At 65.6% G+C, this 55,310-nt stretch carries 55 protein-coding genes and 1 tRNA gene (1 of these 56 running past the window's edge); 33 read left to right on the forward strand and 23 right to left on the reverse strand.

The window, feature by feature from the left end; translation table 11 throughout:
* The first annotated feature begins 313 nt into the window (after positions 1 to 313).
* The 14 genes from QPK27_RS04265 (at position 314) to QPK27_RS04330 (ending at position 15,862) form a co-directional block, all read left to right on the forward strand.
* Entirely contained in the window at positions 314 to 3,385 is a 3,072-nt protein-coding gene (locus QPK27_RS04265; RefSeq protein ID WP_290416970.1) for a FimV/HubP family polar landmark protein, read from the forward strand.
* A 23-nt stretch (positions 3,386 to 3,408) separates the two neighbouring features.
* Positions 3,409 to 4,209, forward strand: coding sequence for a tRNA pseudouridine(38-40) synthase TruA (truA, locus tag QPK27_RS04270; protein WP_290416971.1), 801 nt, complete (start codon positions 3,409 to 3,411; stop codon positions 4,207 to 4,209).
* A 19-nt stretch (positions 4,210 to 4,228) separates the two neighbouring features.
* Complete coding sequence (locus QPK27_RS04275) at positions 4,229 to 4,933, forward strand: phosphoribosylanthranilate isomerase (RefSeq protein WP_290416972.1); 705 nt, start codon at positions 4,229 to 4,231, stop codon at positions 4,931 to 4,933.
* Entirely contained in the window at positions 4,905 to 6,155 is a 1,251-nt protein-coding gene (gene trpB, locus QPK27_RS04280) for a tryptophan synthase subunit beta (protein ID WP_290416973.1), read from the forward strand. Before QPK27_RS04275 ends, trpB begins: the two co-directional genes overlap by 29 nt.
* Positions 6,156 to 6,239: 84 nt before the next feature.
* Positions 6,240 to 7,037, forward strand: a complete 798-nt coding sequence (gene trpA, locus QPK27_RS04285; RefSeq protein ID WP_290416974.1) for a tryptophan synthase subunit alpha — start codon at positions 6,240 to 6,242, stop codon at positions 7,035 to 7,037.
* Between the two features lie 319 nt (positions 7,038 to 7,356).
* Complete coding sequence (locus QPK27_RS04290; RefSeq protein WP_290416975.1) at positions 7,357 to 7,647, forward strand: hypothetical protein; 291 nt, start codon at positions 7,357 to 7,359, stop codon at positions 7,645 to 7,647.
* Between the two features lie 305 nt (positions 7,648 to 7,952).
* Positions 7,953 to 8,228, forward strand: a complete 276-nt coding sequence (locus tag QPK27_RS04295; protein WP_290416976.1) for a hypothetical protein — start codon at positions 7,953 to 7,955, stop codon at positions 8,226 to 8,228.
* A 127-nt stretch (positions 8,229 to 8,355) separates the two neighbouring features.
* The gene (gene accD / locus QPK27_RS04300; protein WP_290416977.1) at positions 8,356 to 9,228 is read left to right on the forward strand and encodes an acetyl-CoA carboxylase, carboxyltransferase subunit beta; all 873 of its coding nucleotides are present in this window, start codon (positions 8,356 to 8,358) and stop codon (positions 9,226 to 9,228) included.
* 96 nt (positions 9,229 to 9,324) lie between these two features.
* Positions 9,325 to 10,623: a bifunctional tetrahydrofolate synthase/dihydrofolate synthase gene (gene folC / locus QPK27_RS04305; RefSeq protein WP_290416978.1), complete on the forward strand. Its 1,299-nt coding sequence runs from the start codon at positions 9,325 to 9,327 to the stop codon at positions 10,621 to 10,623.
* 12 nt (positions 10,624 to 10,635) lie between these two features.
* A complete protein-coding gene (locus QPK27_RS04310) occupies positions 10,636 to 11,640 on the forward strand; it encodes an SPOR domain-containing protein (protein WP_290416979.1) in 1,005 nt (334 codons plus the stop codon).
* A gap of 15 nt (positions 11,641 to 11,655) precedes the next feature.
* Positions 11,656 to 12,144, forward strand: coding sequence for a CvpA family protein (locus QPK27_RS04315; RefSeq protein ID WP_290416980.1), 489 nt, complete (start codon positions 11,656 to 11,658; stop codon positions 12,142 to 12,144).
* Positions 12,145 to 12,223: 79 nt separating this feature from the next.
* Complete coding sequence (gene purF, locus QPK27_RS04320) at positions 12,224 to 13,744, forward strand: amidophosphoribosyltransferase (protein WP_290416981.1); 1,521 nt, start codon at positions 12,224 to 12,226, stop codon at positions 13,742 to 13,744.
* Positions 13,745 to 13,760: 16 nt separating this feature from the next.
* Positions 13,761 to 15,002 carry a cystathionine gamma-synthase family protein gene (locus tag QPK27_RS04325; protein ID WP_290416982.1) on the forward strand — a complete coding sequence of 414 codons (1,242 nt, stop codon included), beginning with the start codon at positions 13,761 to 13,763 and terminating at the stop codon, positions 15,000 to 15,002.
* Positions 15,003 to 15,133: 131 nt separating this feature from the next.
* Positions 15,134 to 15,862, forward strand: a complete 729-nt coding sequence (locus QPK27_RS04330) for a tetratricopeptide repeat protein (protein ID WP_290416983.1) — start codon at positions 15,134 to 15,136, stop codon at positions 15,860 to 15,862.
* A 67-nt stretch (positions 15,863 to 15,929) separates the two neighbouring features.
* On the opposite strand, the gene lexA is transcribed toward QPK27_RS04330, so the two are convergent.
* The 3 genes from lexA to QPK27_RS04345 form a co-directional block, all read right to left on the reverse strand.
* Complete coding sequence (gene lexA / locus QPK27_RS04335) at positions 15,930 to 16,559, reverse strand: transcriptional repressor LexA (RefSeq protein WP_290416984.1); 630 nt, start codon at positions 16,557 to 16,559, stop codon at positions 15,930 to 15,932.
* Positions 16,560 to 16,742: 183 nt separating this feature from the next.
* Positions 16,743 to 16,964, reverse strand: a complete 222-nt coding sequence (locus QPK27_RS04340; RefSeq protein WP_290416985.1) for a hypothetical protein — start codon at positions 16,962 to 16,964, stop codon at positions 16,743 to 16,745.
* Positions 16,965 to 17,008: 44 nt separating this feature from the next.
* Positions 17,009 to 17,242 carry a hypothetical protein gene (locus tag QPK27_RS04345; protein WP_290416986.1) on the reverse strand — a complete coding sequence of 78 codons (234 nt, stop codon included), beginning with the start codon at positions 17,240 to 17,242 and terminating at the stop codon, positions 17,009 to 17,011.
* Between the two features lie 235 nt (positions 17,243 to 17,477).
* Here QPK27_RS04345 and rpsF point away from each other — a divergent pair, with 235 nt between their 5' ends.
* The 7 genes from rpsF (at position 17,478) to QPK27_RS04380 (ending at position 22,278) form a co-directional block, all read left to right on the forward strand.
* Positions 17,478 to 17,870 (forward strand): 30S ribosomal protein S6, encoded by a 393-nt coding sequence (gene rpsF / locus QPK27_RS04350; protein WP_290416987.1) that lies wholly within the window; start codon positions 17,478 to 17,480, stop codon positions 17,868 to 17,870.
* Between the two features lie 51 nt (positions 17,871 to 17,921).
* On the forward strand, positions 17,922 to 18,218 hold the full coding sequence (gene priB / locus QPK27_RS04355) for a primosomal replication protein N (RefSeq protein WP_290416988.1): 297 nt from the start codon (positions 17,922 to 17,924) through the stop codon (positions 18,216 to 18,218).
* Positions 18,219 to 18,249: 31 nt separating this feature from the next.
* Complete coding sequence (gene rpsR / locus QPK27_RS04360) at positions 18,250 to 18,540, forward strand: 30S ribosomal protein S18 (protein ID WP_036249492.1); 291 nt, start codon at positions 18,250 to 18,252, stop codon at positions 18,538 to 18,540.
* A gap of 39 nt (positions 18,541 to 18,579) precedes the next feature.
* Positions 18,580 to 19,032, forward strand: coding sequence for a 50S ribosomal protein L9 (gene rplI / locus QPK27_RS04365; protein WP_290416989.1), 453 nt, complete (start codon positions 18,580 to 18,582; stop codon positions 19,030 to 19,032).
* A gap of 99 nt (positions 19,033 to 19,131) precedes the next feature.
* Complete coding sequence (locus QPK27_RS04370) at positions 19,132 to 20,529, forward strand: replicative DNA helicase (protein ID WP_374047010.1); 1,398 nt, start codon at positions 19,132 to 19,134, stop codon at positions 20,527 to 20,529.
* 90 nt (positions 20,530 to 20,619) lie between these two features.
* Positions 20,620 to 21,246: a DUF47 domain-containing protein gene (locus tag QPK27_RS04375; protein ID WP_290416991.1), complete on the forward strand. Its 627-nt coding sequence runs from the start codon at positions 20,620 to 20,622 to the stop codon at positions 21,244 to 21,246.
* A gap of 21 nt (positions 21,247 to 21,267) precedes the next feature.
* Positions 21,268 to 22,278 (forward strand): inorganic phosphate transporter, encoded by a 1,011-nt coding sequence (locus QPK27_RS04380; protein ID WP_290416992.1) that lies wholly within the window; start codon positions 21,268 to 21,270, stop codon positions 22,276 to 22,278.
* Positions 22,279 to 22,358: 80 nt separating this feature from the next.
* Here the strand turns inward: QPK27_RS04380 and QPK27_RS04385 are convergent, their stop codons facing one another.
* From QPK27_RS04385 to QPK27_RS04410, 6 genes are all read right to left on the reverse strand, one after another.
* Positions 22,359 to 22,583: a hypothetical protein gene (locus QPK27_RS04385; protein ID WP_290416993.1), complete on the reverse strand. Its 225-nt coding sequence runs from the start codon at positions 22,581 to 22,583 to the stop codon at positions 22,359 to 22,361.
* A 113-nt stretch (positions 22,584 to 22,696) separates the two neighbouring features.
* Positions 22,697 to 23,590 carry an MBL fold metallo-hydrolase gene (locus QPK27_RS04390; RefSeq protein WP_290416994.1) on the reverse strand — a complete coding sequence of 298 codons (894 nt, stop codon included), beginning with the start codon at positions 23,588 to 23,590 and terminating at the stop codon, positions 22,697 to 22,699.
* 264 nt (positions 23,591 to 23,854) lie between these two features.
* Positions 23,855 to 24,634: a hypothetical protein gene (locus tag QPK27_RS04395; protein ID WP_290416995.1), complete on the reverse strand. Its 780-nt coding sequence runs from the start codon at positions 24,632 to 24,634 to the stop codon at positions 23,855 to 23,857.
* Positions 24,635 to 24,759: 125 nt separating this feature from the next.
* Positions 24,760 to 26,556 (reverse strand): PhoH family protein, encoded by a 1,797-nt coding sequence (locus tag QPK27_RS04400; protein ID WP_290416996.1) that lies wholly within the window; start codon positions 26,554 to 26,556, stop codon positions 24,760 to 24,762.
* A gap of 286 nt (positions 26,557 to 26,842) precedes the next feature.
* Positions 26,843 to 27,346: a peroxiredoxin gene (locus QPK27_RS04405; protein ID WP_290417236.1), complete on the reverse strand. Its 504-nt coding sequence runs from the start codon at positions 27,344 to 27,346 to the stop codon at positions 26,843 to 26,845.
* Between the two features lie 198 nt (positions 27,347 to 27,544).
* Positions 27,545 to 27,925, reverse strand: coding sequence for an Mth938-like domain-containing protein (locus QPK27_RS04410; RefSeq protein ID WP_290416997.1), 381 nt, complete (start codon positions 27,923 to 27,925; stop codon positions 27,545 to 27,547).
* Positions 27,926 to 28,114: 189 nt separating this feature from the next.
* On the opposite strand from QPK27_RS04410, the gene QPK27_RS04415 reads away from it, so the two are divergent.
* Entirely contained in the window at positions 28,115 to 29,338 is a 1,224-nt protein-coding gene (locus tag QPK27_RS04415; RefSeq protein WP_290416998.1) for a pyridoxal phosphate-dependent aminotransferase, read from the forward strand.
* Positions 29,339 to 29,412: 74 nt separating this feature from the next.
* Positions 29,413 to 30,732: a homoserine dehydrogenase gene (locus QPK27_RS04420; RefSeq protein ID WP_290416999.1), complete on the forward strand. Its 1,320-nt coding sequence runs from the start codon at positions 29,413 to 29,415 to the stop codon at positions 30,730 to 30,732.
* A gap of 24 nt (positions 30,733 to 30,756) precedes the next feature.
* Here QPK27_RS04420 and QPK27_RS04425 read toward each other — a convergent pair whose 3' ends face one another.
* Positions 30,757 to 30,936: a hypothetical protein gene (locus QPK27_RS04425; RefSeq protein WP_290417000.1), complete on the reverse strand. Its 180-nt coding sequence runs from the start codon at positions 30,934 to 30,936 to the stop codon at positions 30,757 to 30,759.
* 300 nt (positions 30,937 to 31,236) lie between these two features.
* On the opposite strand from QPK27_RS04425, the gene QPK27_RS04430 reads away from it, so the two are divergent.
* Both QPK27_RS04430 and QPK27_RS04435 read left to right on the forward strand, forming a co-directional pair.
* A complete protein-coding gene (locus QPK27_RS04430) occupies positions 31,237 to 33,138 on the forward strand; it encodes an MFS transporter (protein WP_290417001.1) in 1,902 nt (633 codons plus the stop codon).
* Positions 33,139 to 33,253: 115 nt separating this feature from the next.
* Positions 33,254 to 33,330 (forward strand) — tRNA-Pro (locus QPK27_RS04435).
* Between the two features lie 66 nt (positions 33,331 to 33,396).
* On the opposite strand, the gene QPK27_RS04440 is transcribed toward QPK27_RS04435, so the two are convergent.
* The 4 genes from QPK27_RS04440 to QPK27_RS04455 form a co-directional block, all read right to left on the reverse strand.
* Positions 33,397 to 33,948: a cysteine hydrolase family protein gene (locus QPK27_RS04440; RefSeq protein ID WP_290417002.1), complete on the reverse strand. Its 552-nt coding sequence runs from the start codon at positions 33,946 to 33,948 to the stop codon at positions 33,397 to 33,399.
* A gap of 75 nt (positions 33,949 to 34,023) precedes the next feature.
* Positions 34,024 to 35,181 (reverse strand): sensor histidine kinase KdpD, encoded by a 1,158-nt coding sequence (locus tag QPK27_RS04445; RefSeq protein WP_290417003.1) that lies wholly within the window; start codon positions 35,179 to 35,181, stop codon positions 34,024 to 34,026.
* Between the two features lie 152 nt (positions 35,182 to 35,333).
* Positions 35,334 to 38,156 carry a PAS domain S-box protein gene (locus QPK27_RS04450; protein ID WP_290417004.1) on the reverse strand — a complete coding sequence of 941 codons (2,823 nt, stop codon included), beginning with the start codon at positions 38,154 to 38,156 and terminating at the stop codon, positions 35,334 to 35,336.
* A 100-nt stretch (positions 38,157 to 38,256) separates the two neighbouring features.
* Positions 38,257 to 39,264, reverse strand: coding sequence for a transporter (locus QPK27_RS04455; RefSeq protein ID WP_290417005.1), 1,008 nt, complete (start codon positions 39,262 to 39,264; stop codon positions 38,257 to 38,259).
* A gap of 289 nt (positions 39,265 to 39,553) precedes the next feature.
* Between QPK27_RS04455 and QPK27_RS04460 the strand changes: the two genes are divergently transcribed.
* Entirely contained in the window at positions 39,554 to 39,790 is a 237-nt protein-coding gene (locus tag QPK27_RS04460; protein ID WP_290417006.1) for a hypothetical protein, read from the forward strand.
* A gap of 18 nt (positions 39,791 to 39,808) precedes the next feature.
* On the opposite strand, the gene cadR is transcribed toward QPK27_RS04460, so the two are convergent.
* On the reverse strand, positions 39,809 to 40,210 hold the full coding sequence (gene cadR, locus QPK27_RS04465; RefSeq protein ID WP_290417007.1) for a Cd(II)/Pb(II)-responsive transcriptional regulator: 402 nt from the start codon (positions 40,208 to 40,210) through the stop codon (positions 39,809 to 39,811).
* Between the two features lie 83 nt (positions 40,211 to 40,293).
* Here cadR and QPK27_RS04470 point away from each other — a divergent pair, with 83 nt between their 5' ends.
* The gene (locus tag QPK27_RS04470; protein WP_290417008.1) at positions 40,294 to 40,929 is read left to right on the forward strand and encodes a cation transporter; all 636 of its coding nucleotides are present in this window, start codon (positions 40,294 to 40,296) and stop codon (positions 40,927 to 40,929) included.
* Here QPK27_RS04470 and QPK27_RS04475 read toward each other — a convergent pair.
* The 7 genes from QPK27_RS04475 to QPK27_RS04510 form a co-directional block, all read right to left on the reverse strand.
* The gene (locus tag QPK27_RS04475; RefSeq protein ID WP_290417009.1) at positions 40,926 to 42,329 is read right to left on the reverse strand and encodes a glycosyltransferase family 9 protein; all 1,404 of its coding nucleotides are present in this window, start codon (positions 42,327 to 42,329) and stop codon (positions 40,926 to 40,928) included. The genes QPK27_RS04470 and QPK27_RS04475 overlap by 4 nt on opposite strands.
* Positions 42,330 to 42,427: 98 nt before the next feature.
* A complete protein-coding gene (locus QPK27_RS04480) occupies positions 42,428 to 42,991 on the reverse strand; it encodes an HAD family hydrolase (protein WP_290417010.1) in 564 nt (187 codons plus the stop codon).
* A 1-nt stretch (position 42,992) separates the two neighbouring features.
* Entirely contained in the window at positions 42,993 to 43,832 is an 840-nt protein-coding gene (locus QPK27_RS04485; protein ID WP_290417011.1) for an SDR family oxidoreductase, read from the reverse strand.
* On the reverse strand, positions 43,829 to 45,673 hold the full coding sequence (locus QPK27_RS25430) for a glycosyltransferase (protein WP_374047011.1): 1,845 nt from the start codon (positions 45,671 to 45,673) through the stop codon (positions 43,829 to 43,831). The genes QPK27_RS04485 and QPK27_RS25430 overlap by 4 nt, the downstream gene beginning before the upstream one ends.
* A complete protein-coding gene (locus QPK27_RS04500; protein ID WP_290417012.1) occupies positions 45,670 to 46,656 on the reverse strand; it encodes a glycosyltransferase family 4 protein in 987 nt (328 codons plus the stop codon). Before QPK27_RS04500 ends, QPK27_RS25430 begins: the two co-directional genes overlap by 4 nt.
* Before the next feature lie 7 nt (positions 46,657 to 46,663).
* Positions 46,664 to 47,674: a glycosyltransferase family 2 protein gene (locus QPK27_RS04505; protein ID WP_290417013.1), complete on the reverse strand. Its 1,011-nt coding sequence runs from the start codon at positions 47,672 to 47,674 to the stop codon at positions 46,664 to 46,666.
* A 336-nt stretch (positions 47,675 to 48,010) separates the two neighbouring features.
* Positions 48,011 to 48,952, reverse strand: a complete 942-nt coding sequence (locus QPK27_RS04510; RefSeq protein WP_290417014.1) for a hypothetical protein — start codon at positions 48,950 to 48,952, stop codon at positions 48,011 to 48,013.
* A gap of 351 nt (positions 48,953 to 49,303) precedes the next feature.
* On the opposite strand from QPK27_RS04510, the gene QPK27_RS04515 reads away from it, so the two are divergent.
* The 6 genes from QPK27_RS04515 (at position 49,304) to glf (ending at position 54,573) form a co-directional block, all read left to right on the forward strand.
* The gene (locus tag QPK27_RS04515) at positions 49,304 to 49,624 is read left to right on the forward strand and encodes a KGG domain-containing protein (RefSeq protein ID WP_290417015.1); all 321 of its coding nucleotides are present in this window, start codon (positions 49,304 to 49,306) and stop codon (positions 49,622 to 49,624) included.
* Positions 49,625 to 49,885: 261 nt separating this feature from the next.
* Entirely contained in the window at positions 49,886 to 50,248 is a 363-nt protein-coding gene (locus tag QPK27_RS04520) for a hypothetical protein (RefSeq protein WP_290417016.1), read from the forward strand.
* Between the two features lie 119 nt (positions 50,249 to 50,367).
* Positions 50,368 to 51,489 carry a M14-type cytosolic carboxypeptidase gene (locus QPK27_RS04525; RefSeq protein WP_290417017.1) on the forward strand — a complete coding sequence of 374 codons (1,122 nt, stop codon included), beginning with the start codon at positions 50,368 to 50,370 and terminating at the stop codon, positions 51,487 to 51,489.
* Positions 51,490 to 51,493: 4 nt separating this feature from the next.
* Positions 51,494 to 51,970 (forward strand): CYTH domain-containing protein, encoded by a 477-nt coding sequence (locus QPK27_RS04530; protein WP_290417018.1) that lies wholly within the window; start codon positions 51,494 to 51,496, stop codon positions 51,968 to 51,970.
* Entirely contained in the window at positions 51,967 to 53,124 is a 1,158-nt protein-coding gene (locus QPK27_RS04535) for a serine hydrolase (protein ID WP_290417019.1), read from the forward strand. The genes QPK27_RS04530 and QPK27_RS04535 overlap by 4 nt, the downstream gene beginning before the upstream one ends.
* Before the next feature lie 294 nt (positions 53,125 to 53,418).
* Positions 53,419 to 54,573 carry a UDP-galactopyranose mutase gene (gene glf / locus QPK27_RS04540; protein WP_290417020.1) on the forward strand — a complete coding sequence of 385 codons (1,155 nt, stop codon included), beginning with the start codon at positions 53,419 to 53,421 and terminating at the stop codon, positions 54,571 to 54,573.
* A gap of 144 nt (positions 54,574 to 54,717) precedes the next feature.
* Here glf and QPK27_RS04545 read toward each other — a convergent pair whose 3' ends face one another.
* Positions 54,718 to 55,310 carry the final stretch of a DUF2863 family protein gene (locus QPK27_RS04545; protein WP_290417021.1) on the reverse strand. Its footprint extends 658 nt past the window's final position, so the window shows 593 of its 1,251 coding nt (coding positions 659-1,251); its start codon lies beyond the right edge, outside the window; its stop codon occupies positions 54,718 to 54,720.

The raw sequence follows: 55,310 nt of genomic DNA on the forward strand, positions 1-55,310 counted from the left end.
AATTTGCGATGTAGGGCTTGACGGCCGAGACGGTATCTACGGTGGAGCTGGACACCGGTTTTGTAGGGTTGGCGGCGCTGCCGCCGACGCGTCCACCCAATCGTTGCCACCCCGGCAACTGACATGCCCACGCGATACCGAACGTCCCATTCGCGCAATTTCCAGCCACAGAACACCGGACCCACCCCCTCCGGCGTGCGTGGAGACCTTGCGTGCTCCAGAGCATGATGTTATGTTGAGACTCCGGGATACCGTCTTTCCCTCGGCCAACTAACTTCTGCTGACTATGCATCCTTCTCAACGTCCTCCGCTCATGGCATTCGCGCTGAAATCGCTCACCGCCGCCGTGGCCAGTGCCGTGTTCCTGTCGTCCGCCGCCAGCGCGGCGGGGTTGGGCAGACTGACGGTGCTGTCGGCGCTCGGCCAGCCATTGCGCGCCGAGATCGAACTGACGAGCGGGAGCGGCGAAGACCCGGCCAGCATGGCGGTCAAGCTGGCCTCGCCCGAGGCCTTCCGCTCGGCCAACATCGACTTCAATCCGGCGCTGCTGTCGCTGCGCTTCGCGGTCGAGAACCGCGGCGGGCGCCAGATCATCCGCGTGTCCTCGACCCAGCCATTGAACGAGCCGTTCGTCGACATGCTGCTCGAACTGTCGTGGAATAACGGACGCCTGGTGCGCGAATACACCTTCCTGCTCGATCCGCCGGAATTGCGCATCACACAGCCGGCCCAGGTGGCGGCCGCGCCTGCAGCGGCTCCTGCCGCTCCGGCAACCCCGGCAGCGCAGCCGCGCGCGCAGGCCCCGGCGCCCGCACAGACCGCACCGGAACCGGCAACGCCGGCGCCCGCCACTACTCCGGCCCCCGCGCCTGCGCGCCAGGCCGCCGCGCCGCGTCCGCGCGCCGCCGATGCCGATGCCGAGACCCCGGCCAACTACCGCGTGCGCCGCGGCGACACCCTGAGCGGCATCGCCACCCGCGTCAAGCCGGCCGACATCTCGCTCGACATGATGCTGGTCGCGCTGTACCGCGCCAACCCGGACGCCTTCATCGGCAACAACATGAACCGCCTGAAGTCGGGCCAGATCCTCAGCGTGCCGGACGCCGACAGCGTGCGCGGCGGCGCCAGCCAGGGCGAGGCGCGCGGCGTGGTGGTCGCGCATGCGGCCGACTTCGATGCCTACCGCAACAAGCTGGCCGGCCAGGTCGCCGCCAGCACCCCGGCCGCAGCGGCGCCGAGCGGCCAGAGCGCCAGCGGACGCGTCACCGCGCGCGTCGAGGAGCGCCCGACCGCCGCCAACGAAGCCCAGGACAAGCTGCGCCTGTCGAAAGCGGAATCGGCTCCCGCCGGCACGCCGCAGGGCGGCACCGCCAGCGTCGAGGACACCGTGGCCAAGCAGCGCGAGCTGGCCCAGGCCGAGGCGCGCGTCAAGGAACTCGAAAAGAACGTCGGCGAGCTGGAAAACCTGATGACGGTCGAGAGCCGCAGCGGCGCCGAGGCCCAGCAGTCGGCCGGCGCCAAGGCGCCCGCCGCCGCGACCGCCGAGCCTGCGCCGGCAGCGCCGAAGCCGGCCCCGCGCATCCGTCCCGCCAAGCCCGAGCCGGCGCCGGAAGAGCCAGGCCTGGCCGACACCATCATCGACAACTTCCATTACATCGCCGCCGGCGCCGCCGTGCTGTTGCTCGGCGCGCTCGGCATCGCCCAGCGCCGCAAGCGCAAGACCGCGGCGACCGCCAAGCCGGCGCAGGCCGAACCGTCCGTGCTGGGCGCATCTGGTCCTAACGCGGGTGCAGGCGCCGGCGCCTCGCTGTTCGCCGAAAGCGGCGGCCAGAGCGTGGACACCAACAACAGCGTGTTCAATTCCAGCTTCGCGCCGTCCGCCAGCCAGCTCGACACCAACGAAGTCGACCCGGTGGCCGAAGCCGACGTCTACATTGCGTACGGGCGCGATGCCCAGGCCGAGGAAATCCTCAAGGAAGCGCTGCGCACCCATCCGGAACGCCATGCGGTGCGCCTCAAGCTGCTCGAGATCTACGCCGCACGCAAGGACCTGCGCGCCTTCGAAGGGCAGGCGCGCGAGCTGCATGGGCTGACGCGCGGCCAGGGCGACGAATGGGCGCAGGCCGCGGCGCTGGGCCTGGGCATCGACCCGACCAACCCGTTGTACGCCAACGCCGCCCCGGCTCCCGCACCAACCCCGTCGCCGCAGGAACGCAGCCAGCAGGCGATGCTGTCGCAGCAGTTCGAGGATGCCTTCCGTGGCGGCGCGCCGGTGGCCGCCGGCGCCGCTGCCGGCCTGGCTGCCGGCGCGGCAGCGGGCACGCTGGCGCATGCCGACGACGAGCGCACCGCCGCGCCGCAGGACGAGCCGGCGCCCGCGCCGCGCACCGACGACAATGGCCTCGACTTCGACCTGAATGGCCTGAACTTCGAGCCGGTGACCGCCGCCGACACCGCTCCCGCCACCGGCCGCGCCGATCCGGACGCGACCGCCGTGCCGGACCTGGAGTTCAGCCTCGACAAGTTCGACGCGCCGGCGCCGGCCGCGCAGGCCAAGCCGGTGGACGATCCGAACGACCTCGATTTCGACATGGACTTCGACGCCGCGCCGGCCGCTGCCGCGCAGCCGGCGGCACCGGCCGACGACGACGAGGACGACTTCACGCTCGACCTGTCGCCGCAGTCGCAGATCCAGGCCACGCCGGTCGACATGGCCGGCCTGGCCAAGGACTTCGAGGGCTTGCCGCCGCTGCCGGGCAGCATGCCGCAGCCGACCACGCCCGCGGCAAGCGAGCCGGTCGATCCGCTGTTCGACCTCGACACCATGGACTTCGGCGCTCCGGCCACGCAGGTAGCGCCGGCCGCGGCGCCGTTCGAGCAGCAGACCGCACGCCCGGCGCCTGCCGCCAACGCGTCGGAAGACCCGCTGTTCGATCTCGACAGCATGGACTTCGGCCTGCCGTCCGAGCCGAAGGCGCCGGCCAGCGCACCGGCTGCAGCGGCCACGCCGCAGGATGATCCGTTCGCGCTGTTCGACCTGCCGGAAACCCCGGCCCCGGTGCCGGCGCCGCAGGAAGTGTCGCCGTCGGCAATGCGCGACGCCGTCACCGGCGCGCCGGTCGAGCCGTCGTTCGACCTGTCCGACTTCGACCTCGACCTGCCGCCGGACGCCGCCGCCCAGCCGGCGCTGGCCGGTGGCGCGGAAGCCGCCGCGGCGCAGATGTCGCCCGAGCACATGGAGATGGAAACCAAGCTCGATCTGGCCATCGCCTACCAGGAGATCGGCGACCGCGAAGGCGCGCGCGAACTGCTCGATGAAGTCATCAAGGGCGGCAACAGCGAGCAGGTCAGCAAGGCCAACGCCATGCGCGAACTGCTGGCATAAGTCTCAAGGAAGCAAGGCAAGGAATGACGCGTATCGCATTGGGTGTGCAGTACATCGGCACCGGTTGGAACGGCTATCAAAAACAGCCGGCACGTAACACCGTTCAGGACAGGCTGGAGATGGCGCTGGAGAAGTTCGCCTGCGTCCCGCTGCACACCACCTGCGCCGGCCGCACCGATGCCGGCGTGCACGCCATCGAGCAGGTGGTCCACTTCGACACGGACCTGGACCGCCCCGCGCAATCGTGGGTGCGCGGCGTGAACGCTTTTTTACCCGATTCGATCGTGGTGCGCTGGGCCGCCGAGGTGGCGCCGGATGAGGACGGCCAGGACTTCCACGCGCGCTTCTCGGCGCGCTCGCGCACTTATCACTACGTGCTGTACAACCACCCGAATCCATCGGCGCTGCTGGCCAGCCGCGCCGGCTGGGTGTTCCGTCCGCTGGATGTGGAACGGATGCAGGCGGCAGCAGGCCACCTGCTCGGCACCCACGATTTCTCGGCCTTCCGCGCCTCCGGCTGCCAGGCCAACACGCCGGTCAAGGACATGCACGAGGTGAGCGTCCGGCGCCACGGCGACATCATCGTGTTCACGCTGCGCGCCAGCGCCTTCCTGCACCACATGGTGCGCAATATCGTCGGCTCGCTGATCTACGTCGGCACCGGCCGTAACGAGCCGGACTGGATGCGCCACGTGCTCGAGAGCCGTTCGCGCGACGTGGCCGCGCCGACCTTCATGCCGGACGGCCTGTATTTCGCCAGGATCGAGTACGATCCCAAATGGCAGCTGCCGCAGGAAGTATCGGCGCCGATGCCGTGGCTGTAAGCATCGTCCAGGAATTCACATGCAACGCACCCGTCTGAAAATTTGCGGCATCACCCGCGAGCAGGACCTGCGCGCGGCGGTCGACGCCGGCGCCGACGCCCTCGGCTTCGTGTTTTATGCCAGGAGCCCGCGCTATGTCACGCCGCAACGGGCGGGAGAGCTGTGCCGCGCGCTGTCGCCTTTTGTCGGCGCAGTGGCCTTGTTCGTGAACCCGACCCTGGACGAGGTACGGGAAGTGGCGGCGCACATGCCGCTCGGCCTGATCCAGTTCCATGGCGATGAAACGGTCGAGCAGTGCGCGCAGATTGCGGCAGCGGTGCAACGCCCGTTCGTGCGCGCCTACCGCGTCCGGCCGGACACGGCGCCATCGGCTTTGCTAGAATGTGAGCTTGCATACCGCGCCGCCAGTGCCTGGTTCTCGGGCCTTCTGCTCGACACCTGGGTGGACGCCTACGGCGGCGCAGGAAAGGTTTTCGATTGGTCTCTCATCCCAAAAGAGCTCGCGCCTCGGGTCGTTTTGAGTGGTGGCTTGAGCGTACAAAACGCGACTGACGCAGTCGCCCGCGTTCGGCCCTTCGCCGTCGACGTCAGCAGTGGCGTCGAGGAAGCGAAGGGCATCAAGGATGCCCGCAAGATCGCCGCGTTTGCCGCGGCAGTGCGGGCCGCCGATGCCATCATTCATAGCGAGACCCATCATGACCGTCACCCTGAAGGCGGCGCCTAGCGCCGCGCCCCTGTTCAAGACCCCGGACTACGCCTTGCCCGACACCCGCGGGCACTTCGGCCCCTACGGCGGCAGCTTTGTCGCCGAAACCCTGTCGCACGCGCTGGCCGAGCTGAACGACGCCTACGCCAGGTATTCGCAAGACCCCGAATTCCTCGAAGAATTCCGCTACGAGCTGGCGCACTTCGTCGGCCGTCCGTCGCCGGTGTACCACGCGCGGCGCTGGTCCGAGCTGGCCGGCGGCGCCCAACTGTACTTCAAGCGCGAAGACCTGAACCACACCGGCGCGCACAAGATCAACAACGTCATCGGCCAGGCGCTGCTGGCGCGGCGCATGGGCAAGAAGCGCATCATCGCCGAAACCGGCGCCGGCCAGCACGGCGTCGCCACCGCCACCATCTGCGCCCGCTTCGGCCTGGAGTGCGTGGTGTACATGGGCAGCGAAGACGTCAAGCGCCAGGCGCAGAACGTGTACCGCATGAAGCTCCTGGGCGCCACCGTGGTGCCGGTGGAGTCGGGCAGCAAGACCCTGAAGGACGCGCTCAACGAAGCGATGCGCGATTGGGTCACCAACATCGAAAACACCTTCTACATCATCGGCACCGTGGCCGGCCCGCACCCGTATCCGATGATGGTGCGCGACTTCCAGTCGGTGATCGGCGAGGAATGCCGGGTCCAGATGCCGGCCATGACCGGGCGCCAGCCCGACTACGTGGTGGCCTGCATCGGCGGCGGCTCGAACGCGATGGGCATCTTCTACCCCTATATCGGCGAACCGGGCGTGCAACTGGTCGGCGTCGAAGCGGCGGGCGAGGGGCTCGACTCCAGCAAGCACGCGGCATCGCTGACGGCCGGGATTCCGGGCGTGTTGCACGGTAACCGCACCTACCTGCTGCAGGACGAGAACGGGCAGATCATCGAAACCCACTCGGTGTCGGCCGGCCTGGATTATCCGGGCGTGGGTCCCGAGCACGCGTGGCTGAAGGATTCGGCGCGCGCGCAGTACGTGTCGATCACGGACGAGGAAGCGCTGCAGGCCTTCCACGACTGCTGCCGCATCGAGGGCATCATCCCGGCGCTGGAATCGTCGCACGCGATCGCCTACGGCGTGAAGCTGGCGGCGACGCTGCCGAAGGAGCAAATCATCCTGGTCAACCTGTCGGGCCGCGGCGACAAGGACATGCATACGGTGGCGCAGAGGATGGGGCTGGATTTCGGCTGACGACGTAGCAGCCGGCTTCACGGGAGCCGCCGCTTTTTTGCGCGGCTCCAGTCCCTGATCCATGATTCCAGCAGAAAGTATTCCATGTCCCGTATCGCACCAACCTTCAGTGCGCTGAAAGCGCAAAACAAGACCGGCTTGGTCACCTTCATCACCGCTGGCGACCCCGGTCCCGAACTGACCGTGCCGCTGATGCACGCCCTGGTCGAGGGCGGCGCCAACGTCCTCGAACTGGGCGTGCCGTTCTCCGACCCGATGGCCGAAGGCCCGGTGATCCAGCGCGCCTGCGAGCGCGCGTTGCAATTCAACATCGGCATGAAGGACGTGTTCGCCTTCGTGCGCGAATTCCGCCAGAAGGACCAGACCACCCCGGTGGTCCTGATGGGCTACGCCAACCCGATCGAGCGCATTGGCCAGCAGGAATTCATCCGCTGCGCGAAGGAAGCGGGCGCCGACGGCGCCATCGTGGTCGACTACCCGCCCGAAGAATGCGCCGAGTTCGCTGCAGCGATGCGCGAAGCCGACCTCGACCTGATCTTCCTGCTGGCACCGACCTCGACCGTTGAGCGCGTCAAGCAGGTCGCCCGGCATGGCGGCGGCTTCAGCTATTACGTCTCGCTGAAAGGCGTCACCGGCTCCGGCGCCATCGACACCGAAGACGTCGCCCGCCGCGTCAACGCCATCCGCGAACACGTCAAGCTCCCGATCGGCGTCGGTTTCGGCATCCGCGACGGCGCCACCGCGCGCGCAGTGGCCGAGGTCGCCGACGCCGTCGTGATCGGCAGCCGCATCATCCAGGAGCTGGAATCGGTCCCCAAAGACCGGGCCGTCGACGCCGTCCGCACCTTCACCGCATCCATCCGCACCGCCCTCGACGCCTGAGCACCCCAATAGCTAGGGCCGATAAATAGGGTCGATAAATAGGGTCAGAGTCAAATTGTTGAGCAATTGCTCACGTCGTAAATCGACTCTGACCCTCATTAACGCCTAGGTACATTGAGTAAATTGCAAAATAATTAGGGTCAGAGTCGAATTGTTTGACAACTTTTGAAGTTGCCCGGCAATTCGACGCTGAGCCTATTCTTTTTTTGCGGAGATATCTGTTTGCTGTAGCGCAGGCTGGGTTTTGCGCAATTGCTGTTCTGCACGAAATTTCTTACGATAAATTAATGCCTACATTCAACTATTAGAGGAGTGTGTGGTGAAAAAGCGGATAAAGCACGTTGGAGTTCTACAATGCGGGAAGACGCTGGGAGCAATCTATTTTCTGTTTTCGCTGCCATTCATCGTCTTCCTCTTGCCACTGGCAATCGCCCTGGAAGCGAAACTTGGCCTGCTGGCCGCCCTGGCCCTGCTGATCTTTATGCCGGTCTGCTACGGCGCGGCCGCATTCCTCGGCGGCGTCCTGACTGCCTGGCTCTACAACGTTGTCGCCGCCCGCTACGGCGGCTTCGAATTCACCACCAGCGAAGTCGCTCTCAAGTCAGCCTAGCATTAATCAATTTATCCATAATTAGGGTCAGAGTCGATTTATCGGCAAACTTTCGGATGTTGTCAAACAATTCGACTCTGACCCTCATTTTCCAGTAGTGCATCTGTTGCAGACAAATAATGAGCCAGTGTTGAATTGCCGGTCAATGTAAAAAGTTGTCAAATAATTCGACTCTGACCCTAATTTTTTTAAAATTGATTCTGGGTGGTTAAGCGAGGTGAATAGAATATTCTGCGACTGTTCTCGTGCGCTGCGGCATACGGTAGAGTAAGCGCGCCATGTGGCGAACTTACGGGAGCGGGAGCATGAAGAAACAAGTGGTGAATGTATCTGCGATGCAAGCTGCGAAGGTCTCGGCAGCGCTGTACTTTGTCTGTTCCTTTCCGCTGCTCTTGCTGGTGCTGGTGCCGGCGCTGACTGGAGAGCAGCAATTTCCACTGTTCTTATTGATCCTGATGCCGGTCCTGTACGCCGTGCTCGGCTTTGTCGCGACCCTCATCGGCGCCTGGATCTACAACCTGGTGGCGGCGCGCATCGGCGGCTTCGAATTCACCACGGTCGAGGTGGCCGAGCGCTCCTGAGCGCGGCCCGGTGGGCGGGGCGTGCGGTGTTGAATCGCAAACATTGGCAGCTTGCCATGATTCGACAAGCCGCGCCTGAGCGGCTACACTACGCCCCACCTGAAAGAACTGCCGCAAAGGAGAGAACATGAGTTGGTTGGAAAAACTGCTGCCCCCTCGGATCCAGCGCTCCGATGCCGCCAACCGCAAGACCATGCCCGAAGGGCTGTGGGTCAAGTGCCCGTCGTGCGAGTCGGTGCTGTACCGTGCGGACATCGAGTCCAATCTGCACGTGTGCCCGAAGTGCGACCACCATATGCGCATCCGCGCCCGCGAGCGCCTCGACGCGCTGCTCGACGAAGGCGGCCGCTATGACATCGGCCAGGAAACCCTGCCGGTCGATACCCTGAAGTTCAAGGACAGCAAGAAGTATCCGGACCGCCTCAAGTCGGCCATGGACGCCACCGGCGAAACCGATGCCCTGATCGTCCAGGGCGGCTCGATCATGAGCCTGCCGGTCGTGGTCGCTGCCTTCGAATTCGAATTCATGGGCGGCTCGATGGGCTCGGTCGTCGGCGAACGCTTCGTGCGCGGCGCCCAGGTGGCCCTGGAGCAGAAGGTGCCGTTCATCTGCATCACCGCCACCGGCGGTGCACGCATGCAGGAAGGCCTGCTGTCGCTGATGCAGATGGCGAAGACCACCGCCATGCTGACCAAGCTGTCGGAGAAGAAGCTGCCGTTCATCAGCGTCCTGACCGACCCGACCATGGGCGGCGTCTCGGCCTCGTTCGCCTTCATGGGCGACGTCGTCATCGCCGAACCGAAAGCGCTGATCGGCTTCGCCGGCCCGCGCGTGATCGAGAACACCGTGCGCGAGAAACTGCCGGAAGGCTTCCAGCGCGCCGAGTTCCTGGTCCAGAAGGGCGCCGTCGACATGATCGTCGACCGCCGCAAGATGCGCGAAGAAATCGCGCGCCTGCTGGCCCTGCTGCAAAACCAGGCCGCCGAAGTCCTGGCTTGACCGCAGCCATCGCGGGAGCAGTGCGGATGACGCATTGCCCCGCTTCCTTCGCGTAACGACGCACGCCCCATCTCGTCCCACCCCAGCATCGACCCCATGTCTTCACACCCGACTACCTTGCCCGACTGGCTGGCCCTGCTCGAGTCGCGCCATGCCGAAACCCATATCGACATGGGCCTCGACCGCGTGCGCGCCGTCAAGGAGCGCCTGCAACTCGCCTTCACCTGCCCGGTGATCATGGTGGCCGGCACCAACGGCAAGGGCTCGACCTGCGCCATGCTGGAGTCGGTGCTGCTGCAATCCGGCTACCGCGTCGGCCTGTACATCAAGCCGCACTTCCTCGACTTTAACGAGCGCGCCCGCATCAACGGCGAGATGGCCTCGAACGAGGTGCTGGTCGAGGCATTCAATGCGGTGGAAGCCGCGCGTGGCGACGTCTCGCTGACGTACTTCGAATTCACCACGCTGGCGATCGCCCACCTGCTGTCGAAAAGCGAGATCGACGTCGCCATCCTCGAAGTCGGCCTGGGCGGACGCCTGGACGCCGTCAACGTGATCGACGCCGACGTCTCCATCGTCACCAGCATCGACATCGACCACACCGCCTACCTGGGCGACACGCGCGAGGAAATCGGCTTCGAGAAAGCCGGCATTTTCCGCGCGGGAAAGACCGCGATCTGCAGCGACCCGGTGCCGCCACAATCGCTGATCAAGCACGCCGAGGATATTGGCGCCGACCTGTGGCTGATCGGCCGCGACTTCAATTACCAGGGCGACCAGCAGCAGTGGAGCTACGGCGGGCGCGGCATGCGCCGCAATTCGCTGGCCTATCCGGCCCTGCGCGGCGCCAACCAGCTGCTGAACGCCTCGGCCGCGCTGGCGGCGCTGGAAGCGCTGCGCATGCAATTGCCGTGCGGCGCACAGGAAACCCGCGCCGGACTGGCCATGGTCGAGCTGCCGGGCCGCTTCCAGGTGCTGGCCGGCCGTCCGACCCAGGTGCTGGACGTGGCGCACAACCCGCACGCCGCCGCCACCCTGGCGCAGAACCTCGGCAACATGGGCTTCCACCGCTTTACCTACGCCGTGTTCGGCATCATGGACGACAAGGACATCGACGGCGTGATCGCGCCGATGGCCGGCCTGGTCGACCACTGGTGTGTGACCAAACTGGATTCGCCGCGCTCGGCCGAGCCCGCCGCGCTGGCGGACAAGCTGGCTGCACTGCAGCCGGCCGGCGCCAAGGAAGGCGACTTTTCGGTCACCGCCTTCGCCACTCCCGCCGATGCCTACGCGAATGCGCTGAGCCGGGCAGGGGAGAATGATAGAATTGTGGTCTTTGGCTCGTTCTACACGGTCGCCGGCGTCATGGCGGCGCGCAAATCTTCCTTACATTGATACCTGAATCGCATGGGCTTGTTCTCGTTCGGCAATAAAAACAAGCAAGAAACTGTCCGGGACAGCGGCCACTTCGTCAAGGACGACGACTCCGCCTATACCGAGCGCGCCCGTTCCAAGCGCGCGACCCACGCCGGCGACGGCGGGCAGCGCTCCAGCCGCGGCGACCCGATGCTGCCGGAAAAGAAACGCGCCCGGCGGCGCCTGGTCGGCGCCATTGCGCTGACCCTGGCCGCCATCGTGGCGCTGCCGATGCTGCTCGATTCCGAGCCGCGGCCGCTGGCCACCGATATCGCGATCAACATCCCGGACAAGGAAAAAGCGGCCCCGCTGCCGGTGCCGTCCGAGCAGGTCGCACCGTCGGCCAGCGTCGACAGCGACGAAGAGATCATCGACCCGTCGGCCGCCGCAGGCGACGAGCCGGCGCCGGCCGCACCGCCACCGCCGTCCGCGCCTGCCGCACGCTCGTCCACTACTCCAGCACCGTCGACCGCGCCGGCCGCCGGCGATCCGCCGCCGCTGCGCACGCTCGACCTCGACAAGCCTGCCGCGGCGCCAAAGCCGGAACCGAAACCGGAAGCCGTGAAGCCCGAACCGGTGCGCAAGCCCGAGCCGGAAAAACGCGAAGAGAAAAAGCCGGTCAAGGTGGCTGAATCGAAGCCGGCCGAGGCCCACCCAAAGGCCGAGAAAGTGGTCGAAAAAGCCGCCGAAAAGCCAGCCCGCCAGGACGACGCCGCACGCGCCATCGCGATCCTCGAAGGCAAGCCGTCGGCCCCGCCGCCGGCGGCTTCGACTGGCCCGTCGCCACGCTACGTGGTACAGGTGGCGGCCCTTGCCAGCCAGGAAAAAGTGCAGGAACTGCAGGAGCGCCTGCGCGCCGCCGGCGTGTCGTCGTTCACCCAGAAGTCCGGCGAATTGATCCGCGTGCGCGTGGGCCCGTTCAGCAAGGACGAAGCGGAGAAGGTGCGCGCCAAGCTGGGCGGCATGGGCCTGTCCGGCTCGATGGTGCCGTTGTAAGACCCGATTCGCGGCGTGACGATTTTCGATTACCTGGTGCTGTTCGTGCTGATCGCTTCGGTCGTGATCAGCACGCTGCGCGGCCTGGTCAAGGAGATCCTGTCGCTGCTGGGCTGGATCGTGGCCTTCGTGGTGGCCAATGCCTACGGCGCCGCGCTGGCGCCGCTGCTGCCGGAAGTGATTCCCGGCGCCACCGCACGCCTGATCGTGGCCTTCATCGCCCTGTTCCTGGGCGTACGGATCTTGATGGGCCTGTTGTCGCTGGCGATCGGCGCGGTGGTCGAGGCCACCGGACTGAGCCTGGCGGACCGCGGCCTGGGAGGATTGTTCGGATTGGCGCGCGGCATTGTAATCGTGCTGGCCGGCGTCATATTGTGCGGGATGACGGCGATCCCGCAACAGGCGTTCTGGCGCGATGCGCTGCTGTCGCCGATCGCGGAAAGCGGCGCCTGCACCGTCAAGCCGTTCCTGCCCGCTGCCTTGGCGCAGCACGTGAATTATTGAATGTCCCCCAATTGAACGTCTGGAACATTCAGGTTTGAACTTTTTTGTAATCAAGTAGTCCAGCTTTTAGGAGCACACCATGTGTGGCATCGTCGGCGTCGTCTCGCATTCTCCCGTCAATCAGCTGTTGTATGACGCATTGCTGCTGTTGCAGCACCGCGGCCAGGACGCAGCGGGCATTGCGACCAATCACAGCAGCATGTTCTCGATGTTCAAGGCCAACGGCCTGGTGCGCGACGTGTTCCGCACCCGGAACATGCGTTCGCTGAATGGCAATACCGGTATCGGCCACTGCCGCTACCCGACCGCCGGCTCGTCGAGCGAGGAAGAAGCGCAGCCGTTCTACGTCAACGCGCCGTTCGGCATCACCCTGGCCCACAACGGCAATCTGACCAACCAGGCCCAGCTGAAGGACGAGCTGTTCCACAACGACCGCCGCCACATCAACACCAGTTCGGACTCCGAGGTGCTGCTCAACGTGCTGGCGCACGAGATCCAGGAAGCGGCCGACGGCTATTCGCTCAATGCCGACGCCGTGTTCAAGGCGGTGGCCAAGGTGCACAAGCGCGTGCGCGGCGCCTACGCGGTGGTGGCGCAGATCGCCGGCCACGGCATGCTGGCGTTCCGCGATCCGTTCGGCATCCGTCCGCTGTGCTTGGGCGTCAATGAAACCGAGCAGGGTACCGAATACCTGGTGGCGAGCGAGTCGGTGGCGCTGGAAGGCCTGGGCTTCCGCTTCGTGCGCGACATCGCGCCGGGCGAGGCGATCTTCATCGACAACGACAAGAAACTGCATGAGCGCCAGTGCGCCGAGAACCCGTCGCTCAATCCCTGCGCCTTCGAATTCGTGTACCTGGCGCGTCCCGATTCCGTGATCGACGGCGCTTCGGTGTACGCGACCCGCCTGCGCATGGGCGAATACCTGGCCGACAAGGTGCGCTCGGAAATTCCGGTCGACGAGATCGACGTCGTGATGCCGATCCCGGATTCGTCGCGCCCGGCCGCGATCCAGCTGGCGCTGAAGCTCGGCGTGGAATATCGCGAAGGCTTCATCAAGAACCGCTACATCGGCCGTACCTTCATCATGCCGGGTCAGGGCATGCGCAAGAAGTCGGTGCGCCAGAAGCTGAACGCGATCAGCTCGGAGTTCAAGGACAAGAACGTGCTGCTGGTCGACGACTCGATCGTGCGCGGCACCACCAGCCGCGAGATCGTGCAGATGGCGCGCGAAGCCGGCGCCCGCAAGGTGTTCTTCGCCTCGGCCGCGCCGCCGGTGCTGTACCCGAACGTGTACGGCATCGACATGCCGACGCGCGACGAGCTGATCGCCCACGGCCGCACCACGGAAGAGGTGTGCCGCGAGATCACCGCCGACCGCGTGGTGTACCAGGACGTCGACGCCCTCAAGCGCGCGATCTCGGACGTCAATCCGGAACTCAAGAACTTCGAGGCATCGTGCTTCGACGGCATCTATGTGACCGGCGACGTGACCCCGGAATACCTGGATCGCCAGGAATCGGCGCGCCACGGCAGCGGCAAGTCGGACGAGGACAAGGTGCGTACCCAACTGAACCTGAACCCGCCGGTGGCCGCGGAGTAAAGAGGGAGTAAAACGCATGGCTGAGTCGAAAAGCTACGGCTTCACCACCACCATCCTGCACAACGACCGGCGCAAGGCGATCGAGCAGGGCTCGCTGCACAAGCCGATCCATACTTCGGTCGCGTTCGGCTATGGCGATGCGCGCCAGCTGGCGTCGGTGTTCCAGGGCAAGGAGCCGGGCTTCCGCTACGGCCGCCAGGGCAACCCGACCGTCGCCGCGCTGGAAGACAAGATCAGCAAGATGGAAGGCGGCGTGGCCAGCCTGTGCTTCGGCACCGGCATGGCCGCGATCGGCGCGCTGTTCCAGGCGCTGCTCAAGGCCGGCGACCACATCGTCTCGTCGAGCTTCCTGTTCGGGAACACCAACAGCCTGTGGCAGACGGTGGCGGGCCAGGGCGTGGCGGTCGACTTTGTCGACGCTACCGACGTGCGTCATGTCGAAGCGGCATTGACGCCGGAAACGCGCATGGTGTTCGTCGAAACCATCGCCAACCCGCGCACCCAGGTCGCCGACCTGGCGCGCATCGGCCAGCTGTGCCGCGAGCGCGGCATCCTGTACGTGGTCGACAACACCATGACCACGCCCTGGCTGTTCCGTCCGAAACATGTCGGCGCCGGCCTGGTGGTCAATTCGCTGACCAAGTCGATCGGCGGCCACGGCATCGCGCTGGGCGGCGCGCTGACCGACACCGGCCTGTTCGACTGGGCCGCGTATCCGAACATCGCCGCCAACTTCCGCAAGCAACCGGGCGCCAACCAGGGCATGGCCCAGCTGCGCGCGAAGGCGCTGCGCGACTTCGGCGCCGCGCTCGGGCCGGAAGCGGCGCACCACATCGCGGTCGGCGCCGAGACGCTGGCGCTGCGCATGGAGCGCACCTGCGCCAATGCGCTGGCGCTGGCCACCATGCTCGAAGCCGACGAGCGCGTGGCGGCGGTGCACTATCCGGGCCTGGCCTCGCATCCGCAGCACGGCATCGTCAAGGAGCTGTTCCGTTCCGGCGGCTCGCTGCTGAGCTTTGAGCTGAAGGAGGGGATCGACTGCTTCGATTACCTGAACCGCCTGCAGCTGGGCATCCCGGCCAGCAACCTGGGCGACACCCGCACGCTGGTGATCCCGGTGGCGCATACCATCTTCTTCGAGATGGGCGCCGAGCGCCGCGCCAGCATGGGCATTGCCGAGTCGCTGATCCGGGTCTCGGTGGGGATCGAAGACACCGATGACCTGGTAGCAGACTTCCGCCAGGCGATGGATGCGTAAAGTGGCGTAAAGCTGCGTAAAACATCGCTTATCAAGGCCGGCTGCATGCCGGCCTTGTCATTTTTGCGGTTGAGCCCAGCCGTAAAAGGGGGCTATCATGGGGCGGTCATCTGTTCACCAAATGCTCCTCCATGAAACGATTCCTGTTCTGTCTGTCCCTCCTCGTCAGCGGCGCTGTCTGTGCCGGCGAGCTCGAGGACGCCACCGCCCTGTTCGACAAGAAGGACTACGCCGGCGCGCTGAAAATCTATACCAAGCTGGCCGACGCCGGCAATCCGCAGGCCCAGCAGCTGCTGGCGCAGATGTACTGGTATGGCGAGGCGGGCCAGGTCGACGAGGCGAAGGCCAAGGCATTGTTCGAGAAGTCGGCGGCCAAAGGCAACAAGATCGCCAAGGCCTCATTGGGCGTGATGCAGCAGCGTGTCGAGCGGCGCGCCGACATCGATTACTGGATCAAGGGCTATGACGGTTCGGAACTGAAGTCAGGCGAGTACCACTGCCCGGCGCCGCGCATTCCGTCGGTATCGAAGATCAACGAAGAGATCGAGCGCGTGGGTGCGGCGGTGACGAACTGGCAGAACTGCTACAACAAGATGGTGACCCACCTGAACGAAGTGTCGCCGTTGTCCAGGCAGATTCCGGAGGATATCGCGCGCCTGATGAGCAAGCAGGAAACCGAAGCCTCGCATGCGCACCTGGAGCGGGTGCGCCTGAACATCGCGGAGGAGGCGAAAGTGAATTCGAAGCTGATCATGGCCGATTTCGCTGCATGGCGCAGCGCGACCGAGACGTATATCGATCAGCACAATGCAACGGTCAAGAAGGCCAAGAGCGAGCGCAGTTTCGACGACCGGCGCTGATGCCGGTGGTGATGCCGATGTGAGCGGCACAAAGAACAGCGGCGGCCATCGGGCCGCCGCAAAAAATTCAGTTCCAGCTGCGCATCAGCCCCACCGCCAGGCCTTCGAGCGCGAACTCTTCATCCGGCGTCACCTGGATCACCTTGAAGTCGGGATTTTCCGGCAGCAGCTCGACCAGCTCGCCGGTCTTGCGATAGCGCTTGACGGTGACTTCCTCGCCCAGGCGCGCCACCACGATCTGGCCATTCTTGGCACTGTCGATCTTCTTCACGGCCAAAAAGTCGCCATCCATGATGCCGGCGTCACGCATCGACCAGCCTTTTACCTTGAGCAAAAAGTCGGGGCGCGCCGCGAACATGGCGGTATCGACGTTGTAGGTGGCTTCGACGTGTTCCTGCGCCAGGATCGGATTACCGGCGGCGACGCGGCCGACCAGCGGCAGCATCATCATCGACGGTGGCGGCATCGGGATCTGTTCGACGCTGGCGCCGACCAGGCGGATGCCGCGCGAGGTACCCGGTGCGATTTCGATGGCGCCCTTGCGCGCCAGCGCTTGCAGGTGTTCTTCGGCGGCATTCGCCGAGCGGAAGCCCAGTTCGGCCGCGATTTCGGCCCGGGTTGGAGGAAACCCGGTGTTCTCGATCGCTTCCTTGATCAGGTTAAGGATCTGTTCTTGCCTTGCAGTGAGCTTGAGCATAAATGTAATACAGCAACCGGTTATGAGAGGTAGACTGTATTTTTGTACAGTATTCTGCTACGCGCAAGGGATATTCGAAAAAAAAGCCTTAAAAATACCCAGACAGTGCTTTTCTTCGCAAAAGATCGAAGAATGCCCCGTCCGGGTGCTACGGCAGTCAGCCGATGGCTGGCAGCCCCGGGCTCAATAGCAGTCGTAGACGTCGACCGTGTCGCTGAACGAAGTCTCGGTGCCGTATTTGAACCAGAGACCCTTGCAGGTATAGAAAGCGTGGCCAACCACCGTGGTGAAGGTGGCGTCAGAATAGTAGAGGATAGTGAATCCTTGTGGTGGTCCTGCAGTGACGCTGACGGGGGCGCCGAACAGGGTGGCGACGACGGCAAGGGCTGCGAGTTGGCGTTTCATGGCGTTGTCCTCGATGTGGTGAGCGAAGTGGAAGTCAGCGGCTGTTAATCCCCGACAGGGCATTCATACTCGTACTTGGTCTCGGGATACTGGGTTTTTTCACCCCAGAATATGGTCCAGTTGTTGCGGCAGTCGCGGTGGCCTTCGCCGACCACGGCAGTGTGGGCCAGGTCGGAGTAGAAGATGAACGTGATGGCGTATTTCGGAAGCGCATTGGCCACGGTGGCGGCAGTGGCAAGGACGGCAGCGACGGCGACGAGAGCGAACTTGAGTTTCATTGATGGGTCCTCGGGAAGAGTCGTTAACGAAACAAAGAAACATCGAAAGCCTGCGTTGTTCTAAAGTAACGAAGTAGCTAGCGGACAAATCATATGCCGGTTCGCCCGGCAGGAAAGCTGCAGGACTGCCAGTTGCATAACGAGTGAGCAGCGGTTATACTCGAGGGCTTTCCCTTCCCACACTCGTCTTGACGCCGAGGTGGGCATTTGTTTAAACGTCCTCAAGGAGTAATGCATGCGTCATTATGAAATCGTTTTTATCGTCCACCCGGACCAGAGCGAGCAAGTTCCGGCGATGATCGAGCGTTACAAGACCACGGTCACCACCCGCGGCGGTAACATCCATCGCGTGGAAGACTGGGGCCGTCGCCAGATGGCTTACCAGATCCAGAAGCTGCCGAAGGCACACTACATCTGCATGAACATCGAGTGCGACAACGAGACCTTGGTCGAGCTGGAAACCGCATTCAAGTTCAATGACGCCGTCCTGCGTCATCTGACCGTCAAGATGAAGAAAGCTGAAACCGCACCGTCGCCGATGATGAAGTCGGTCCAGCGCGAAGACGCAGCCAAGAGCCACCGCGCAGAAGCAGCCGCTCCTGCAGCTGCCCCGGCCGCCGCTGCCTGAGTTTTTCCCAGGAATTCGTAGTAAGCCGTAAGCAGTAGAACCGGGTAACAGTTGGAACAGAATCATCTCCAGCTCGTGGCGACCATCGCCGAGCGCGACGTGTTGCGCTACACCCCGGCCGGCGTGCCGATCGTTTCCGCTGTCCTGATGCACAGTTCGCACCAGGAAGAAGCCGGGATCGACAGGCTGGTCGAGTTCGAAGTCCCCGCGTTTGCCGCGGGCGAAATTTCGGGCAGGTTCGGGAGCGCCGAACTCGGCGCCAGCTACCGCTTCACCGGATTCCTCGCACGGAAGAACCGCAACAGCAAAGCCCTGGTGTTTCACATCATTGATTTCAGTGCCGCGTAATCGGCAATTTTAGATATACAGGAGCCTCGAAATGGCATTCGGTAAAAAGTTCGACAAAAACAAAGCTAAAGAAAAACTCAAGCGCAAGCAGCAGAACCCGCTGTTCAAGCGCAAGAAGTTCTGCCGCTTCACCGCCGCCGGCGTTGAGCAGGTGGACTACAAGGACGTCGACACCCTGAAGGACTTCGTCCAGGAAAACGGCAAGATCATGCCAGCACGTCTGACCGGCACCAAGGCGCACTACCAGCGTCAGGTCGACACCGCCATCAAGCGCGCCCGTTACCTGGCGCTGCTGCCGTACACCGACCTGCACAACGCTTAATCGTCGGTCGCGACAGTCAGATATCCTGGAGATAAGAACATGCAAGTTATTCTGTTGGAAAAAGTCATCAACGTCGGCAACCTGGGCGACGTCGTCAAAGTCAAGGACGGTTACGCACGTAACTTCCTGATCCCGCAAAAGATGGCCCGTCGCGCCACCGCGTCGGCCGTCGCCGAGTTCGAAGCCAAGCGCGCCGAACTGGAAAAGGCAGCCGCCGAGAAGCTGGCAGCTGCACAAGCCCAGGGCGACAAGCTGAGCGGCATGACCGTCACCATCGCGCAGAAAGCCGGCGTTGACGGCCGTCTGTTCGGTTCGGTCACCAACTTCGACATCGCCGAAGCGCTGAGCAAGCAAGGCTTCCCGGTCGAGAAGTCGGCCGTGCGCCTGCCGACCGGTCCGCTGAAGACCACCGGCGAATTCCCGATCTCGGTGGCGCTGCACACCGACGTCGTGAGCGAGATCACCATCGCTGTCGTGGGCGAAGCTGCCTAAGCGAATGTTGTTCCAGTAGTTCAGAAAAGCCGGGTTCGCCCGGCTTTTTTGCTTTTGAAACTCTCCAATTATGACAGCCGTGTGACAGGAGAAGGTATAATGCCGCCCATGAACGCAGCACCCGCCGATCCGCAGCTCGAATCGCTCCGCATCCCCCCGCACTCCATCGAAGCAGAACAGTCCGTCATCGGCGGCCTGCTGCGCGATAACGCGGCATGGGACCGGATCGCCGATTTCATGCACGCGGACGACTTCTACCGTTACGATCACCGCATCATCTTCGAACAGATGATCCGCCTGATCAACGCCGGCAAACCGGCCGACGTCATTACGGTCTACGAGGCCTGCAACCAGCTCGGCAAGGCCGAGGAGGTCGGCGGCCTGCAGTACCTGAACGCGATGGCGCAGAACACGCCGTCCGCCGCCAACATCCGGCGCTACGCCGAGATCGTGCGCGACCGCGGCATCCTGCGCAAACTCATTACCGTCGCCGACGAGATTTCCGGCAATGCCTTCAATCCGCAGGGCAAGGAAGTCAAGCAGATGCTGGACGAGGCGGAGTCGAAGATCTTCGCCATCGCCGAGCAGGGCGCGCGCGGCGCCCAGGGCTGGAACCCGATCCAGCCGCTGCTGACGCAAGTGGTCGAGCGCATCGACGAACTCTATAGCCGCGAAAACCAGGGCGAGATCACGGGCGTGCCGACCGGCTTCCTGGACCTGGACCGCATGACCTCCGGCCTGCAGCCGGGCGACCTGGTGATCGTGGCCGGTCGTCCGTCGATGGGCAAGACCGCATTCTCGGTGAACATCGGCGAAAACGTCGCGATCGAGGCCGGCCTGCCGGTCGCCGTGTTCTCGATGGAGATGGGCGGCACCCAGCTGGCCATGCGTATGCTCGGCTCGGTCGGCCAGCTCGACCAGCACCGCCTGCGTACCGGCCGCCTGCTCGACGAAGACTGGCCGCGCCTGACGCACGCGATCCAGAAAATGAACGACGCCCAGCTGTATATCGATGAAACCCCGGCATTGAACCCGATCGAGATGCGCGCCCGTGCGCGCCGCCTGGCGCGCCAGTGCGGCAAGCTGGGCCTGATCATCGTCGACTACCTGCAGCTGATGCAGGGCAGCCAGCCGGGCGACAACCGCGCCTCCGAGATCTCGGAGATCTCGCGTTCGCTCAAGGGCCTGGCCAAGGAATTGCATTGCCCGGTGATCGCGCTGTCGCAGCTGAACCGCTCGCTGGAACAACGCCCCAACAAACGTCCCGTGATGTCCGACCTGCGCGAATCCGGCGCTATCGAGCAGGATGCGGACGTGATCATCTTCCTGTATCGCGACGAAGTCTACAACCCGGATTCGCCCGACAAGGGCACCGCCGAGATCATCATCGGCAAACAGCGTAACGGTCCGATCGGCGCGGTGCGCCTGACCTGGATCGGGCAGTACACCAAGTTCGGCAACTACAGCGGCAACCTCGCCATCTACCAGGGCGATTAAGCCGGTCAGCGGCCGTCACCAATTGCCGCCGCTTTTTCCCGGGCGGCGGCAAGTCCCAGAGAGTAATGACGAAAGTCACGGAGAAAAACAATGTTTGGACGCTTCATGCCCACCGAGGGCAAGTTCTTTGACCTGTTCAACCAGCACGCCGCGCTGTGCGTGAAGGGGGCGCACGAAATGGTCGGCCTGATGACCAATTTCGATGACCTGGAAAACCGCACCCACGCGGTCGAAAGCATCGAAAAGCAGGCCGACAAGATCACCTACACCACGGTGGACCTGCTGCACAAGACCTTCATCACCCCGCTCGACCGCGATGACATCCACAAGCTGATCACGCGCATGGACGACATCCTGGACATGATGGAAGACGCGGCCCAGACCGTGTCGCTGTACGACCTGCACGCCGTGACGCCGGAAGCCAAGCGCCTGGCCGAGCTGTGCCTGTCGTGCTGCCTGAAGGTGCAGGAAGCGGTCGGCATGCTGCACGACATGGACAACGCGCCGAAGATCGTCGCCATCTGCGAAGAGATCGACCGCTTCGAGTCGGACGCCGACCACGTGATGCGCGCCGCCATGTCCAAGCTGTTCCGTGACGAACCGGACGTGCGCAACCTGATCAAGATGAAGGCGATCTACGAGATCCTGGAAACCGTGACCGACCGCTGCGAAGACGTCGCCAACATCATCGAAGGCATCATCGTCGAAAACGCGTAAGCGTCTCGCGGGCAGAAAATTATGGAAACTCTCCACATCAGCATCTACGTGCTGGGCCTGCTGGTGCTGCTGGCACTGGTGTTCGACTTCATGAACGGCTTCCACGATTCGGCGAACTCGATCGCCACCGTGGTCTCCACCGGCGTCCTGAAACCGCAGACCGCGGTCGCGATGGCCGCCTTCTTCAACTTCATCGCGATCTTCGTGGTCAACATGAAGGTGGCGCAGACCATCGGCAAGGGCACCATCGACCCGCACGTGGTCGACCATTACGTGATCTTCGGCGCCCTGGTCGGGGCCATCGCCTGGAACATCATCACCTGGTACTACGGCATCCCGTCCTCGTCCTCGCACGCCCTGATCGGCGGCCTGGTCGGCGCGGCAGTGGCCAAGGCCGGCACCGGCTCGCTGATTTCCGGCGGCCTGATCAAGACCGTGGCCTTCATCGTGGTCGCGCCGCTGCTCGGTTTCGTGCTGGGGTCGATCATCATGCTGATTGTCTCCTGGTTGTTCGTGAAGTCGACGCCGCGCAAGGTCGATACCTGGTTCCGCCGTCTGCAGCTGGCCTCGGCCGCAGCTTATTCGCTGGGCCACGGCGGTAACGACGCGCAAAAGACCATGGGCATCATCTGGATGCTGCTGATCGCGGCCGGCTACACCAACGCCGCCGACACCCATCCACCGGCCTGGGTCATCATCTCGTGCTATGCGGCGATTGCCTTCGGTACGCTGTTCGGCGGCTGGCGCATCGTCAAGACCATGGGCCAGAAGATCACCAAGCTCAAACCGGTCGGCGGCTTCTGCGCCGAATCGGGCGGCGCCGTGACGCTGCTGATGTCGAGCGCCTTCGGCATCCCGGTCTCGACCACCCACACCATCACCGGCGCCATCGTCGGCGTGGGCGCGGCGCAGAAAGCGTCGGCGGTGCGCTGGGGCGTGGCGGGCAATATCGTGTGGGCCTGGATCTTCACCATCCCGGCGTCGGCCTTCATGGCGGCGATCGCGTGGTGGATCGGTACCCACATCATGTAAGAGCAAGTCGGCCGCGACGGCCGGCAACGAAGAACGGAGCCCGCGGGCTCCGTTTTTTTATGCCTGCCTGCGCACCGGCTTCAGATGTTGATGGTGCCGGCGCCGGCGCGCTGCATGTTCTCGAGCTGCGTCTTGTCGACCGCCTCGGCATCCTGCGGCTTGCCGGGCCGGCGCTTGAGATAGGTGCCGGTGGGCAGCGTGCGGTCGGCGGCCGGATCGGCGCCGGCGGTGTTGTTGCCGCTGCTGGCGGCGCAGCCGGACAGCAGGATGGCGGTAACGGCAAACAGCGGGACAAGCTTGTTCAAATCGTGCTCCTGCAGAAAAGTTGGGCCGGGCAATGGGCCGGCACCGTCATTCTAGGCGCGCGATCGGTGGAAATGCACCTGTTCGATGTATCAGGTTGGCGCCATCGGCGTCGTCAGTCCAGCGTCACTTCCAGACCTTCGTAGGCCAGATGCACCTGCAAGTCGCCGAGCCGTCCGGCGTGGCGCGCCAGCACGTCGGCGAAGGCGGCTTCCAGTGCGTCGTCACTGCGCGTCGGCTCGTGGTGGGTGCAGTACAGGGCGCGCGCGCCGACCCGCAGCGCAGTGGCGACTGCCGCGTCGAAGGTGCCGTGGCCCCATCCGGCGCGCGCCGGATATTCGTCGCGCGTGTACGAGCAATCCATGATCAGGGCGTCGACGCCGGCCATCAGCGCGTCCATCGCCTGCTCCCGTTCGCGCAACCGGGCCTCGGCGGCGGCGTGGTGCGGGTCGCCTGGCGGGTGCGGGTTGTTCCACGGCTCGTGGTCGCCCGTAAAGAACAGCGAGCGGCCATTGCAATCGATGCGGTAGCCCAGGTTCAGCACCGGGTGGTTGGTCATCACGTTCGAGACGCTGGCCTGGCCGAGCGCGAGCGGCACGCCGATTTCCAGCGTGCGGTATGCGATGCTGGCCGCCATCTGCGCCTCGCCGACTGGGAAATAGCTGTTCTGCAGCTGCACCGCCATCACGTGCTCGATGCCGCGCCCGCTGGCCTGGTCGTGGGCGCCGTGCAGGCAGATCCGGCTGCCCTTGACGAACAGCGGCGTGAAGAAGGGCAGGCCGTGGATATGGTCCCAGTGGCTGTGGGTGATGAAGATATTGGCGTCGACCGTGGCGCCGTCCTTGAGCAGCTGCTGGGCCAGCGGGAACAGGCCGGTGCCGGCGTCCAGTACGATCAGGGTGCCGTCATCGAGGCGCACCTCGATGCAGGTGGTGTTGCCGCCATAGCGCGCGGTGTGCGGGCCGGGCGAGGGGATCGACCCGCGCACGCCCCAGAAGCGGAATTTCATGGTGACTCCTGGCCAGGACTGACGCAGGTTATTTTAAGCAACCCCGATGATAGCGGGTTTGTGTCCATGTGGCATCGAGGAGCGTGCGCGCAGCTGATTTGCGCGGGATCAGCGCTCGCTTGTTGCAATGCGCGCCTATGTGGCGCCGGGGCCACGGCTTCAGGCGGTCGGGCGTGCCGTTGCGCGGCCGTCACCAACCAGGCACCGGTCGGGCACTCGGCGGCGAGGACAATCATCGGTTCTGCTGCGGATGAGTGGGCGATGCTAAACCCGGACCGAACGCCCGCCACGCCGCGCCGTGATGCGGCGCACGCCGAGCTGCACCGCCAGCGCGCAGGCGGTCGCCACCAGGAACGCGGGGCCGATGGCGCCGCCCGGCAGTAGCAGGGCCAGCGCCAGGCAGAACACGGCGAAGGCATGGTAGCCACCCACCATGCCGCGCAGCAGGGCGACTGCGAAGCCGGGCCCGGAAGCGCGGTGCGAAAAGCCGACCAGCACCGTGCTCATCACCGGGAACATGGCGAACAGCCCGCTCAGCGTCGGCCCCAGGCCGCTGGCCGCCTGGGTCACGGCAACGGTCAGCACTGCTCCGGCCAGCATGCGCCACGGCAGGTCGCGCGCCGGCCGCACATTGGCGGCGCCGGGGGCCGGCGGCTGGCCGATCAGGCGCGGCGCCAGCAGCAGCGCGATCGCGACAACGACGAAGCCGGCCCACGGTGGCAGCGATACACGCTGCAGCACCGCCACCGCCAGCGCCCAGGCCAGCAGCGCCACGCCCAGGCAAGCCGCTACATTGGCGCGCACCGCCATTCGCGCATAGGCCACGCTGAACACCAGCACCGCCAGCACGGCCAGAAAAGTATTGGCTGCGGCAATGGCGGCGAAGTCGCTGCCCTGTTCCAGCGCGATCGCCAGCAGGATCGGGCCGGAGACGATGGGGAAAGCCGACAGCCAGCCGGCCACGCCCGGGCCCCAGCGGCGGCCGGCCAGGGTGACGAGGGCGATCAGGGAGGGGACGAGCAGGAGCTTGAGGATCAGTGGCATCGGGCGGCTTCAAAAACGTTACGCCACGAATGCGTGGCGCATAAAAAACGCCCGCCGAAGAGGGCGGGCGTTGCGGCGGATGCCTGCGCTGGCGCAGGCGGTCCGGGGCGAGGTCAGATCAGGACTCAGAGCACGTCGCTGGCGTGATCGGCCAGGCGCGAGCGTTCGCCGCGCGCCAGCGTCACGTGGCCGCCATGGCTCCAGCCCTTGAAGCGGTCGACCACGTAGGTCAGGCCGCTCGAGCCTTCGGTGAGATAGGGCGTGTCGATCTGGGCGATATTGCCCAGGCACAGGATCTTGGTGCCGGGACCGGCGCGCGTGACCAGCGTCTTCATCTGCTTCGGCGTCAGGTTCTGCGCCTCGTCGATGATCAGGAACTTGTTGACGAAGGTACGGCCGCGCATGAAGTTGAGCGACTTGATCTTGATGCGCGAGCGGATCAGGTCTTGCGTGGCGGCGCGGCCCCAGTCGCCGGCGTCGCCGTCCGACTTCATCAGCACCTCCAGGTTGTCGTCGAACGCGCCCATCCATGGCGACATCTTTTCTTCCTCGGTGCCCGGCAGGAAGCCGATGTCTTCGCCCACCGGCACCGTGACGCGGGTGACGATGATCTCGTTGTACTGCTTGGTCTCGAGCACCTGCGCCAGGCCGGCGGCCAGCGCCAGCAGGGTCTTGCCGGTGCCGGCCTGGCCCAGCAGGGTGATGAAGTCGACTTCCGGATTCATCAGCAGGTTGAGGGCGAAGTTCTGCTCGCGGTTGCGCGCGGTGATGCCCCAGACATTGTTCTTGTTGTGGCTATAGTCGCGCAGCGTCTGCAGCACGGCGGTCTTGCCGTTGATCTGTTTTACCTGAGCGTAGAGCGGCGCTTCGCCATCCTTCGGTTCCAGGAATACGAACTGGTTCACCAGCAGGGTCGGAATCACCGGACCGGTGACACGGTAGTAGGTCGACGAATTGCCGTTGCGGTTTTCCTGCCACGATTCGACGTCCTTGCCGTGGGTGTCCCAGAAGTCGTTCGGCAGTTGGACGATGCCCGAGTACAGCAGGTCGGTGTCTTCCAGCACGTGGTCGTTGAAGTAATCCTCGGCCGGCAGGCCCAGCGCGCGCGCCTTGATGCGCATATTGATGTCTTTCGACACCAGCACGATGGCGCGGCCGTTCATCTGGCCTTCCAGCGCGCGCACCACGCCCAGGATCTGGTTGTCGGCCTTGCCCGACGGCAGGCCTTCGGGCAGGGCGGCGCCGTTCAGGCGGGTCTGGAAGTACAGGCGGCCCTTGGCGTCCTTGTTGCCGAGCTTGGAGAGCGGAATGCCGGACTCGATCGCGTCGTCGTCGACGTTGGCGATCAGGGCGTCCAGCGTGCGCGAGACCTGGCGCGCATTGCGCGCGACTTCGCTCATGCCCTTCTTGTGGTTGTCCAGCTCTTCGAGCGTCATCATCGGCAGGTAGACGTCGTGCTCCTCGAAGCGGAACAGCGAGGTCGGGTCATGCATCAGCACATTGGTATCGAGCACAAACACCTTGGTCGAACCGGAACGGTCGGCCTTGCGGCTGGTGGACGACTTGACGGTGACCTCGACCGGCTTGTGCTTGACCGGATGCGGCTGGCCGGCATCGGTTTCGCGCAGCTTGGCCTGGACCGGTGCTGGAACAGGGGCGGCAGCGGAAACCAGCGCAGGTGCGGCGCCCTTGGCGGGCTTGGCAGCCGCCACCGGCGCTTCGGCCGCGGCCAGGGTGTCCTGGGCCTTGCGGCGCGCACGCGATTTAGGGGTAGGGACGGCCTGACCGCTGATCAGGTCTTCGACGTCGGCGTCGGTCTTGGCCGAGGCCGGGCGCACCGGGCTCTTGCCGGGTTCCGCCTTGGGGTAATCTTTTACCAGCAGCATGGTGGCTGGTTGAGTAGGTAGCTTGGGCAGTGGCATCAGGTTCTCAATCTAGAAAAATAAGGAAAGGCCGTGTGCGCGCGGGCCATGCGGGCGCTGCAGACGGGAACGATGCAACTTGGGGGTACTTCGAACGATACGATGGGGACTTGCAGGGACATCCTGTTGCGGCTCGGCCGGACTTGGGCAGGTGCAGAAGCGGGGAAGCTGATGCGCGTGCGGGCCCGGCGGGCAAGCAGAATGGAGTGAGGCTGATGTGTTGCGGTTTGACTCAAAATAAACGATAGCGTTCCAGCAAGTTAAACAAACTGGAGCCATCCGTTTTTCAGGGCTGGCTCTTCAGAAATTCCAGCACTTCGGTCACGTGATCGTTGACTTTCACGCCACGCCATTCTTTCACCAATCGGCCTTGAGCGTCAATGACAAACGTACTGCGCTCGACGCCACGTACTTGTTTGCCATACATATTTTTCAGCTTCATGACATTGAACTGGCCGCACACGGCTTCTTCCGGATCAGAGATCAGCTCGAACGGCAGGCCCAGCTTGGACTTGAAGTTCTCGTGCGAGCGCAGCGAATCGCGGCTCAGGCCATAGATCTCCGCGCCCAGCGCCTCGAACTGCGGATACGCTTCGCGAAAGGCGATGCTCTCGGTGGTGCAGCCGGGCGTGTTGTCCTTGGGGTAGAAGTACAGCACGGTGTACTTGGCCGGACGCCCGGCCAGTTCGAAGGTCTGGCCGCCGGTCATGGCGGCGCTGAAAGGCGCGACGCTGGCGTCGGCGGCGGGTGCAGGTGCAAGAACGGCGGTTGCGGTTTGGCTCTCGGCCACGGGATTCTCCTGGCGGTTCGGGATGTCCTCCCTGGCACGAAAAGCAGGGAGCGGCATTGCGATGATAATCGCCTGTGCCGCGCGCCGCCAGTCCCGGCTGGGCAAATTGGCAATCTTGTCGCAAAGTTGAGCGTAATTGCCAGATTTCAAGAGCCCTTATGCGCACAAGCTCCTGGGATCAGTCCGTGCCGGCCCGCCTCAGGCGCCGCTGCCGACGATCAGGGCCAGCGTGACCTTGCGCCCTTCGCCCATCAGGATGTTATAGGTGCGGCAGGCGGCCTGGCTGTCCATGCTTTCGACGCCGATGCGCAGGTTCGACAGGCTGGCGATCAGGCGCGGGTGGACGAAGCGCTGGCGCTCGCCGGTGCCGAGGATGACCACGTCCGGCTTGTCCTCGGCGATCTGCTCGAAGTGCGCGGCGGTCAGGTCCTCGAAACGGGTCACGTTCCAGGGCCGCGGCGGCACTTCGGGCAGAACGGTGAGGCTGTAGTCGAAGGGCTGGGCATTGATCTCCACCACGCCAGCGTGGTAACCGGTCACGGTCTGGTATTGTTGCGTATCGTCGGAATGAAGCTTCATCGTCTGGCCTGATCAAACAAGTGGGCAAACAGGATGCACCGTGCGATTGCCGCGGCGCACCACCAAAACGCCCATTGTACCCGCAGCCGCGTATTCCCCCAGCTCGCCCCGAGGTTGCCTAATCCGCAGCCTTTCGGCAGAATGGTATTTTTCGCACTGCAACAGTGCACGCTCACACCAGGGGTTACTTTGCGACCGATCCTCAAATCGAACAAGCTCGACGACGTCTGCTACGAGATCCGTGGACCCGCCCTGGACAAGGCGCGCCAGATGGAAGACGACGGCCAGAAGATCATCAAGCTGAATATCGGCAACCTGGCCGTGTTCGGCTTCGACGCGCCGGACGAGATCGTCAGCGACATGATCCGCAACATGCACAACGCGGCCGGCTACACCGATTCGAAGGGCATGTTCGCGCCGCGCAAGGCGGTGATGCACTACACCCAGCAAAAGGGCATCGCCAACGTCGGCATCGACGACATCTACCTCGGCAACGGCGCCTCGGAGCTGATCGTGATGGCGATGCAGGGCCTGCTCAACAACGGCGACGAGGTGCTGGTGCCGGCGCCCGACTACCCGCTGTGGACCGCGGCCGTGAGCCTGGCCGGCGGCGCGCCGGTGCACTACATCTGCGACGAGGGGGCCGGCTGGATGCCGGACATCGAGGACATGCGCAGGAAGATCACGCCGAACACGCGCGCGATCGTGGTGATCAACCCGAATAACCCGACCGGCGCGTTGTATTCGCGCGAGGTGCTGCTCGAGATCATCGAGCTGGCGCGCCAGCACGGCCTGATCATCTACGCCGACGAGATCTACGACAAGACCTTGTACGACGGCGCCGAACACGTTTCCCTGGCCTCGCTGGCCGACGACGTGCTGTTCGTGACCCTGAACGGCCTGTCGAAGAACTACCGCTCGTGCGGCTACCGCGCCGGCTGGATGGTGGTGTCGGGCGAGAAGCGCCATGCGAAAGGCTATATCGAAGGCCTGAACATGCTGGCCTCGATGCGCCTGTGCGCCAATGCGCCGGGCCAGTTCGCGATCCAGACCGCGCTCGGCGGCTACCAGAGCATCGACGACCTGGTCAAGCCGGGCGGGCGCCTCCTGAAACAGCGCGACCTCGCGCACCAACTGCTTACCGATATTCCGGGCGTGAGCTGCGTGAAGCCAAAAGCCGCGCTGTACATGTTCCCGCGCCTCGATCCGAAGATGTACCCGATCACGGACGACCAGCAGTTCATCTGCGAACTGCTGTCCGAGGAAAAAGTGCTGCTGGTGCAAGGCACCGGCTTTAACTGGATCGCCCCGGATCACTTCCGGCTGGTCTTCCTTCCCAACTCCGACGATTTAACGGACGCCTGCGGACGCATCGCGCGCTTCCTCGACGGTTACCGACGGCGTCATGCCTGAGCACGGCTGCGGCGCTTTGAAAGCCGCAGCCTGTGCCGGACCTGTGCGCCTGGACCAATAGAGAAACAGATTACATGAAACCGATCCAAGTTGGCCTTCTGGGAATCGGCACCGTCGGTGCCGGCACCTTCAACGTTTTACAGCGCAACCAGGCAGACATCCGGCGCCGCGCCGGGCGCGGCATCGAGATCGCCATGGTGGCGGCGCGCAATACCGAGCGCGCACGCCAGTTGACCGGCGACAGCGTCACCGTGGTGGCCGATCCGTTCGAGGTGGTGAACCATCCCGACATCGACATCGTGGTCGAGCTGATCGGCGGCTACGACTTGCCGAAGGAACTGGTCTTACGCGCCATTGCCAACGGCAAGCACGTGGTCACCGCCAACAAGGCGCTGCTGGCGCAGCACGGCAACGAGATCTTCGCCGCCGCCCAGGACAAGGGCGTGATGGTGGCGTTCGAGGCCGCCGTGGCCGGCGGCATTCCGATCATCAAGGCGCTGCGCGAAGGCCTGACCGCGAACCGCATCGAGTCGGTGGCCGGCATCATCAACGGCACCACCAACTTCATCCTGTCCGAGATGCGCGAGAAGGGGCTCGACTTCGCCACCGTGCTGAAACAGGCGCAGGAGCTGGGCTATGCCGAAGCCGACCCGACCTTCGACATCGAAGGCGTGGACGCGGCCCATAAACTGACCATCATGTCGGCGATCGCCTTCGGCATCCCGGTGCAGTTCGACAAGGCCTACGTGGAAGGCATCAGCCGGCTGCAGGCGCAGGACATCCGCTACGCCGAGCAGCTCGGCTACCGCATCAAGCTGCTGGGCATCACCCGCCGTACGCATACCGAGTCGGGCGAGGGCGTCGAGCTGCGCGTGCACCCGACCCTGATCCCGACCGGGCGCCTGATCGCCAACGTCGAAGGCGCAATGAACGCGGTGCTGGTGCAGGCCGACGCCGTCGGCGCCACGCTGTACTACGGCAAGGGCGCGGGCTCGGAGCCGACCGCCTCGGCGGTGATCGCCGACCTGGTCGACGTGACCCGCCTGCTCACGGCCGACCCGTACAGCCGCGTGCCGCACCTGGCGTTCCAGCCGAACCAGATGACGGATGTGGCCATCGTGCCGATGTCCGAGATCACCACCAGCTACTACCTGCGCGTGCACGTGCAGGACCAGCTGGGCGTGATGGCCGACCTGACCCGCATCCTGGCCGACGCCGGCATCTCGATCGACGCGGTGCTGCAGAAGGAACCGGGCAACCAGACCGACATCGACATCATCATGCTCACGCACCAGACGCGCGAAAAGAACATCGATGCGGCGATCGCCAAGATCGAAGGGCTGCCGGCGGTGATCGGGAAGGTGACGCGGATTCGCCTGGAAAGCCTGGGGTAAGCCTGCGCTTTCTCCGGCGACGGCTTACGGTGGCGGCAGGCCTTCGTGCACGACCGCGTTTGGTACGCTCGGCTCCGGCCGGAACGGACAATCCTCATCATCGTCGATGAGGGCGGTAGTCAGGAGCAGCAGATCCTGCTCGATGTGCTCGAACAGCGCATTGGCGACGCTGGCGTAGCAAACGTGGAAGTTGGCTGAAGTCATCCGCGGATTCTACCCCGCGTTGCAGCGCATAATTCTCTCGGATCAGGTGTCGTTTGACCGGTTTCAATCGACATTAGCGCCCGCGGCACGTTTTCGGCGCAGCCGCTTGTCCGGCGCCGCGCTTTATGGTCGACAGCTGACCCGGTCCTGACCCCGCGTTGATCAATCAACGGCGCGTATCGCCGCCCACGACCTCGGGTATCGTCTGCGGATACGCAATCATGTGTGTGAGAAACAGCGTTTGTTGTGCCGGTCTTGCCGTTGTACATTACGCACTCCACATCACCCGAGCCAAGAAGCATGAGCCAACCGAGCCAGTTTTCCCTGCTGACCCAGCGCCGATTCGGCCCGTTTTTCTGGACCCAGTTCCTGGGCGCGTTCAACGACAACCTGTTCAAGACCGCGCTGCTGGTCGTGATGACCTACGACGCGCTGAACTGGACCTCGCTCGATCCGTCGCTACTGAACAACCTGATCCCGGGCCTGTTCATCCTGCCCTACGTGCTGTTCTCCGCCACATCGGGCCAGATCGCCGACAAATACGACAAGGCCAGGCTGGCGCGCATCGTCAAGATCGCCGAGATCGCGATCATGCTGATCGCCGGCATCGGCTGGATGACCCACACGCTGTGGCTGCTGATCGTGGCGGTGGTCGGCATGGGCATGCACTCGACGCTGTTCGGACCGGTCAAGTATGCCTATCTGCCGCAGAACCTCAAACCCGATGAACTGGTTGGCGGCAATGGCGTGGTCGAGATGGGTACTTTTGTCGGCATCCTGCTGGGCGAGGTGGCGGGCGCGATCCTGGTCGGCTACAAGCCGAACGGCATCCTGCTGGTGGCCGCCGCCACCCTGGCGTTCGCCGTGCTGGGGCTAGTGGCCAGCTGGCGCATCCCGCCGTCGCCGGCGCCGGCGCCCGAGCTGCGCATCAGCCGCAACCCGTTCGCTGAATCGTGGCGCAACCTGGCGTATTCGCGCCAGAACCGCACCGTGTTCCTGTCGATGCTGGGCAATTCCTGGTTCTGGTTCTACGGCGCCTTGCTGCTGGCCCAGTTCCCGGTGTTTTCGAAGGATTACCTGAAGGGCGACCACAGCGTGTTCGTGCTGCTGTTGACCGTGTTCTCGCTCGGCATCGGCGCCGGTTCGCTGCTGTGCGAACGGCTGTCGGGCCGCAAGGTCGAGATCGGCCTGGTGCCGTTCGGCTCGATCGGGCTGTCGGTGTTCGGCATCGACCTGTATTTCGCCAGCCAGGCTTTCGTTGGCGGCACGGTCGGCGGCGCGGCGGTGGTGGACGCCATGACGCTGCTGGGCCAGCCGGGCGTGCTGCGCATCCTGGCCGACCTGGTGCTGATCGGCGTGTTCGGCGGCTTCTTCATCGTGCCGCTGTTCGCCCTGATCCAGACCCGCTGCGACCAGAAGCACGTCTCGCGCACCATCGCCGGCATGAACATCCTGAACGCGCTGTTCATGGTGGCATCCGCCGGCGTGGCGATCCTGCTGCTGGGGCAGGGCTTCACGATTCCGGAACTGTTCCTGACCACGGCCCTGCTCAATGCGGTGGTGGCGATCTACATCTTCTCGCTGGTGCCGGAATTCCTGATGCGCTTCCTGGCCTGGCTGCTGATCCACACCGTGTACCGGGTGCGCACCGTCGACACGGCGAACATCCCGGACGAGGGCGCCGCGATCCTGGTCTGCAACCACGTCAGCTACGTCGACGCGATCGTGATCAACGCCGCCAGCCCCCGTCCGATCCGCTTCGTGATGGACCACCGCATCTTCAAGACGCCATTCTTGCGCTGGATCTTCCGCGCCGTGAATGCGATCCCGATCGCGCCGGCCAAGGAAGATCCCTGGGTGATGGAAAAGGCCTTCGTGGATATTGCCCACGCCCTGCACGACGGCGAGCTGGTCTGCATCTTCCCGGAAGGGAAGCTGACCACCACCGGCGACCTGAACGAGTTCCGCAACGGCATTGCGAAAATCGTCGAGCGCAGCCGGGTGCCGGTGATCCCGATGGCGCTGCGCGGCCTGTGGGGCAGCTGGTTCACGCGCGACCAGAGCAACCTGTTCGAACGCCGCATTGCGCGCGGCATGCGTTCGCAGCTGGCGCTGGCGGTGGGGCTGCCGGTGGCGCCGGAGCAGGCCACGCCGGAATACCTGCGCCAGCAGGTGCTGGCGCTGCGCGGCGACTGGAAGTAATGGAACAGGCGCCGCCATGCAGGCGGGGACGGCGCCTCTGTCGCGCGAATTTATTCCGGCGGCGTGTATCAAAAACTCAAGATTTTTTCTGTCTCTGATATAATTGTTGGCTAGTCGGGGCGTAGCGCAGCCTGGTAGCGTACCTGCATGGGGTGCAGGGGGTCGGAGGTTCGAATCCTCTCGCCCCGACCATAGAATCAACGAGTCAGGCCAGCTTTCGAGCTGGCCTTTTTCGTTTCCGGACGCTGCCGAGGCCGCTCAATCCATCAGCACCTGTTCCGTCATGCGCACCTGCGCATACTCACCGTCCAGGTTGGCCAGCGCCATCAGGTGCACCTCTTCGGCGCTGCGCAGGTTGCCGCCGAAATCCGTTTTCTCGAACGCGAAGCAGGCGTCGGCCACCACCGTCACATCGAAACCGAGATTGCCTGCCGTGCGCGCGCTGGCCTCGACCGAGTTGTTGGTGCTGACCCCGGCGATCACGACGTGGCGCAGGCCGCGCGCATGCAGCCAGCGCTCCAGGCCGGTGTTCACGAAGGCATCCGGCACGTTCTTGTCGACCACGTGCTCGTGCGCCAGCGGCAGGAAGCGCTCCTGGAACAAAGCGCCCGGCTGACCCGGCGCGAATACCGACGCCGGCGAACGGCTGATGTGGCGCACCAGCACCACCGGCTGGCCGCGCGCCCGCCAGGCGCCGAGCAGGCGCGCGATGCGCGCTTCCGCGTCCGGATTGTTGCGAGGAGGAAGCGTATCGAAACGCATTCCCTGCTGCATGTCGATGACGATCAGCGCTGCGTGTTGCTGGTCCATGATGCTCCCCGGTTGGTCGATATCCAGCCTGTCGGCTGACCAGGATGATTCTATCGCGCAATGCCGGCGTCGCCTTCAGGACAAGCCCGGCTCCAGCGTCGGCGCATCCTGCACGATGCGCGCGTCGAGCGGGATGTCGATCACGAAAGTGGTCCCGCGCTCTGCGCTGCTGTCCAGTCCGATACTGCCGCCATGGCTCTCGGCTACCGCGCGCACGTAGGGCAAGCCGATGCCCCAGCCCTGGCGCTCACCGCTCCTGGCCGCTTCGGCGCGGCGATACATCTGGAAGATGCATTCCTGTTCCTCCAGCGGGATTTGCGGGCCGTGGTTGTGCACCGTCAGCAGCAGCCGCTCGTGCACTTCCTGGATCGCGATCGTCACCGGCGTATCCTGCGCGCCATATTTCAGAGCGTTGCCGACCAGGTTCTCGGTGGCGCGCTTGAGAGCCAGCCGGTCCCAGTGGCCGACGATCGAGCGCGCGTCGACCACGATGCAAGGGCCGTGCGCGGTCTGGGCATCGGCCTGCACTTCCTTGACCACCTCGCAGATGTCAACGCGATGCAGGTCGAGCTGGATGTTTTCGCCGCTGTGAAACGCCATGGTGTTGAGTAGCTCGTCGATCATGCCGTTCATGCGCTGGACGTTGTTCAGCGCCTTGGCGGCGACCATCTTGATGCGGGTAACGTCGTTGCTCATCAGGATCAGTTCGAGCGCCGTCGTGGTGGCGGTCAGGGGGCCGCGCATGTCGTGGGTGAGGGCGGCCGCGAAGCGCTCGCGAAAGCCGCTGTGCACCAGCGAAAACGACTGCACCGCTTGCTGGATGCCGGAGTCGATCGAGGAATGGATGATCTCGGTCTCGCGATGGTCGAGCGTCACGCCCTCGCGCTGCAGCACGTGGAAGATCGCCCAGCGCAAGACCTGGTATTCCTCGATCAGGGCCGCGTGGTCGTAGGCCGTGACGCGCGCCCGTTCGCCGCCATGCTCGGCGGCCACGGTGGTGCCGTCCACGCCCGACAGGCGCGGATAGTCGGGGCTGATGCTTTGCGCGATATTGTCGTAGAACACCGGCAGCGTATCGATCAGCACCGGGTGCTGCACCGTGCTGGCCTGGGCGATGCGTTCGCGCACCCGCGTTTCCCACGCGCCGAACACGGCGTCGCGCAAGGCGAGCATGCGCCGGGCGTTGGGCGACAGCGGGGGCGAGGCCTGGTCCTGGTCACTGGCAAGCGTCATGCGGAGGTCCGTTCGTTGATGTGCATACGATCCGCCATGCTACGCGAAATGGCGCCGGACCGAAGCGCATTGTGACGCCGCTGCGTGCTCATCTGTAACAGTTGGCGCAATATGGCATTGGCGCCACGCGCCAGCCGAGTCCTTCGGCGCCGTCAACCGACCGTGTCCACGCGCGGCAAGCCAGCGAACACGTCGAGCAGATGCGGAATGTCGACCGGCTTGACCAGGTGCAGCGCGAAGCCGGCGCGCTGCGAGGCTTCCATGTCCTGCGGCTGGCCATAACCGCTGAGCGCGATCATCGTGGTGTGCGCGGCCCGGGGCAGGGCGCGCAGGCGGCCGACCAGCTGGTAGCCGTCCATGTCCGGCAAGCCGATGTCGAGCAGGCAGACGTCGAACGTCTCGTGCCCGGCGCGGCGCAGCGCCGCCAGCGGCGACTCTTCCACCGCGACCGTGTGCCCGAGCGCCGACAGCAGGATCGACAGCGATTCGGCGGCGTCGCGGTTGTCGTCGACCACCATGATGCGCAGCGGGCGCTGCGGCGCGAGCGCCGCTTTGGCGGCATCCGGCTGCGCCATCGTTGCCGGTTCGCGCGCCGGCAGCGGCAGGGTGACGCTGAAGCAGCTGCCGCGGCCTGGCCCGCCGCTCGCCGCCTCGACCGTGCCGCCGTGCAGGCCGACCATGCTGCGCACCAGCGCCAGCCCCAGCCCGAGTCCACCCTGGGCGCGGTCGGGTGTGCGCTTGGCCTGGGTGAACAGCTCGAAGATGTCGGGCAGCAGGGCGCCGTCGATGCCGATGCCGTTGTCGCGCACGCTGAGCTTGATATGGCCCGGCGCGGCGTCGGCGCACACCGCGATCTCGCCGCCGTCGGGCGTGTACTTGGCGGCGTTGTTGAGGAGGTTGGCCATCACCTGCACCAGCCGCTTGCGGTCGCCGATCACGGTGACGTTGGCGTCGCCCAGGCGGGTCGATAGCGTGTGGCCCTTCTTTTCGATCAGCGGGCGCGCCTGTTCGATAGCGCTCTGGATTACCGACTTCATGTCGACCGCCACTTTTTCGAGCTCGACCAGGCCACGCGTGACGCGCGAGACATCCAGCAGATCGTCCACCAGCTCGACCATGTGGCGCACCTGGCGCCCGATCACGTCGCCGGCCTGGGCGATGCGTTTCGGCTCGCCCCCGGACAGTTTGAGGATCTGGGCCGCGGTGCTGATCGGCGCCAAAGGATTACGCAGTTCGTGCGCCAGCATGGCCAGGAATTCGTCCTTGCGCGCATTGGCCGAGCGCAGTTCCTCGGCCGCCAGCTTCTGGTCGTGCACGTCGGTCACGGTGCCCATCCAGCGGACGATGCGCCCGCCGTCGTCGCGCACCGGCAGCGCCCGGTTGAGCACCCAGCGGTAGTCGCCGCTGACGTGGCGGATGCGGTGTTCGACCTCGAACAGGCGGCCGCTGGCCAGGCTGTCCCGCCACAGGTGCATCAAGGTCGGCAGGTCGTCCGGATGGATCACGCCGATCCAGTCGCTGCCGCTCAGCTCGCGGCTGCTCAGGCCGGTGAATTCGCTCCAGCGCGCGTTCGCGTAATCGTTCGAGCCGTCGGGCAGGCACGACCACACCATCTGCGGCATGGCTTCGGTCATGATCCGGAACTTGCCTTCGCTCTCCTGCAGCGCGCGCCGGGTGTCGACCTCGGCCGTGATGTCCATGGTCGCCGCCACCGCGCCGCGGATCGCGCCGGCCTCGTCGCGGATCGCGCTGGCGCGGGTGAAGATGGTGCGCTGCTCGCCCGGCCGGCCGAAGGGCTGGATCTCAATGATGTCGCTGTCGACCCTTTCGCCGCGCAGGGCGCGCGCCAGCGACCAGTCGTGCGACGCCACCGGCTCGCCGTGGCGCGCCGAGCCGTCGGCCCACCAGCCGCGCCATTCGGCGTACTGGTCCGGGCTGGCGGACATCGGGTGTTCGCCCCACAGCGTCTGGCTCATCGGGTTGGCGGACGACAGCGCGCCGTGCTCGTCGGCATAGATGATCGCCACCGGCGCCGCGGCCAGCAGAGCGTCCAGGCGCCGGCGGTCGGCCTCGGCCTGGGCCGCGGCCGCGCGCGCCGCCAGTTCGCTCAGCTGCAGGGCGCGCTCGGCCTTCTTCTGGTCGGTGATGTCGGTGAACAGCAGCGCCACGCGGCGCTTGCCGGGATGCGCGATCGGGCTGGCATACACGGTGAACCAGCGGCCCATCGCTTCCGAGCCTTCGTTGAAGCGGCGCGCCACGCCGCTGCGGGCGATCGCGTCGTAGCTGTCGACCCAGCTCTGCTCGAGGTCCGGCACCAGCTGGCGCGCGGTCTTGCCGACGCTGTCGACCAGGCCGGTATGGCGGGCGAAGGCGTGGTTGGCTTCCAGGAAGCGGTAGTCGGCCGCGCGTCCTTCGGCGTCATCGATCATCTCGAGCAGGCAGAAGCCATCGTCCATGGTCTCGATCAGCGCGTGGTTGGTCTGCTCCAGGCGCTGGCGCAGCAGGTGGTCGCGCGTGACGTCGTTGCAGATCACCAGCACCCCGTGGATGCCGCTCTCGTCCTCGATCGGGCTGTAGCCGTAGGTCCACCACACGTCCTGGCGCTCGCCGTGGCGGGTCAGCGGCACCAGCCGGTCTTCGTGCCAGACGCTGCCTTCGCCACGGATCACGCGCTCGATGTCGGGCCCGATGATGTCCCAGGCCTCGGCCCAGCAGGCGCGGCCGGGCTGGCCGAGCGCCGACGGGTGGCGTTCCGGCCCCATGGTGCGGCGGTAGCCGTCGTTGTAGAACTGGATCAGGTCGTCGCCCCACCAGATGAACATCGGGTGGTTGCTGGACAGGAGCAGGCGCACCACGGTCTTCAGGGTCGACGGCCAGGCCTCGGGCGCGCCGAGCGAGGTGTGTTGCCAGTCGTGGGCGCGCATCAGGGCGCCCATCTCGCCGCCGCCGGCAAGGAAGCTGAAACTCGAGTTCAATGTGGTCCGCTGTGAATGTGGTCAGCCGTGAACGATACGGGCTATCCGGCAAACCCGCAACAGGTTTGGTGCGTAGCAATCCGACACGGCGGGCGCCGCCTCAGCGCTGGCGTTGCAGGCGCAGCAGCAGCCAGGCAGCGACCGAAGTGAACAGGACGGCCAGCACCAGCACGATCCAGAAGCCGTGCTCGCTCTGCGCGAGCGGCACGCCGCCCACGTTCATGCCGAGCAGGCCGGCGATCAGATTGATCGGCAGCGCCATCACGGTGACGATGGTCAGCAGGAACAGGCTGCGGTTATTGTCTTCGTTGACGCGCGCCGCGATCTCTTCCTGCAGCAGCTTGATCCGTTCCTGGAGGGCGGCCAGGTCGCTCAGCACCACCGTGAATTCCTCGGTCGCCTGGCGCAGCGCCTGGCGGTCGTCCGGCGCGACCCAGGCGGGCGGGCGCTGCAGCAGGCGGAACAGGGCGGCCGGCTCCGGCGCCAGCAGGCGCTGCAGGCGCACCAGCACGCGCCGCAGCGTGCCCAGGTCTTCGCGCTTGCGCGTCAGGCGCCCGGCCAGCAGCCGGTCTTCGATGGTGTCGACCCGCGCCACCGCGTCGCGCACGATGTTGACCAGGACGTCGGCCTGGTCCTGCAGCAGGTGCACCAGCAGCTCGAGCGGCGAGCGCAACCGTTCACCCTGGAGCACGGCCTGGCGCAGGCGTTCGATCGAGGCCAGCGGCTTGCGCCGCGCGCTGATCACCAGCTCGGGCGTGACGTGGGCCCACAGGGTCGAGATCTCGGCGCTGTCGATCGAAAAACCGTGCAGCACGTCGTTGACTACCGCGATCAGGGCATCGTCGGCGATTTCGATGCGGGTCGAGCGCGAGCCCTGGTGCAGGGTGCCGTAGAACTCGTCGGCCAGGCCGGCATGGGCGCGCAGCCAGCGTTCGCTGGCGGTGTTCGACAGGTTGAAGTGCAGCCACAGGAATTGGCCCGGCGCCGGTTGCCGCATCCAGTCGGCGGCATCGCGTACGCCAAGCGGCACGGCCTGGGCGTCGCCGATCAGGAAGCCCCATACCAGGCCCGAATCGTCGGAACCGTAATTGAATCCGGACACTGCCATCTCTTATCCCATAGCCATCAGCGATGGGCAATTGTAGAGCGTTCCGCTGCGGCAATGGCGGCATTTGCGCGTGCCGGATGGCGTGCGGCCGAATGGGACCGTCGCCGGGTGCTTGTCATCAAGATGAAACCGGCGCGCGCTATGCTGCGGTCCGTCTCTCCGCGTGATCCTGTATGGATAAGCGTTCATCCGTCGGCCTCGCGGCCGACGGTTTTTTTTTGAATTCGGGCATCCGGGTGGACGCCTTGTCGAACCGCCTGGCCGTCCGGCCGGCGCAGGAAAGGAAGTCATGCAGGATTCGCACATCGATCGCCGTGCCACCCCGGCGCTGCCGGCCGTCGGGCCCTACGCCGATCCGGCCCGTGTGGTCCGCCAGGGCATGGCGATCCAGGCCAGCCTGGGCACCCGCAGCGCGGTCGAATTCCTCAAGCAGCACGGCGTTCATGGCGAAGTGATCCATCGCGTGCTGATGGGCGAGCAGGTGCGCGCCGACGACCGCCAGGCGACGGACGGCGCGGCGCGCTGAGCCGTCAGCGCCAAGCCTTCAAGCGTGCTCGGTCAGTTCGCGCAGGATCGCGCACTGGCCGGCGGGACGCACCGCGTCGCAGCGCGAACGCAGCGACGACAGCTCGGCGCGCAAGGCGCCCAGCTCGGCGATCTGGCGGTCGATCTCGCTCAACTGGTGATCGACCAGGTCGTTGACGCCGCTGCAGGAACGCTCGGGCTGGTCCTGGTAGCCGAGCAGGGCGTCGACTTCGTTCAGCGACATGCCGAGCGCGCGGCAGCGCCGGATGAAGTGCAGCCGGGTCGCGTGGCTATCGTCGTACTGGCGGTAGTTGGCCTGCGTCCTGAGCGGCGGCGGCAGCAAACCCTTCGCTTCATAGAACCGGATCGTCTCAGGCAGGCAGCCCGTCATTTTCGCCAGTTCGCCAATGCGCATCGACATCACTTTCTCCGCTTGACCTTGCAGTCACTATAGGGTTTCCAATGGGGGGATTCTAATCCAGATGGCGATTCTTGGAGGTGTCCATGTCCGCATGCTGTGCCGGTTCCTGCAATGCTGCCGCACCGCCACCCGACGGCCGCTACCGCAAGGTGCTGTGGGCGGCCTTGCTGGTGAATGTTGCGATGTTCGGGGTCGAACTGGCGGCCAGCATGCGCGCCGGCTCGGTGGCGCTGCTGGCCGATTCGGCCGACTTCCTGGGCGACGCCGCCAACTATGGCGTGTCGCTGTTCGTGCTCGGGCTGGCGCCGGTCTGGCGTTCGCGCGCGGCCTGGGGCAAGGGACTGGTGATGGGCGTGTTCGGCGTGCTGGTGCTGGCGCGTGCGCTGTTGGGCGGGCTCGGCGGCGGCGTGCCGCATGCGCAGACCATGGGCGCGGTCGGGATGCTGGCGTTCGCTGCCAACGGCGCGGTGGCGGCGCTGCTGTACGCGTTTCGTAACGGCGACGCCAATATGCGCTCGGTGTGGCTGTGCACGCGCAACGACATGATCGGCAACCTGGCGGTGCTGCTGGCCGCGCTCGGCGTGTTCGGCACCCAGGCCGGATGGCCGGACATCGCGGTGGCGGCGATCATGGCCTTGCTCGGATTGTCGTCGGCGCGCGATGTGATGCGCCAGGCACGGCTGGAAATGCGCGCGCGCACGCCGCTGGCGGCGTCCTAGTCGTAGGCCAGGGGCGAGGCGCTGTTGCACGCCTGGCGTCCGGACGGCTCGTGCAGCAGCGCGGCCACGGCGGCGGCGACCCTGTCCGGCGCCAGCAGGTCGAGGCAGGCGTGGTGCACTTGCGGGCAGGTGCTGCGCAGGCAATCGCGGCAGTCGACCGGATGGAACAGCACCCGCTGCGCGACCTGCCACGGCGTGTGCTGGGGATTGGTCATGGCGTACAGGCTGACCACCGGCGTGCCGACGGCGGCGGCGATATGGGCCGGGCCGGTATTGTTGGCCACCAGCAGCCGCGCGCGCTGCAGCAACATCCCGAGCTGGGGCAAATCCAGGCGGCCGGCGAGCGAACGCGCCTTGAGGGGGCTGGACAGGGGCGGGTGGGGCATGGCGTTGGCGGCGCCGATCATGGCGTCGATGACGCGCGCTTCGGCGGCATCGCCGCTGAGGACGAGCTGGTGGTCCATGCTACCGAGCAGGCGCAGCAGCTCGGGCCAGTGGCGCGCCGGGTAGCGCCGTGACGGTGCGCTGGCGCCGGGATGCAAGACCAGGAAGGGCCGGCTGGAATCGATGCCGGCGCGGTCCAGGCAGGCGTCGAGCTCGGCGCCGGCATCGTCGGGCGCCGCGAACGACAGGTGCAATGCGCTTGTCGTGCAGCCGATCGCGGCAACCAGGTCGAGCTGGCGCTGCACTTCGTGGCGCTTGGCGCGTTCGCGCTCCGGTTCCTGCACCCAGTCGGTGAGCAGGGCGTAGGGATTCTCGCGGCAGGTGGCCAGGCGCAGCGGGATGCCGGCCAGGTGGCACAGCATGGCGGCGGGGAGGGCGCTCTGGCTGTACGAGGTGAAGATGACGGCGCCGTCGAAGGCATGGCGGCGCAGTTCGGCGGCCAGCCGGTGCAGGGAGGAGGATGAGGACGCGTCCATTCCTTCGGCGGTGTCCGCATTCCTCTTTTGCGGCGCGATCGCGCCCATGGTTTCTGCCGTGAACGTCTCCATTCCCTCCAGCGCGTCCGCATGTGCCTTGCTCATCGGAGCAGCATCCGTTTCCGCCACCTGAGCGGCATCCTTGCTCTCCATCCGAACAGCATCCATGCGTTGCAGCGGAAAAGCATCCCTTCCCGCCGCCGTGGCCGGCTGCTTCATCCACGGCACGTTCCAGACCAGCGCGGCATCGAGCTCGGGAATGCATGGCGCCACGGCCGCTCCGGCAGGGGAAGACAGCAGGGTCAGGTGGCGGCCCGGCACGGCATCGCGCAGCGCGCGCATGGCCGGCGTGCACATCAGCACGTCGCCGAGGGAGTCGAGGCGGATGCACAGGATGTGGCGCGCCGCCCGCCAGCGGGCGGCGGCGGCGGGGTTCGCGTTCAGGACTGCTGCCGGGCCGACGCGCGGTTCATCGTTCATCGCGAGATCCTGTGTGCACAGCGATTGCGTCGCTCGGTCCCGCGCGCATAACGATGACGCTCATCGCCCGTCCTCATGCAGGCGGCGGCGCCCGGCGTTCATCGCTCCTCCCCATGCCGGGCGATCAGCATGGCCGCGCTGTACAGGTCGGGCGCGATGCGCGTCGGCAGGCGGCGCGGACCGAGGCGCCATTCGGTTTCGTTGCCGTTGTCGATCAGCAGGGTGCGGCAGCCGGCGCGGTTGCCGGCTTCGACGTCGTGCAGGATGTCGCCGATCATCCACGAGGCGCGCAGGTCGATGCCGTGTTCGTGGGCCGCGCGCAGCAACATGCCGGGGGACGGCTTGCGGCAGGCGCAGGCGAAGGCATAGTCGCTGACCGTGCCGAGCGGATGGTGTGGGCAGTAATAAAAGCCGTCGAGCGAGAGCTGTTCGCGAAACAGCAGGTCGCTCAGGCGGTCGGCGACCGGCCCCATCGCGTCTTCGCCGAAGCAGCCATGCGCGATGCCGGACTGGTTCGAGACCACGAACAGGCGGTAGCCGAGCCCGGCCAGCAGGCGCAGGGCGGGCCCGGCCCCGCTCACCAGGCGGATGCGGCGCGGCTCGACGTTGAAGGGGAAGTCGTCGATCAGCGTGCCGTCCTTGTCGAGGAAGATCGCCTTCATGTCACGGCCACGATGTTTCGCGCAGCGGCAGGATGGTCAGCTCGGCGACTACGCTCGATGCCGGCAACAGCAGTACCGAGCGGATCGCGTCGGCCACGTCGTCGGGATCCTGCAAGGCGGCAGCGTCGAGTTCGGGGAAGCGTTCGAGCAGGAAGGGCGTGCGCATGCCGCCGGCCACCACGGCCGTGACGCGGATGCCGTAGGGCCGCAGTTCGGCATGCAGCGCATGCGACAGGCCGAGCAGGCCCCATTTGCTGGCGTGGTAGGCGCTGGCGTTGGGCCAGGCGCGCTTGGCGGCGGTGGAGGCGATGTTGACGATGGCGCCGCCACCCTGGCGCCGCATGGCCGCTGCCGCCTGGCGCGCCAGCACGAACGGGGCATTGAGGTTGGTGCCGATCACGCGCAGCCAGTCGCCGTCGCTCAGTTCGTGAAGCGGCAGGGTGATGTCGGTGCCCGCGTTGTTGACCAGGATGTCGAGCCGCCCATTGCCATCCAGAGCAGCATCGACCGCGCGCGCCGCTTCGTGCGGATCGGCCAGGTCGGCCGCGAAGCCGCGCGCGTCAAACCCGCGTTCGCGCAGGGCCGCCATGCCGTCGGCCAGGCGCCCGGCCTGGATGTCGACCCCGACCACGGTGGCGCCGGCCTCGCCCAGCACGCGCGCCAATGAAGCGCCCAGGCCGCTTGCCGCGCCGGTGATCAGGACGGTCTTGCCGGCGAGCGGCGCGGCGCGCGCCGGCGCCAGGGGCGACGCTGCAGACGCTGGCGCCGGGTCGTCCGATACCACTGGCGCCACTGCTGCCGCCGAAATTGCCGATGTTGCCGATGCTGCGGGTGTGATCATGCGCTCTCCTGGCTGGATAGGAAGGCGGGCCGGTGGGCCGCCCGGGTTTCTTCGAGGACTTCGGTATAGACCGTCATCACCTGCTGCGCGACGCGCTGCCAGGTGTAGTGTTCGCAGGCGCGTACCCGTCCGAGCTGGCCCATGCGCTGGGCGCGCTCGGGCTGGCGCTGTAGCCGGGCCAGGCGATCGGCCAGGGCTTCCGGATCGCGCGGCGGCACCAGGTAGCCGGTGATGCCGTCGAGTACCGTGTTCTTGATGCCGCCGACGCCGGCGCCGACCACGGCGCGCGCGCAGGCCATCGCCTCGACCGGTGTGATGCCGAAAGGTTCGTACCAGGGCGTGCTGGCGAACACGTCGGCGGCGGCGTAGTAGTCGCGCAGGATGTCGCGCGGCTGGCGGCCCTCGAAGCGGACGTGGGCCGCGATGCCGAGTTCGCGTGCCAGCTGGCGCAGGCGCGCGAGTTCGGCGCCGTCGTGGCCGGACGCTGGATCCTGTAAGCGATCGCGGCCGATAGGGTCATGTCGGGTGGTGTTGCCGCCATCGCCGAGGGTCCCTCCAGCGCCGTCGGCAGTAGTAGCAGTATCAGCACCATCGGTATCAGCACCCAAAGCGCCAGCACCAGCACCCTCGGCACCAGCACCCTCGGCACCAGCACCCTCGGCACCAGCACCCTCGGCACCAGCACCCTCGGCACCAGCACCCTCGGCACCAGCACCGTCATCAATAACACCACTAGCACTATCAAAAGCACGACGAGCTCCATCAAGTGCATCACTGCCACCATCAGCACCATCAGCACCGTCAGCACCGTCAGCACCATCAGCACCATCAGCACCATTGCCAGCTTGCTGGAGTGCTGCCTGAATCGCCGGCGTGGTGCTGACGTGTCCGGCTTCGGCCGTGGGATCATCGCCGCCGACGATCACCAGCTCGGCGTCGACGCCGTGGCGCTGGCGCAGCATGGCGACGCTCTGGATGACGGTGTCGACGCCCTTGCGCGGCACCATGCGCCCCAGTTGCAGCACGACGAAGCGGCTGCCGGGGATACGCAGGCGCTGGCGCGCCTCGCGCATCGGCACCGGCCAGAATTCGGCGGGCGAGAAGCCACACGGGACGACCGCGATGCGCGGGGATGGCGCGTCGTACAGGTGTTCCATGTCGAGCCGGTCTTGCGGGCATTCGGCGATCACGCGGCCGGCGTCGCGCATCAGGTCGCTTTCGATCTGGACGCGCTGGACCGGAAAGCCGTCGGCGGTGCCCTGGGCCAGGCGCCGCACCTGCCCCAGCGCATGGAAGGTGATCACGAAGGGCAGGTTGAGCGTACGCCGCAGGTGCGCCGCCACCATGCCGGACATGAAGAAGTTGGCGTGTACCAGGTCGTACATGGCCGGCTGGCGGCGCGCAAAGCGCGCCACGAAGCGTGCGAAGGCGTCGATATAGGGCAGCATCTGTTCTTTCGGCACATGGCGCGCCGGGCCGGCCGGGACGTGGATCACGCGCACGCCGTCCAACCAGTCGACTACCGGCCGCAGTCCGGGCGCATTGCGCCGGGTGAAGATGTCGACCGCGACGCCGGCGCGCGCCAGCTCGCGCGCGAGTTGCGCCACGTAGACGTTCTGGCCGCCGCAGTCGATGCTGCCCGGTTCGGCCAGCGGCGAGGCGTGGTCGCTGATCATGGCGATGCGGCGCGGCAGCGCCGGGGCGGCATCGGCATGCGTGATTGCCGATGCCTGCGGCAGCTTTGCATCGGCTTCATCGGAGCGCGCCGGCCCCAGCCCGTCGTCCCCGGGCCAGCCGGCGTCCAGCGAGACCGCGATCGTCGGTGCATCGTGTGGCTTCATGCGGACTCCTGGTGAGCGTGACGGAGGGAGTGGGCGGGCAGGTCGGTGACGTGGCGCAGCGTGGCGTCCCAGTCGCGGCTGAAGCGCTCGATGGAAAAGCGTTCCATGGCACGCTGCCGGCCGCGTTCGCCAAGAGCGCGCGCCAGCGCCGGTTCGCGCAGCAGGGTTTGCATGTGGCTGCACAGGACCTCGGGGCGCGTGTCGGAAAATCCGGACACGCCGTTCTCGATCACGGTGGCCATCTCGGTCGTGGCCAGCGCCACCACCGGCATGCCGATCATCATGGCTTCGATCACCGACAGGCCCAGGCTGGAATAGCGGATCGGACTGAACAAAAAGCGGTAGCGCGCGGCGAACCCGAACAGCTGGCCGTGCTCGACTTCGCCGAGTCCGCCCAGTTCATCGGACGCCATGCCGACCAGGTCGAGCGGCAACTGGCGCCGTGCCGCCAGGAACAGGTCGGGCCCCATGCGCCGGCCGCGCCGCGCCAGGTTGTTGCTGATCACCAGGCCGCGCGCCAGTTCACCGTGCCAGGCGACGCCGGACGGCGCCGCCACGCCGTGCTCGATGACGCGCGTCGGCGTGCGGCCGCTGTTCCACGCCAGGGCGTTATACGGCGTGACGTGCACCAGCAGCACGTTGGGGTCGTCCACCGGATGCCGGGTCTCGGTGGGGTGCGCCAGCGGCGGATCGTGCTCGAGGTAGATGCGCGGCAGCGCCCGCTGAGCCGGCGTCAACAGATCGTACTGGTCGCGTTCCCATTGATGGTCGTCCTGGAACAGGATGCAATCGAACTGGCGCGTGCGCGCGGTCTCGGCCGGCAGGTCGTGGACGTTGTCACCCCATGGATGGTGGCCGCAGCGGCCGCCGTAGCCGGGTGGGCGGCCGGGACGCGACAGCACGTGGAAGTCGTGCGGCGCGTGCGACAGGTAATACAGGTAGCTGCCATGCGTGTGCCACGTGAGGACCTGGAGCCGGCGCATGGGGGCCTCACGCGAAGCGCACGCGGAAACGCACGGCGCCGGCCAGGCGCCAGAACACGGCCAGCGGCGGCAGCAGCAGCGAGGTGAGCGCCATCTCGGCCACGTGCGAGACGCTGTGCGCGGTGCCGTGCAGGCGCCGCGCGCACAGGCGCACGGTGAGCGCCAGCCAGGCCAGGGCGCCGGCCAGCGCCAGCCAGCGCGCGCCCAGCAGCCAGCTGCCCAGCGTCAACAGCAGCGCACCGACGATGGCGTAGTGTTCCCAGCACGGGTGCGCCTCGACGCGCTGGCGGTACAGGGCGGGATGCTTCTTGTACAGCAGAGCGTCGAACACGACGTGGCGGATCTGCAGCAGGCTCGCCCCCCACGGCGCCGGACGCACCGGGTGGGTGGCCAGCGCCAGTGGCGCGCGTACGATGCGCACGCCGTGCTCGAGCAGCCGGAAGTGCAGGTCGGCGTCGCTGCCGCGCTGCACGCTGAAGCGCTCGTCGAAACCGTCCAGGCGTTCGAGCACCGGCTTGTGGATGAAGCAGTTGGCGCTGCTGAAATCGGCGCGTTCGTGGGCGTGGGCGCTGCGCTGGCGGTCGGTCGGACGCGCCGGCACCGGGGTCTCGATGCGCCCGCACGCCACCTCGGCGCCGTCGCCGAAAGCCGACAGGCCGTGTTCGAGCCAGCCCGGCGCCGGCACCGCGTCGTCGCTGGTGAAGGCGACGATGGCGCCGCGTGCGGCGCGCCAGCCGCGGTTGCGCGCGGCGGACGGGCCGCGCGGGCCGGTGTTGGCGACGTAGACCAGGCGCGGGCCGCGTTCGAGGGTGCGGGTGCGCCAGCCGGCCACCAGGTGCAGGGTGTTGTGGTTGGGTTCGTCGTCGACGACGATGACTTCGTAGCTGCGCGGGTCGAGGGTCTGGCGCATCAAGGCATCCAGACTGCGGTCGAGCAGGTCCATGCGGCCGCAAGCCGGCAGCACCACCGAGACGGTGGTCAGGACGTCGGCGCTCGGGACGTCATCCGTGGCTGGCATGTGATGTCTCCCCCTGGTCTCGTTCGCCACTTCATCGTGACGATCGTGAGCGGTTCGATTGCCGGGTTACGGCTGGGGTTCCGCGACATCTGTACAGCTTGGAGGTGGATCAATCGTTTGCCCATAAACGTCGTCCCCGCGAAGGCGGGGACCCAAGTCCGTTGCGTAGCCACTGCGTTTGATTGCACTGGTACGCACCGAAACTTGGGTCCCCGCCTGCGCGGGGAGTCATTACGACCAATGGGAGTAATGACGGTCTTGAGGATAACGTTCCGAATTTACGCTAACGATATGCTGCTTGCGCGTTGTTAGCGATATATCGCGGGCGCCTCACAATCACCCCCGCGAGAACCCCGTGTCGTCATCCATCTTGCGATCGCCCGCCAATTTATTGGCCCCGCCCGGGCTGCGCGGGTAGCCGCCGGCGGCGTCGTTCGATTCGTGCACCGGATTCGGTTCGGCGTGCATGCTACCGCCCGGCTTGTAGCCCGGGTTCTCGCTGGTCGGGCCGGTGCCGCCGGGGCTGCGCGGCAGGCCGCCGGCGACGTCGTTCGACTGGTGCACGTCGTGGCTGCCGGCGTCGCGCGCGCCGGCGGCGGTTTGCGAGCCGCTGCGGTCGGTGCTGTCGGCCGACTGGCCGGCCTGGCTGGCGCCGCGCTCGGACGCTTCGATGCGCTCGATGCCGCCGCTCTGGCGGTTGCCGTAGATGTCGCCCTGCTGCGCGCCCGGCAGGCCGGCTTCGGTGCCATGCGCGTCGGGGCCGCTGTTACCCGGGACCACGCCGTGGTGGCGGCCGAGCGAGCCGCCCTGCAGCTCGGGCTGGGCCGGGTTCTGCGGATTCATGGCTTCGGTGGCCTGGGTGTTGCCCTGGCGGTTGGCCGGATGGTCGCGCAGCGAAGTGCCGGAGTCGGCCGGACGGTGGCCGACCGGCTGCTCGAGTTCGCCCCAGGCGCCGGAACGCATCTCCATCTGGCGCTGGTGGCTGTCGGTGATGCCCTGCTGCGGGCCGGAGCCGCCGGTCTGCTGGGTCTGCATCGAGCCACCCGGCAGGTCGCCGCCCTGGCCGCTGCCGTCCGGGCTGCCGCCCAGGCCGGCCTGGTCGTGTCCGCCCGAATGCGCCATGCCGGTGCCCGACATGCCGCGCTGTTCGCTGGCGCCGTTCGGGTAGGTGTGGTCGTTCGGACCACTGGTGGTGTTGCCTTTGGCGCCGGGCGTCCACTTTTCGTTGGCGCCATTATTGGTTTGATTGTTGCTCTCGCTGCGTTGGTTCGCATCCATGTCGGCCTCCTGATTTGTTGGATTAAGCAGACGGCTCATGGCCATCCAATAGTGCCATGATGCGCGTTCGGCGGCGCCGCACGAATAGGAAGAGGTAGGGGGACGATGTAGGACTATTTCTGACGAGCCCACTCTAAATTTATTGATCAGCGGAAGTCAATTTCGTAAGTGCATTTTCTGTCGCCTATAGTCCTACAAAGTCATCTGAAATGCTCCTATACCCTCATCTAAATTGCATGCCTAAGATGACTTCCGACTCATCGCTCATCGGCGTGAAACCCTGCGGCGAAGGGGTCTTCAGCCTGCCGCAGGACGCGGCGGTTTCAAAAAGCGTACAGGGAGAAGATCATCATGGCTTCAAGCAACCAAGGTAACAAGCAGACCGGCAACCAGGGTAACAGCCAGAGTAGCGGTACCCGCAATCGTGGCTTCGCATCGATGGATCCGGCGCGCCAGCGCGAGATCGCCAGCCAGGGCGGCAAGGCCGCCCACGCCAAGGGTACGGCTCACGAGTTCACCTCGGAAGAGGCACGCCGCGCCGGTAGCATGAGCCATGGCAACCGTCAGTCGGCCAGCGCCAGCGCCGGTGCAGCCAGCACCTCGCGCACCAGCAGCAAGAGCGGCAACCGCCAAAGCACACAGGGCGGCAGCCGCGGCGGCTCCAAGGAGTAATCCCGGAGCCGTACCAGCCGCCGATCCGGCCGCACGCTGCTGCCTGGCGCAGCGGGTGTAGCCGGGCAGCGGCGCACGCACACACAAAACGGGGAGCCAGTCGGCTCCCCGTTTTGTTGAGGGGGCCGGTTGGCCCCCGTTTCATTTCCATTACCACACAAAATGCCGAATGGATGCGGTAGAATCGCTGCGCCTTTTTCAACCTTCCCAAGGATCAACGTCGTGAAATCACCGGTCATTCGTCAAGTCAAAAGCCTGTCCATGTCGTGCGACCGGATCGGCAACCTGTTGCTGGCCAAGTTCTCTTCGCACGGCGCGGGCGACGTATGCTTCCAGGTGCCGGCCTCGATCGTGTTCTGGCTGCTGCAGCACTTGCCGGCCAACCGCGATCCGCGCCTGCAACCGCCGCCGGCCGGCCCGGCCATCACGCAGCGCGACTGGGACATGCAGATGCCGCGCGCCCTGTTCGTCAATTGCAAGGAACTGCCTGGCGCGATCCGCATGACCTTCGTGTTCGAGCACGCGCCTGACCTGACCCTGGTGCTGAATCGCAGCAACGTCGAACTGCTGCGCCAGGTCATGCAGATGTACACCAAGGACTTGATCAACCTCGAAGCGCAATAACCTTCTTCACTGGCCCGCGCCGCGCATCCGGACGGCAGGGCCGATCCGGTATGATGGCCGGCCAGAACCCGACAATTTGCAGCCGGCGCAGCCTGCGCGCTGGCCATGAAAGGATCGCCATGCCCATCAAGATCAGCACCATGTTCGACTCCGGTTCGATCGACGTCGTCGATGCCGCCGACCCGTCCCGGATCGACCTGAACCTGCGCAAGGATTCGCACGCCGACATCCATCAATGGTTCCACTTCCGCCTGCAGGGCGCGCGCGACCAGGCGGTCACGATGCGCTTCCTGAACGCCGGCCAGGCCACCTATCCGAAGGGCTTCGAGGATTACCAGGCGGTGGCGAGCTACGACACCGAGAACTGGTTCCGCGTCCCTACCAGCTTCGATGGCCAGGTCATGACCATCGAGCACACCCCGGAGCTGGACAGCGTCTATTACGCCTACTTCGAGCCGTACAGCTGGGAACGCCACCTGCGCCTGCTGGGCGAAGTGGCCGAGAATCCGATCGCGCGCGTGCACGACATCGGCTCCACGGTCGACGGCCGCGACATGAACCTGGTGGTGATCGGCAACCCGCAAGCCGAGAAAAAGATCTGGGTCATCGCGCGCCAGCACCCGGGCGAGTCGATGGCCGAGTGGTTCGTGGAAGGCATGATGGATGCGCTGCTCGACAACGCCAATCCGGTCTCGCGCAAGCTCTTGCAGCGCGCCGTGTTCTACATCGTCCCGAACATGAACCCGGACGGCTCGGTGCGCGGCAACCTGCGCACCAACGCCGCCGGCGCCAACCTGAATCGCGAGTGGATGAACCCGTCGCTCGAGCGCAGCCCGGAAGTGCTGTGCGTGAAGCAGAAGATCGAAGAGATCGGCATCGACATGTTCTTCGACATCCATGGCGACGAAGCGCTGCCGTACAACTTCGTGGCCGGCTGCGAGATGCTGGAAGACTTCACCGCCGAACGCGCGATGGAGCAGAGCAGCTTCATCGACAATTACATCTCTTGCAGCCCGGACTTCCAGAAGGAATTCGGCTACGCCGCCAGCAAGTACAACGACGAACTCTTGACGCTGGCTTCGAAGTACGTCGGCCACCACTTCAAGTGCCTGTCGCTGACGCTGGAAATGCCGTTCAAGGACAACGCCAACCTGCCGGACGCGCACACCGGCTGGAACGGCGCGCGCAGCGCCGGCCTGGGCGCGGCGATGCTGCAGCCGATCCTGCAGGCGCTGGGCTGAAGCCATGGGCATTGAGATCGAGCGCAAGTTCCTCCCGGCGAGCGACGACTGGCGCTCGCTCGGCGAGGCGGTCCTGGTGCGCCAGGGCTATCTGACCTCCGACCCGCTGCGCACGGTGCGCGTGCGCATCTATGGCGGCGAGGGCTTCCTGACCATCAAGAGCAAGAGCGAAGGCGCCTCGCGCGGCGAGTGGGAATATCCGATCCCGCTGCAGGACGCGTCCGAACTGCTCGACCGCCTGTGCGAGCGGCCGCTGGTGGAGAAGTATCGGCGCCGCATCGCGCACGCCGGCTTCACCTGGGAAGTCGATGAATTCCTGGGCGATAACGCCGGCTTGGTGGTGGCCGAGATCGAACTGCCGTCGGAAGATGCCGCCTTCGAGCGCCCTGACTGGATCGGCCAGGAAGTCACCGGCGACAAGCGCTACTACAACTCCAACCTGATCCGTTCACCTTATTCCACCTGGACCCAGCCACGATGACCTTGACGCGCCGCCGCCTGCTTGCCGTTTCTCTCTCAACCGCAATTGGGCTGGCGCTGCCGTCGGCCGGTGCATTCGCTGCTGACGCCGGGAGCTACTTCCCGCCGGCCGGCGAATGGGCGCGCAAGGACGCGGCCCAGCTCGGCATGGACCCGGCGGCACTGGCGGCAGCGGTGCAGTTCGCGCAGTCGCACGAAACCGACTGGCCGCGCGATTTGTCGACCCAGGAAACCATCTTCGGCGAGCGTCTGGGTTCGATGCCGACGCGGCGCGCGGCGACCAGCGGCGTGGTGATCTACAAGGGCTATGTGGTAGCCGAGTTCGGCGACACGCGCTTCGTCGATCCGACTTATTCGGTGGCCAAGAGCATGCTGGCCACTGTCGCCGGCATTGCCGTGCGCGACGGCCGCATCAAGGTCGATGAGCGGGTGGCGCAGCGCGTGCAGGACGGCGGCTACGACGCGCCGCAGAACGCCCCGATCACCTGGAAGCAGCACCTGCAGCAGGAGTCGGAGTGGGAAGGCACGCTGTGGGGCAAGCACAGCAATTTTATCGGCAAGGCTGCCTTCGGCAAGGGCGAGCGCAAGCCGCGCGCGTTGCAGGCGCCGGGCAGCTTCTACGAATACAACGACACCCGCATCAACCGCTTCGCGCTGTCGCTGCTGAACGTGTTCGGCCAGTCGGTGCCGGAAGTGTTCCAGCAGCAGGTCATGGACCCGATCGGCGGCTCCAGCAGCTGGAAATGGCTGCCTTACCATAACAGCTACGTGGAACTGAACGGCAAGCAGGTGCCGTCGGTCAGCGGCGGCACGCGCTGGGGCGGCGGCATGTGGATCGACAGCTGGGACATGGCGCGCTTTGGCTACCTGTGGCTGCATCATGGCGCGTGGAATGGCAGGCAGATCCTGCCGGCGTCGTACGTCAAGGACGCCTTGACGCCGAGCGCGCATGGACCGGACTACGGCTACCTGTGGTGGCTCAACACCAAGGGCAAGAATTTGCCGGGCTTGCCGGCGAATGCTTTCGCCGCATTGGGCGCGGGCAGCAACACCATCGTCGTCTCGCCCGACCATGACCTGGTGGTCGTGTGGCGCTGGCACTCGGGTAATACGGCCGAGTTCACCAAGCGCGTGATCGCCGCGATCCGCAAATAGCATCCGTGCTTTGTCGCGCCGCGGCAGGCGGCGCGGCGCCCTGCGCCACTGCGCGCAACCCTTCTCCTTTCCTGTTCCGTATGTCATCCATAACAGCCCTCGCGTACGCGCGCGCGCACGTCCAATTGTGCGGAGCAAAACGGGTGATTGATGATATATTTTTGGCATTAATTCCACCCGCGATGCGGTGTCGCGTGTCTCTCGTTTGACTCGGCATTTTCAATCTTCATCACCGTGTTCGACTCGAGGCAAGGCGCACGCCCGGCATTGCCAACACCACCAGGACACAAGAAGATGAAAAAGAATATCGCCATCGTCGGCGCAGGGTTTTCCGGGGCAGTGATCGCCAACCAGCTGGCCAAGGAAGGCTATACGGTTGACGTGTTCGAATCGCGTCCCCACGTCGCAGGCAACTGCTACTCGGAACGCGACAGCGAGACCGGCGTCATGGTGCATATCTACGGTCCGCACATCTTCCACACCGACAATGAGCGCGCCTGGGAGTTCGTCAACCGCTACGCCGAGTTCAAGCCCTACGTCAACCGCGTCAAGGCGATCACCGACAACAAGGTGTTCACGCTGCCGATCAACCTGTTGACCATCAACCAGTTCTTCAACAAGACCATGGGTCCGGCCGAAGCGCAGGAATTCCTGGCCAACCTGGGCGACAAGTCGATCGAGAACCCGACCACCTTCGAAGAACAGGCGCTGCGTTTCGTCGGCCGCGAGCTGTACGAAGCCTTCTTCAAGACCTACACCATCAAGCAATGGGGCCTGCAGCCGAGCGAACTGCCGGCCAGCATCCTGAAGCGCCTGCCGGTGCGCTTCAATTACGACGACAATTACTTCAACCACAAATACCAGGGCATGCCGGCCAACGGCTACACCGAGCTGGTGCAGAACATCCTGGACGTGCCGGGCGTGACCGTGCACCTAAACACCATGTTCGATCCGTCGACCAAGGGCGACTACGAACACGTGTTCTACAGCGGCCCGATCGACGCCTGGTTCAAGCACAGCGATGGCCGCCTGCCGTACCGCACGCTGGACTTCGAGGTGTTCCGCGCCGACGGCGACTTCCAGGGCAATGCCGTGATCAATTACTGCGATGGCGAAAAGCCGTACACCCGCATCACCGAGCACAAGCACTTCTCGCCGTGGGAACAGCATGACAAGACCATCTGCTACGCCGAGTACAGCCGCCAGTGCGAAGAAAAGGACATCCCGTACTATCCGATCCGCCAGACCCGCGAAAAGGCGCAGCTGGAACTGTACGTGAACAAGGCCAAGCAGGAAGAGAACGTCACCTTCGTCGGCCGCCTGGGCACCTACCGCTACCTGGACATGGACGTCACCATCCATGAAGCGTTGCTGACCTCGGACAAGTTCCTGGAAAGCGCGAAGAATGGCGCGCGCATGCCGGCATTCACCATCGACCCGATGGCCTGATTTTCGCTCGCCAAAGAAGAAGGGCGCCGTCCGCATTGCTGCGGGCGGCGCCCTTTTTTATCGCGCTGAAGCTTCGGGAAAGCTTGGCGCAGACACGGTCGCGACTGCCGGCGCTGCAGGCCCGCGCGGGCCCGCCTCAACCGATCAGTGGAAGTGCTCGGTCCCGGCCGGCGCGTCTTCCGGCATCTCGGCATGCACCAGTTCACCGGTCGGGTCGGCGAACAACGGCGAGCCGCAATCGTCGCAGTACTCGGCCGCATAGCGCTCGTTGATGCGTTTGACGTGGGCGATGCCGGCGTCGTTCAGGTGGGCGATGATCTCGTTGATCGGGCTCAGGAGCTGTCCGGTGGCGGCCAGCGGGCCTTCCATCGGCGTGCCTTCCTCGTCTTCCTGGCCGTACAGCGGCCAGACGATGCCGTACACCACGTCGGCGCTCTGGCGCATCGTGAACGAAACCCGGTATTCGTCGATCTGGATGTCGGCCGCTTCCTCGCCGAAACCCGCCACCACGGCGCGCAGGTCGGACGCTTCCACGCCCAGCGTGTTGGTGAGATAGTGCACGGCGGCGCGGATCGAGATCGGGCGGATCAGTTTATCCGCTTCGCGGCAGGTCACGTAATACGCTTCCGGCAGCAGCAGCTCGATGCCGCAGCCCGGCAGCAGGCGCGCCACGTTGGCGGTGGCTTGCGCGCGCCATTGTTCCAGGCAGCGGTTGCGTTCTTCGGCAAAGCGCAGTT

It is taken from the genome of Massilia sp. YIM B02443 (assembly GCF_030411955.1).
In the GTDB taxonomy this organism is placed as follows: domain Bacteria; phylum Pseudomonadota; class Gammaproteobacteria; order Burkholderiales; family Burkholderiaceae_D; genus Telluria.

What these genes read in the sequence shown, in the direction of transcription:
- QPK27_RS04520 (WP_290417016.1), top strand. Translation starts at nt 49,886, where the DNA reads ATGTCGTGCGACCGGATCGGCAACCTGTTGCTGGCCAAGTTCTCTTCG.
- purF (WP_290416981.1), top strand. Translation starts at nt 12,224, where the DNA reads ATGTGTGGCATCGTCGGCGTCGTCTCGCATTCTCCCGTCAATCAGCTG.
- cadR (WP_290417007.1), bottom strand. Translation starts at nt 40,210, where the DNA reads ATGTCGATGCGCATTGGCGAACTGGCGAAAATGACGGGCTGCCTGCCT.
- QPK27_RS04505 (WP_290417013.1), bottom strand. Translation starts at nt 47,674, where the DNA reads ATGCCAGCCACGGATGACGTCCCGAGCGCCGACGTCCTGACCACCGTC.
- QPK27_RS04345 (WP_290416986.1), bottom strand. Translation starts at nt 17,242, where the DNA reads ATGAAACTCAAGTTCGCTCTCGTCGCCGTCGCTGCCGTCCTTGCCACT.
- rpsR (WP_036249492.1), top strand. Translation starts at nt 18,250, where the DNA reads ATGGCATTCGGTAAAAAGTTCGACAAAAACAAAGCTAAAGAAAAACTC.
- QPK27_RS04500 (WP_290417012.1), bottom strand. Translation starts at nt 46,656, where the DNA reads ATGCGCCGGCTCCAGGTCCTCACGTGGCACACGCATGGCAGCTACCTG.
- accD (WP_290416977.1), top strand. Translation starts at nt 8,356, where the DNA reads ATGAGTTGGTTGGAAAAACTGCTGCCCCCTCGGATCCAGCGCTCCGAT.
- QPK27_RS04330 (WP_290416983.1), top strand. Translation starts at nt 15,134, where the DNA reads ATGAAACGATTCCTGTTCTGTCTGTCCCTCCTCGTCAGCGGCGCTGTC.
- QPK27_RS04525 (WP_290417017.1), top strand. Translation starts at nt 50,368, where the DNA reads ATGCCCATCAAGATCAGCACCATGTTCGACTCCGGTTCGATCGACGTC.
- truA (WP_290416971.1), top strand. Translation starts at nt 3,409, where the DNA reads ATGACGCGTATCGCATTGGGTGTGCAGTACATCGGCACCGGTTGGAAC.
- QPK27_RS04380 (WP_290416992.1), top strand. Translation starts at nt 21,268, where the DNA reads ATGGAAACTCTCCACATCAGCATCTACGTGCTGGGCCTGCTGGTGCTG.
- glf (WP_290417020.1), top strand. Translation starts at nt 53,419, where the DNA reads ATGAAAAAGAATATCGCCATCGTCGGCGCAGGGTTTTCCGGGGCAGTG.
- trpA (WP_290416974.1), top strand. Translation starts at nt 6,240, where the DNA reads ATGTCCCGTATCGCACCAACCTTCAGTGCGCTGAAAGCGCAAAACAAG.
- QPK27_RS04370 (WP_374047010.1), top strand. Translation starts at nt 19,132, where the DNA reads ATGCCGCCCATGAACGCAGCACCCGCCGATCCGCAGCTCGAATCGCTC.
- QPK27_RS04275 (WP_290416972.1), top strand. Translation starts at nt 4,229, where the DNA reads ATGCAACGCACCCGTCTGAAAATTTGCGGCATCACCCGCGAGCAGGAC.
- QPK27_RS04400 (WP_290416996.1), bottom strand. Translation starts at nt 26,556, where the DNA reads ATGCCACTGCCCAAGCTACCTACTCAACCAGCCACCATGCTGCTGGTA.
- QPK27_RS04530 (WP_290417018.1), top strand. Translation starts at nt 51,494, where the DNA reads ATGGGCATTGAGATCGAGCGCAAGTTCCTCCCGGCGAGCGACGACTGG.
- QPK27_RS04325 (WP_290416982.1), top strand. Translation starts at nt 13,761, where the DNA reads ATGGCTGAGTCGAAAAGCTACGGCTTCACCACCACCATCCTGCACAAC.
- QPK27_RS04310 (WP_290416979.1), top strand. Translation starts at nt 10,636, where the DNA reads ATGGGCTTGTTCTCGTTCGGCAATAAAAACAAGCAAGAAACTGTCCGG.
- QPK27_RS04510 (WP_290417014.1), bottom strand. Translation starts at nt 48,952, where the DNA reads ATGGATGCGAACCAACGCAGCGAGAGCAACAATCAAACCAATAATGGC.
- QPK27_RS04340 (WP_290416985.1), bottom strand. Translation starts at nt 16,964, where the DNA reads ATGAAACGCCAACTCGCAGCCCTTGCCGTCGTCGCCACCCTGTTCGGC.
- QPK27_RS04295 (WP_290416976.1), top strand. Translation starts at nt 7,953, where the DNA reads ATGAAGAAACAAGTGGTGAATGTATCTGCGATGCAAGCTGCGAAGGTC.
- QPK27_RS04420 (WP_290416999.1), top strand. Translation starts at nt 29,413, where the DNA reads ATGAAACCGATCCAAGTTGGCCTTCTGGGAATCGGCACCGTCGGTGCC.
- QPK27_RS04265 (WP_290416970.1), top strand. Translation starts at nt 314, where the DNA reads ATGGCATTCGCGCTGAAATCGCTCACCGCCGCCGTGGCCAGTGCCGTG.
- rplI (WP_290416989.1), top strand. Translation starts at nt 18,580, where the DNA reads ATGCAAGTTATTCTGTTGGAAAAAGTCATCAACGTCGGCAACCTGGGC.
- QPK27_RS04440 (WP_290417002.1), bottom strand. Translation starts at nt 33,948, where the DNA reads ATGGACCAGCAACACGCAGCGCTGATCGTCATCGACATGCAGCAGGGA.
- QPK27_RS04515 (WP_290417015.1), top strand. Translation starts at nt 49,304, where the DNA reads ATGGCTTCAAGCAACCAAGGTAACAAGCAGACCGGCAACCAGGGTAAC.
- QPK27_RS04455 (WP_290417005.1), bottom strand. Translation starts at nt 39,264, where the DNA reads ATGGCAGTGTCCGGATTCAATTACGGTTCCGACGATTCGGGCCTGGTA.
- lexA (WP_290416984.1), bottom strand. Translation starts at nt 16,559, where the DNA reads ATGCTCAAGCTCACTGCAAGGCAAGAACAGATCCTTAACCTGATCAAG.
- QPK27_RS04395 (WP_290416995.1), bottom strand. Translation starts at nt 24,634, where the DNA reads ATGCCACTGATCCTCAAGCTCCTGCTCGTCCCCTCCCTGATCGCCCTC.
- QPK27_RS04535 (WP_290417019.1), top strand. Translation starts at nt 51,967, where the DNA reads ATGACCTTGACGCGCCGCCGCCTGCTTGCCGTTTCTCTCTCAACCGCA.
- QPK27_RS04475 (WP_290417009.1), bottom strand. Translation starts at nt 42,329, where the DNA reads ATGAACGATGAACCGCGCGTCGGCCCGGCAGCAGTCCTGAACGCGAAC.
- folC (WP_290416978.1), top strand. Translation starts at nt 9,325, where the DNA reads ATGTCTTCACACCCGACTACCTTGCCCGACTGGCTGGCCCTGCTCGAG.
- QPK27_RS04445 (WP_290417003.1), bottom strand. Translation starts at nt 35,181, where the DNA reads ATGACGCTTGCCAGTGACCAGGACCAGGCCTCGCCCCCGCTGTCGCCC.
- trpB (WP_290416973.1), top strand. Translation starts at nt 4,905, where the DNA reads ATGACCGTCACCCTGAAGGCGGCGCCTAGCGCCGCGCCCCTGTTCAAG.
- QPK27_RS25430 (WP_374047011.1), bottom strand. Translation starts at nt 45,673, where the DNA reads ATGAAGCCACACGATGCACCGACGATCGCGGTCTCGCTGGACGCCGGC.
- QPK27_RS04390 (WP_290416994.1), bottom strand. Translation starts at nt 23,590, where the DNA reads ATGAAATTCCGCTTCTGGGGCGTGCGCGGGTCGATCCCCTCGCCCGGC.
- QPK27_RS04375 (WP_290416991.1), top strand. Translation starts at nt 20,620, where the DNA reads ATGTTTGGACGCTTCATGCCCACCGAGGGCAAGTTCTTTGACCTGTTC.
- QPK27_RS04410 (WP_290416997.1), bottom strand. Translation starts at nt 27,925, where the DNA reads ATGAAGCTTCATTCCGACGATACGCAACAATACCAGACCGTGACCGGT.
- QPK27_RS04460 (WP_290417006.1), top strand. Translation starts at nt 39,554, where the DNA reads ATGCAGGATTCGCACATCGATCGCCGTGCCACCCCGGCGCTGCCGGCC.
- QPK27_RS04430 (WP_290417001.1), top strand. Translation starts at nt 31,237, where the DNA reads ATGAGCCAACCGAGCCAGTTTTCCCTGCTGACCCAGCGCCGATTCGGC.
- QPK27_RS04485 (WP_290417011.1), bottom strand. Translation starts at nt 43,832, where the DNA reads ATGATCACACCCGCAGCATCGGCAACATCGGCAATTTCGGCGGCAGCA.
- QPK27_RS04425 (WP_290417000.1), bottom strand. Translation starts at nt 30,936, where the DNA reads ATGACTTCAGCCAACTTCCACGTTTGCTACGCCAGCGTCGCCAATGCG.
- QPK27_RS04480 (WP_290417010.1), bottom strand. Translation starts at nt 42,991, where the DNA reads ATGAAGGCGATCTTCCTCGACAAGGACGGCACGCTGATCGACGACTTC.
- QPK27_RS04470 (WP_290417008.1), top strand. Translation starts at nt 40,294, where the DNA reads ATGTCCGCATGCTGTGCCGGTTCCTGCAATGCTGCCGCACCGCCACCC.
- rpsF (WP_290416987.1), top strand. Translation starts at nt 17,478, where the DNA reads ATGCGTCATTATGAAATCGTTTTTATCGTCCACCCGGACCAGAGCGAG.